The organism is Rhodococcus sp. DMU1, from assembly GCF_012272955.1.
Lineage (GTDB): Bacteria > Actinomycetota > Actinomycetes > Mycobacteriales > Mycobacteriaceae > Rhodococcus > Rhodococcus aetherivorans.
Window position 1 is genome coordinate 3,936,957 of record NZ_CP050952.1, and the last position, 56,620, is coordinate 3,993,576.

General features: G+C 71.3%; 54 protein-coding genes and 1 riboswitch (2 of these 55 only partly in view). Of the genes, 22 read left to right on the top strand and 32 right to left on the bottom strand.

Annotated features, from left to right (window positions below):
- Nucleotides 1–1,101: the 3' portion of a primosomal protein gene (locus HFP48_RS18165; protein WP_168579832.1), read on the top strand. The gene continues 132 nt to the left of window position 1, outside the view; 1,101 of the gene's 1,233 nt are visible here — the last part of the coding sequence; its start codon lies beyond the left edge, outside the window; its stop codon occupies nt 1,099–1,101.
- On the opposite strand, the gene HFP48_RS18170 is transcribed toward HFP48_RS18165, so the two are convergent.
- From HFP48_RS18170 to HFP48_RS18190, 5 genes are all read right to left on the bottom strand, one after another.
- Nucleotides 1,034–2,422, bottom strand: coding sequence for an FAD-binding protein (locus HFP48_RS18170; protein ID WP_210432764.1), 1,389 nt, complete (start codon nt 2,420–2,422; stop codon nt 1,034–1,036). The genes HFP48_RS18165 and HFP48_RS18170 overlap by 68 nt on opposite strands.
- 82 nt (nt 2,423–2,504) lie before the next feature.
- Nucleotides 2,505–4,595 (bottom strand): ATP-binding protein, encoded by a 2,091-nt coding sequence (locus HFP48_RS18175; RefSeq protein WP_168579834.1) that lies wholly within the window; start codon nt 4,593–4,595, stop codon nt 2,505–2,507.
- A gap of 54 nt (nt 4,596–4,649) precedes the next feature.
- On the bottom strand, nt 4,650–5,750 hold the full coding sequence (locus HFP48_RS18180) for an adenosine deaminase (protein WP_006939677.1): 1,101 nt from the start codon (nt 5,748–5,750) through the stop codon (nt 4,650–4,652).
- 17 nt (nt 5,751–5,767) lie between these two features.
- Nucleotides 5,768–7,051: a thymidine phosphorylase gene (locus HFP48_RS18185; protein ID WP_168579835.1), complete on the bottom strand. Its 1,284-nt coding sequence runs from the start codon at nt 7,049–7,051 to the stop codon at nt 5,768–5,770.
- The gene (locus tag HFP48_RS18190) at nt 7,044–7,466 is read right to left on the bottom strand and encodes a cytidine deaminase (RefSeq protein WP_029544723.1); all 423 of its coding nucleotides are present in this window, start codon (nt 7,464–7,466) and stop codon (nt 7,044–7,046) included. Before HFP48_RS18190 ends, HFP48_RS18185 begins: the two co-directional genes overlap by 8 nt.
- A gap of 253 nt (nt 7,467–7,719) precedes the next feature.
- On the opposite strand from HFP48_RS18190, the gene sdhC reads away from it, so the two are divergent.
- From sdhC to HFP48_RS18210, 4 genes are read left to right on the top strand one after another with little or no spacing between them, the layout of a single operon-like run.
- Entirely contained in the window at nt 7,720–8,124 is a 405-nt protein-coding gene (gene sdhC, locus HFP48_RS18195) for a succinate dehydrogenase, cytochrome b556 subunit (RefSeq protein WP_072635622.1), read from the top strand.
- 33 nt (nt 8,125–8,157) lie between these two features.
- Nucleotides 8,158–8,598 (top strand): succinate dehydrogenase hydrophobic membrane anchor subunit, encoded by a 441-nt coding sequence (locus tag HFP48_RS18200; protein WP_029544728.1) that lies wholly within the window; start codon nt 8,158–8,160, stop codon nt 8,596–8,598.
- A gap of 15 nt (nt 8,599–8,613) precedes the next feature.
- Entirely contained in the window at nt 8,614–10,365 is a 1,752-nt protein-coding gene (sdhA, locus tag HFP48_RS18205; RefSeq protein ID WP_006939688.1) for a succinate dehydrogenase flavoprotein subunit, read from the top strand.
- Nucleotides 10,365–11,141, top strand: a complete 777-nt coding sequence (locus tag HFP48_RS18210; RefSeq protein ID WP_003935736.1) for a succinate dehydrogenase iron-sulfur subunit — start codon at nt 10,365–10,367, stop codon at nt 11,139–11,141. The genes sdhA and HFP48_RS18210 overlap by 1 nt, the downstream gene beginning before the upstream one ends.
- A 69-nt stretch (nt 11,142–11,210) precedes the next feature.
- Here the strand turns inward: HFP48_RS18210 and HFP48_RS18215 are convergent, their stop codons facing one another.
- Nucleotides 11,211–12,248: an NAD(P)-dependent alcohol dehydrogenase gene (locus tag HFP48_RS18215; protein WP_065922367.1), complete on the bottom strand. Its 1,038-nt coding sequence runs from the start codon at nt 12,246–12,248 to the stop codon at nt 11,211–11,213.
- 89 nt (nt 12,249–12,337) lie between these two features.
- Nucleotides 12,338–13,345 (bottom strand): NADP-dependent oxidoreductase, encoded by a 1,008-nt coding sequence (locus HFP48_RS18220; protein ID WP_006939692.1) that lies wholly within the window; start codon nt 13,343–13,345, stop codon nt 12,338–12,340.
- Between the two features lie 124 nt (nt 13,346–13,469).
- On the opposite strand from HFP48_RS18220, the gene HFP48_RS18225 reads away from it, so the two are divergent.
- The gene (locus tag HFP48_RS18225; protein WP_029544730.1) at nt 13,470–14,066 is read left to right on the top strand and encodes a TetR/AcrR family transcriptional regulator; all 597 of its coding nucleotides are present in this window, start codon (nt 13,470–13,472) and stop codon (nt 14,064–14,066) included.
- Here the strand turns inward: HFP48_RS18225 and yhjD are convergent.
- The 4 genes from yhjD to HFP48_RS18245 all read right to left on the bottom strand — a co-directional run bounded on the left by yhjD (nt 14,011) and on the right by HFP48_RS18245 (nt 18,354).
- Nucleotides 14,011–15,075 carry an inner membrane protein YhjD gene (gene yhjD, locus HFP48_RS18230; RefSeq protein WP_006939693.1) on the bottom strand — a complete coding sequence of 355 codons (1,065 nt, stop codon included), beginning with the start codon at nt 15,073–15,075 and terminating at the stop codon, nt 14,011–14,013. The two genes, HFP48_RS18225 and yhjD, sit on opposite strands and share 56 nt — an antisense overlap.
- Nucleotides 15,076–15,134: 59 nt before the next feature.
- Nucleotides 15,135–16,175, bottom strand: a complete 1,041-nt coding sequence (gene trpS / locus HFP48_RS18235) for a tryptophan--tRNA ligase (RefSeq protein WP_168579836.1) — start codon at nt 16,173–16,175, stop codon at nt 15,135–15,137.
- Nucleotides 16,176–16,247: 72 nt separating this feature from the next.
- Entirely contained in the window at nt 16,248–17,051 is an 804-nt protein-coding gene (locus HFP48_RS18240; protein WP_029544732.1) for an exodeoxyribonuclease III, read from the bottom strand.
- An 85-nt stretch (nt 17,052–17,136) separates the two neighbouring features.
- Entirely contained in the window at nt 17,137–18,354 is a 1,218-nt protein-coding gene (locus HFP48_RS18245) for an NADP-dependent isocitrate dehydrogenase (RefSeq protein WP_006939696.1), read from the bottom strand.
- A gap of 266 nt (nt 18,355–18,620) precedes the next feature.
- Nucleotides 18,621–18,736: riboswitch (SAM riboswitch) on the top strand.
- Nucleotides 18,737–18,821: 85 nt separating this feature from the next.
- Between HFP48_RS18245 and HFP48_RS18250 the strand changes: the two genes are divergently transcribed.
- Entirely contained in the window at nt 18,822–20,147 is a 1,326-nt protein-coding gene (locus tag HFP48_RS18250) for a bifunctional o-acetylhomoserine/o-acetylserine sulfhydrylase (protein ID WP_168579837.1), read from the top strand.
- Complete coding sequence (locus HFP48_RS18255; protein ID WP_029544736.1) at nt 20,144–21,271, top strand: homoserine O-acetyltransferase; 1,128 nt, start codon at nt 20,144–20,146, stop codon at nt 21,269–21,271. Before HFP48_RS18250 ends, HFP48_RS18255 begins: the two co-directional genes overlap by 4 nt.
- Nucleotides 21,272–21,307: 36 nt before the next feature.
- On the opposite strand, the gene HFP48_RS18260 is transcribed toward HFP48_RS18255, so the two are convergent.
- Nucleotides 21,308–21,610, bottom strand: coding sequence for a DUF3017 domain-containing protein (locus HFP48_RS18260; RefSeq protein WP_029544738.1), 303 nt, complete (start codon nt 21,608–21,610; stop codon nt 21,308–21,310).
- A gap of 4 nt (nt 21,611–21,614) precedes the next feature.
- Entirely contained in the window at nt 21,615–22,469 is an 855-nt protein-coding gene (locus HFP48_RS18265; protein ID WP_185113681.1) for a bifunctional methylenetetrahydrofolate dehydrogenase/methenyltetrahydrofolate cyclohydrolase, read from the bottom strand.
- Nucleotides 22,470–22,644: 175 nt separating this feature from the next.
- On the opposite strand from HFP48_RS18265, the gene HFP48_RS18270 reads away from it, so the two are divergent.
- Together HFP48_RS18270 and idi are read left to right on the top strand one after the other, a co-directional pair.
- Nucleotides 22,645–23,109, top strand: a complete 465-nt coding sequence (locus HFP48_RS18270; RefSeq protein WP_043802582.1) for a tRNA (cytidine(34)-2'-O)-methyltransferase — start codon at nt 22,645–22,647, stop codon at nt 23,107–23,109.
- A 125-nt stretch (nt 23,110–23,234) separates the two neighbouring features.
- Complete coding sequence (gene idi, locus HFP48_RS18275; RefSeq protein WP_044476485.1) at nt 23,235–23,756, top strand: isopentenyl-diphosphate Delta-isomerase; 522 nt, start codon at nt 23,235–23,237, stop codon at nt 23,754–23,756.
- A gap of 4 nt (nt 23,757–23,760) precedes the next feature.
- Here idi and HFP48_RS18280 read toward each other — a convergent pair whose 3' ends face one another.
- Nucleotides 23,761–24,315 (bottom strand): sigma factor, encoded by a 555-nt coding sequence (locus tag HFP48_RS18280; protein WP_168579838.1) that lies wholly within the window; start codon nt 24,313–24,315, stop codon nt 23,761–23,763.
- A gap of 225 nt (nt 24,316–24,540) precedes the next feature.
- Between HFP48_RS18280 and HFP48_RS18285 the strand changes: the two genes are divergently transcribed.
- The gene (locus tag HFP48_RS18285) at nt 24,541–24,741 is read left to right on the top strand and encodes a hypothetical protein (RefSeq protein ID WP_029544747.1); all 201 of its coding nucleotides are present in this window, start codon (nt 24,541–24,543) and stop codon (nt 24,739–24,741) included.
- 10 nt (nt 24,742–24,751) lie between these two features.
- Nucleotides 24,752–25,798 carry a DICT sensory domain-containing protein gene (locus HFP48_RS18290; RefSeq protein WP_168579839.1) on the top strand — a complete coding sequence of 349 codons (1,047 nt, stop codon included), beginning with the start codon at nt 24,752–24,754 and terminating at the stop codon, nt 25,796–25,798.
- Between the two features lie 22 nt (nt 25,799–25,820).
- On the opposite strand, the gene HFP48_RS18295 is transcribed toward HFP48_RS18290, so the two are convergent.
- The 7 genes from HFP48_RS18295 to HFP48_RS18325 all read right to left on the bottom strand — a co-directional run bounded on the left by HFP48_RS18295 (nt 25,821) and on the right by HFP48_RS18325 (nt 33,500).
- Nucleotides 25,821–26,129: a rhodanese-like domain-containing protein gene (locus HFP48_RS18295; RefSeq protein ID WP_006945846.1), complete on the bottom strand. Its 309-nt coding sequence runs from the start codon at nt 26,127–26,129 to the stop codon at nt 25,821–25,823.
- Nucleotides 26,122–26,973: a DUF4349 domain-containing protein gene (locus HFP48_RS18300; RefSeq protein ID WP_006945844.1), complete on the bottom strand. Its 852-nt coding sequence runs from the start codon at nt 26,971–26,973 to the stop codon at nt 26,122–26,124. The genes HFP48_RS18295 and HFP48_RS18300 overlap by 8 nt, the downstream gene beginning before the upstream one ends.
- Nucleotides 26,974–26,984: 11 nt before the next feature.
- Nucleotides 26,985–30,245, bottom strand: coding sequence for an error-prone DNA polymerase (locus HFP48_RS18305; protein WP_168579840.1), 3,261 nt, complete (start codon nt 30,243–30,245; stop codon nt 26,985–26,987).
- A gap of 82 nt (nt 30,246–30,327) precedes the next feature.
- Nucleotides 30,328–31,191 carry an RNA polymerase sigma-70 factor gene (locus HFP48_RS18310; protein ID WP_168579841.1) on the bottom strand — a complete coding sequence of 288 codons (864 nt, stop codon included), beginning with the start codon at nt 31,189–31,191 and terminating at the stop codon, nt 30,328–30,330.
- Entirely contained in the window at nt 31,188–31,766 is a 579-nt protein-coding gene (locus HFP48_RS18315; RefSeq protein ID WP_029544755.1) for a carboxymuconolactone decarboxylase family protein, read from the bottom strand. Before HFP48_RS18315 ends, HFP48_RS18310 begins: the two co-directional genes overlap by 4 nt.
- Before the next feature lie 265 nt (nt 31,767–32,031).
- On the bottom strand, nt 32,032–33,081 hold the full coding sequence (locus HFP48_RS18320; protein ID WP_050035505.1) for a cation diffusion facilitator family transporter: 1,050 nt from the start codon (nt 33,079–33,081) through the stop codon (nt 32,032–32,034).
- Nucleotides 33,078–33,500, bottom strand: a complete 423-nt coding sequence (locus tag HFP48_RS18325; protein WP_168580600.1) for a metalloregulator ArsR/SmtB family transcription factor — start codon at nt 33,498–33,500, stop codon at nt 33,078–33,080. Before HFP48_RS18325 ends, HFP48_RS18320 begins: the two co-directional genes overlap by 4 nt.
- Nucleotides 33,501–33,891: 391 nt before the next feature.
- Between HFP48_RS18325 and HFP48_RS18330 the strand changes: the two genes are divergently transcribed.
- Nucleotides 33,892–34,599, top strand: a complete 708-nt coding sequence (locus tag HFP48_RS18330) for a ScbR family autoregulator-binding transcription factor (RefSeq protein WP_168579842.1) — start codon at nt 33,892–33,894, stop codon at nt 34,597–34,599.
- 10 nt (nt 34,600–34,609) lie between these two features.
- On the opposite strand, the gene HFP48_RS18335 is transcribed toward HFP48_RS18330, so the two are convergent.
- The gene (locus HFP48_RS18335) at nt 34,610–35,206 is read right to left on the bottom strand and encodes a dihydrofolate reductase family protein (RefSeq protein ID WP_168579843.1); all 597 of its coding nucleotides are present in this window, start codon (nt 35,204–35,206) and stop codon (nt 34,610–34,612) included.
- 270 nt (nt 35,207–35,476) lie between these two features.
- Here HFP48_RS18335 and HFP48_RS18340 point away from each other — a divergent pair, with 270 nt between their 5' ends.
- From HFP48_RS18340 to HFP48_RS18360, 5 genes are read left to right on the top strand one after another with little or no spacing between them, the layout of a single operon-like run.
- Nucleotides 35,477–37,018 carry a multicopper oxidase domain-containing protein gene (locus HFP48_RS18340; RefSeq protein WP_168579844.1) on the top strand — a complete coding sequence of 514 codons (1,542 nt, stop codon included), beginning with the start codon at nt 35,477–35,479 and terminating at the stop codon, nt 37,016–37,018.
- A 10-nt stretch (nt 37,019–37,028) separates the two neighbouring features.
- Nucleotides 37,029–37,946, top strand: a complete 918-nt coding sequence (locus HFP48_RS18345; RefSeq protein WP_050035508.1) for an ABC transporter ATP-binding protein — start codon at nt 37,029–37,031, stop codon at nt 37,944–37,946.
- Complete coding sequence (locus tag HFP48_RS18350; RefSeq protein WP_246872433.1) at nt 37,943–39,526, top strand: multidrug ABC transporter permease; 1,584 nt, start codon at nt 37,943–37,945, stop codon at nt 39,524–39,526. The genes HFP48_RS18345 and HFP48_RS18350 overlap by 4 nt, the downstream gene beginning before the upstream one ends.
- Before the next feature lie 60 nt (nt 39,527–39,586).
- On the top strand, nt 39,587–41,710 hold the full coding sequence (locus HFP48_RS18355) for an MMPL family transporter (protein WP_168579845.1): 2,124 nt from the start codon (nt 39,587–39,589) through the stop codon (nt 41,708–41,710).
- A 32-nt stretch (nt 41,711–41,742) separates the two neighbouring features.
- Nucleotides 41,743–43,731 carry an SDR family oxidoreductase gene (locus HFP48_RS18360; protein ID WP_168579846.1) on the top strand — a complete coding sequence of 663 codons (1,989 nt, stop codon included), beginning with the start codon at nt 41,743–41,745 and terminating at the stop codon, nt 43,729–43,731.
- 60 nt (nt 43,732–43,791) lie between these two features.
- Here HFP48_RS18360 and HFP48_RS18365 read toward each other — a convergent pair whose 3' ends face one another.
- From HFP48_RS18365 to HFP48_RS18385, 5 genes are all read right to left on the bottom strand, one after another.
- Nucleotides 43,792–44,676, bottom strand: coding sequence for a sucrase ferredoxin (locus HFP48_RS18365; protein ID WP_185712872.1), 885 nt, complete (start codon nt 44,674–44,676; stop codon nt 43,792–43,794).
- Nucleotides 44,677–44,698: 22 nt separating this feature from the next.
- On the bottom strand, nt 44,699–45,274 hold the full coding sequence (locus tag HFP48_RS18370; protein WP_006945818.1) for a YdeI/OmpD-associated family protein: 576 nt from the start codon (nt 45,272–45,274) through the stop codon (nt 44,699–44,701).
- Nucleotides 45,275–45,276: 2 nt separating this feature from the next.
- Nucleotides 45,277–45,798 (bottom strand): hypothetical protein, encoded by a 522-nt coding sequence (locus tag HFP48_RS18375; protein WP_050035511.1) that lies wholly within the window; start codon nt 45,796–45,798, stop codon nt 45,277–45,279.
- 271 nt (nt 45,799–46,069) lie between these two features.
- Nucleotides 46,070–46,537, bottom strand: a complete 468-nt coding sequence (locus HFP48_RS18380; RefSeq protein WP_029544765.1) for a DIP1984 family protein — start codon at nt 46,535–46,537, stop codon at nt 46,070–46,072.
- A 29-nt stretch (nt 46,538–46,566) separates the two neighbouring features.
- Complete coding sequence (locus HFP48_RS18385) at nt 46,567–47,673, bottom strand: HNH endonuclease domain-containing protein (RefSeq protein WP_006945810.1); 1,107 nt, start codon at nt 47,671–47,673, stop codon at nt 46,567–46,569.
- Nucleotides 47,674–47,705: 32 nt separating this feature from the next.
- Between HFP48_RS18385 and HFP48_RS18390 the strand changes: the two genes are divergently transcribed.
- Nucleotides 47,706–48,008, top strand: a complete 303-nt coding sequence (locus tag HFP48_RS18390) for a nucleoside triphosphate pyrophosphohydrolase (protein ID WP_006945808.1) — start codon at nt 47,706–47,708, stop codon at nt 48,006–48,008.
- 89 nt (nt 48,009–48,097) lie between these two features.
- Here the strand turns inward: HFP48_RS18390 and HFP48_RS18395 are convergent, their stop codons facing one another.
- From HFP48_RS18395 to HFP48_RS18405, 3 genes are read right to left on the bottom strand one after another with little or no spacing between them, the layout of a single operon-like run.
- Nucleotides 48,098–48,853: an alpha/beta hydrolase gene (locus tag HFP48_RS18395; RefSeq protein WP_029544769.1), complete on the bottom strand. Its 756-nt coding sequence runs from the start codon at nt 48,851–48,853 to the stop codon at nt 48,098–48,100.
- Between the two features lie 15 nt (nt 48,854–48,868).
- On the bottom strand, nt 48,869–50,437 hold the full coding sequence (locus HFP48_RS18400; RefSeq protein ID WP_168579847.1) for a DNA polymerase Y family protein: 1,569 nt from the start codon (nt 50,435–50,437) through the stop codon (nt 48,869–48,871).
- Nucleotides 50,434–51,222, bottom strand: a complete 789-nt coding sequence (locus HFP48_RS18405) for a hypothetical protein (RefSeq protein ID WP_168579848.1) — start codon at nt 51,220–51,222, stop codon at nt 50,434–50,436. Before HFP48_RS18405 ends, HFP48_RS18400 begins: the two co-directional genes overlap by 4 nt.
- A 163-nt stretch (nt 51,223–51,385) precedes the next feature.
- Between HFP48_RS18405 and HFP48_RS18410 the strand changes: the two genes are divergently transcribed.
- A complete protein-coding gene (locus HFP48_RS18410) occupies nt 51,386–52,642 on the top strand; it encodes a serine/threonine-protein kinase (RefSeq protein WP_282597432.1) in 1,257 nt (418 codons plus the stop codon).
- A 39-nt stretch (nt 52,643–52,681) separates the two neighbouring features.
- A complete protein-coding gene (locus HFP48_RS18415) occupies nt 52,682–53,743 on the top strand; it encodes a MerR family transcriptional regulator (RefSeq protein WP_168579849.1) in 1,062 nt (353 codons plus the stop codon).
- Between the two features lie 95 nt (nt 53,744–53,838).
- On the opposite strand, the gene HFP48_RS18420 is transcribed toward HFP48_RS18415, so the two are convergent.
- Both HFP48_RS18420 and HFP48_RS18425 read right to left on the bottom strand, forming a co-directional pair.
- Nucleotides 53,839–54,501, bottom strand: a complete 663-nt coding sequence (locus tag HFP48_RS18420; RefSeq protein WP_006934956.1) for a response regulator transcription factor — start codon at nt 54,499–54,501, stop codon at nt 53,839–53,841.
- Entirely contained in the window at nt 54,498–55,772 is a 1,275-nt protein-coding gene (locus tag HFP48_RS18425; protein ID WP_006934957.1) for an ATP-binding protein, read from the bottom strand. Before HFP48_RS18425 ends, HFP48_RS18420 begins: the two co-directional genes overlap by 4 nt.
- Nucleotides 55,773–55,905: 133 nt before the next feature.
- Here HFP48_RS18425 and HFP48_RS18430 point away from each other — a divergent pair, with 133 nt between their 5' ends.
- Nucleotides 55,906–56,620, top strand: the 5' portion of a protein-coding gene (locus HFP48_RS18430) for a PspC domain-containing protein (protein ID WP_168579850.1). The gene runs 605 nt beyond the window's last position; only the first 715 of its 1,320 coding nucleotides appear in the window; the start codon lies at nt 55,906–55,908; the stop codon falls past the right edge of the window.

Below are 56,620 nucleotides of genomic sequence, written 5' to 3' on the forward strand. Positions count from 1 at the left end.
TTCGGTGCGGTGGCCGAGCTCGTCGCGTTCGTCCGCTCCGGCGCCGACAACGACCTCGTCGAGCATCCGGCCTGGCCGGTGGTCGCGAAACTCTCCGCGGAGGAGTTCGAGCCGGACGAGAGCCATTCGTACGACCTGATCGGCGTGCCGGAACTGGTGGCGGACGACGCGGACCCGGAGTCCGTCGCCGAACTGCAGAACACGTTCGACATCGTCTCCGTCCTCGGCGACGTGTGCGAGCTCGAGTCGGTGACGAAGTTCTTCGAACGGGCGGAGATCGAGGCGCTGCTGAGCCACGGTGTCGCGGCGTTCGAGGGCCGCGAGGGCGGGGAGCTGTGGAACCGGGTCGGCTCCGCCGTCGCCGAGGACTGGGACGGGGTGATCGACGCGCTCGACGCCGTCGTGACGTCCCGCGAGGTCGACGCCGGGCTCGTCGCCGAGGCCGAGGCGGAACTCGTCGCGGCCGAGGAGAACATCGTCGAGGCCGAGGACGCCGCCGAGGAGGCGGAGGACGAGGAATACGAGTTCGTCGACGGGGACGAGAACGAGGACACGAGCTTCTGGACGGCGGTCGGAATCGACCCGGTCAAGATCATCTCCTCCGACGGCACGTGGTTCACCCTGCGCTGCTACCTCGACGACGACGCGCTGTTCCTCGGCCGCGACGGGACGATCCTCGTGTTCCCCACGGAGCGGGCGCTGGCGCGCTACCTGGCCGACCACCACGACCACGATCTGGCGGCGCTCAGCACCTACGACGACATCCGGCACGCGGCGACGGACGGTTCCCTCGAGGTCGAGGTGACGGACGAGAACGTGTACGTGCTGCCCGGGATCGCGGACGACATCGAGCACGGTACGGAGGCGGTGGACGCCGATCAGCTGGATCTGGCGGTCGAACTGTTCACCGACGCCGCGAACTACGCCGAGGACGACAGCACCGACGCCGCGCTGGCCGGGTCGACGGAGCTGGGCTGGTTCGTCAACTACGTGCTCGAGCCGGATCCGACGCGGCTCGCGCCCAGCGCGCCGTTCACCGCGGAGGCCGAGGCGTGGCGGGCTCTCGAGCGGGAGTTCGAGACCCGGCTGCACAAGCACTGATCGTCCGGCGGAGCACCCGCCCGACCACCGGCGCGGCGAACAGCGTCCCGGGCGGATCCACCATCGCCGCGACGCGGAAGAATGCGCGGACCACCTCGGGATCCTGCGCGGCGGCGGCGTGGACGAGCGGCAGGTAGCGGTTGGCCAGGCGCACTTTCGCGCTGCGCCGGCCCTCGACCTGCGGCCAGGCGAGGTCGCCGCCGGTGGCCATGTCCCAGGGCACGTCGACGACCTTCGCCATATCCCGGAACCATCGATGCGGGTCCGGCTCCCGGCCGCCCTTCAGGTGTTCGGCGAGCAGCCCGGCTTCGAACGCCGCGATGCTCATTCCCTGCGCGTAGATCGGGTTGAAACTGCATGCGGCGTCGCCGGTCACCAGCAGTCCCTCCGGCAGCCGCCGGCACCGTTCGTAGCGCTGCCGCCGACTCGCCGGAAAGTGGTACGACCGGGGCGCGTCGAGCGGCTCGGCGTCCCGGATCGCGTCGTACACGTCCGGGCGGGGCAGGGACCGCAGGAAGTCCACCCAGCCGTCCGGCGAGGACGGGGGCCGGTGCCCGAGCATGCCCACCGCCGTCACGAGGCAGCGACCGTTCTCGATCGCCTGGATGGCGGCACCGCGCGGGTACGGCGGCGACGGCGCGAGCAGAATCCCCAGGTCGCCGCCCATGAGTGCCGGATCGGAGGCGTAGGTGCGCGTGACGTACGTGAGGTCGACGCGCACCTCCTCCCGCTCGGGCGGGTGGTATCCGAGCCGCTCGAGCCACGCCGGGGTTCGCGAACCACGGCCGGTGGCGTCGACGACGAGATCGGCGTCGAGAACCTCCTCGACGCTGCCGTCCGCCCGGCGGAGCACGCGCACGCCGGTGACCTTTCGGCCGTCCCGGCTCACGGTCAATCCCAGCGCGTCGCAACGATCGACGATCCGCACTCCGGGACGTGCGGCGACGCGGGACCGCACCCGATGTTCGAGATTCGGCCGGCTCGCGCTCACCGCCGTCAGGTCGCTCTCCGCCTGCCGGAGGCGGTGGCCACCCAGATACCAGCGCACGTCGCCGCACTGGTCCACCATCGGTGCACCGTCGCCGACGAGATCGGCGGTGAGCCCGGGCAGCAGTTCCTCCATCGCGCGCATCCCGCCGGCCACCAGCACATGGATGTGCCGACCCTGCGGTACGCAGCGCCGTGCCGCGGCACCGTCCGGCAGTCTGTCGTGATCGAACACCACCACGTCCGAGTACGCATCCGACAACACCCGCGCGGCGAGCAGACCGGCCGTTCCCGCGCCGAGGACCACGGCGCGATCACCGATACGTGTCACCATTTCCGGCACCTCCTCGTTCGAGTGCGAGAAGCATGCGTCCGGAATCTGCTCGGTCACCAGTCCGTTCGGTGCTCGGTTGTGCTCACTGCCGGCGGCCGTACACCTCCTGGTCCCACAGCCACGACACGATCCGCTCCACCCCGGTGGCCAGGTGCCTCCGATAGGTGCTGAACGGCAGTCCGAGCGCTGCCGCGGCCGACTCCTGGGTCGCCGCCGGCCGCAGATACGTCCGGTCCACGGCCCGCAGCAGTTTGTCGTCGCGGGGATGGTCGGCGAGGGTGGCGACCGCGTCGCGCAGCACCTGCTCGAGCAGCGCGACGTCGGGTTCACCGGCGCCGGCCCGGTCGTGGAGCAACCGGGTGCGCAGCAGGGGATTGCGGGCGAGCAGAGCGTGCTGCCGCAGGTCGTGCAGGCCCTGCTTGACCGACTGCGCGAACTCGGGTTGGGAGAGTACGAGCAGCACGGGTGCGCTGGGCACCGGCGGCGACGGACCGCGGGCCAGCGCCCGTTCCGTCACCCGTTCGAGCCAGGCGCCGACCGGGACGCGCCGGAAATCGTGGGCGAACAGGCCGAATCGGCGGGGACCGACGACGAAGTCGCCGCCGTCGACCCGTGGGAGGTCGGCGACGGCGAAGTAGTCGTCCCACCGGTCCGGCTCGGCCAGGACGAGCACGTCGTAGGCGAGGCCCCGGGTGGTGAGGTATCGCTGCATCGTGAGGATCGGGACCGCGTTGAGCGTCGGCGAGGGATCCTGGTACGTCTCCCGGTCCACGACGAATCGGGTCTGGGTGACGACGTCGCCCTCGCGCACCGGCGTGCCTCGCCGCGCGGCCCGCCATGCCGCCGCGGCCCCGGGGTCGCGGTCCCGGTCCTCTTCGGAGGCGCGGGTGAGGTCCAGCAGCCCGATCACTCCGCGGACGGTTCCGTCCGGGCAGCGCAGAACGAAGAAGCCGTCCGGTTGCCGGTCGAGCCACCGCTGCGCGAGCCGGGCGGACTCGGCTCCCTCCGCGGTCCGGATCAGCTCGACGACCGCCGCGTGCTCGGCGGCGGTGGCGGGTTCCGGATAGTACCGGCCCCAGCTCTCCCACTGCACCGGCGAGAGCACGCCGGCGAGGTGACGGAACACGAACTTCAGGTCGAAGATCGCCTGTTGTTGCCGCCGTCCGGTCGCCGAGTCGAGGGTTCGGTGGATGTGCCGCCACACCCGGCGGAAGACGTCGGCATAGCTGTCGGCGTCCCGCCACCACAGGTCGGCGTCGATGACGTCCCGAGCCAGGTCGTGGGGATGGAGGCCGTCGGCCCCGGTCTCGACGAACGAGAGGCCCCGAAGCCACCGGAATGCGTCGTGGGCGCAGTCGTCGCCGGTGCCCAGCGCGTCCCGCAGGAGCGATTCGGTGGTCACGCGTGCGAGTGCGCACACTTCCAGGGCCCGGCGATGCACGGTGCCCGGTTCCTCGTCGACGAACCGGCGCAGCAGCGTCCCCACGAGGTCGGGACTCAGCGGATCCGCGTCGGCACGTCCGCCGCGGAGCACCGCGTCGGCGAGCAACGACAGCGCCAGCGGATGGCCGTGTGCCACGCGGCAGAGGCGGTCGTGCAGTTCGTCCCGGACCCCGACGGCGCGCAGGTAGTCGACGCTCTCCCGGGGTGCGAGATTGCGCATCGACACCACCCGCAGCAGATCGCCCCATGCGAGGTCCGAGCGCCACTGCGGCGACGGCGGACTCCGCCCCGCGATCACGGTCACCGCGCTGTCCGGCAACCGCGGCAACAGATCCCGGCGGATCCAGCCGTCGATCGGTGCGAGTGCCTCGTACGTGTCGATCACCATCACCAGCCGTTGCCCGGAGGCGGTGGCGATTCGATCCGCGTCCAGGTCGAGATGCTCCGCCAACGAGGCGAGCACGGCGGCCGGGGCGGGAACGAGGTCCCGCCCGTCGAGACGCACGAGGACCGAACCGGCCCCGACGGCGAGATCGGCCACCTCGTCGAGCAGGCTCGTCTTACCGATCCCTCCGGGCCCGTACAGGTACAGCACCGAGAACGGGGGCCGGGGCGAGTCGAGGGCGGCACGTACGAGTTCGAGCTCGGCCGAACGACCGACGAACCGGCGCCGCCGGCGCGCGGCGAGCACGTCGCCGAGAGTTGCCGAGGGCGGGACGCGATCGCCCATACCTCGACCCTACGAGGTGAGGTCCGCCGAGGGTACTGTCCGACGAGGGGACTGTCAGCCGATCAGGACGGCGTAGCCGGGCTTGATCACGTCGTCGATGAGCTCGAGCCGCTGGTCGAACGGCAGGAACGCGGACTTCATCGCGTTGATCGTGAACCGCTCCAGGTCGGACCACCCGTACCCGAACGTCTCGACCAGCCGCATCATCTCCTTGCTCATCGTCGTGTCGCTCATCAGGCGGTTGTCGGTGTTGACGGTGACCCGGAACCGCAGGCGCGCCAGCAGGTCGAACGGATGCTGCTCGAGGGTGTCCACGGCGCCGGTCTGCACGTTCGAACTCGGGCACAGCTCGAGCGGGATCCGCTTGTCGCGGACGTAGTTCGCCAGCAGGCCGAGGGTGGCGGTGCCGTCCGCGGCGACGGTGATGTCGTCGACGATGCGCACGCCGTGGCCGAGGCGGTCGGTGCCGCAGAACGCGATGGCCTCGTGGATGGACGGCAGCCCGAAGGCCTCCCCCGCGTGGATCGTGAAGTGCGCGTTGGCGGCGCGCATGTACTCGAAGGCGTCGAGATGCCGGCTCGGTGGGTAGCCGGCCTCGGCACCGGCGATGTCGAACCCGACGACGCCGCGGTCGCGGAACCGCACCGCGAGTTCGGCGATCTCCCGGGACCGGGCCGCGTGCCGCATCGCGGTGAGCAGCAGCCGCACCCGGATCGGCTGGGCGCCGGAGGCCTCCACCGCGGACTCCCCCGACCGGAACCCCTCGAGCACGTGCTCGACCACGGAGTCCAGGTCCAGCCCCCGCTCGAGGTGCTGCTCGGGAGCGAAGCGGACCTCGGCGTAGACGACGCCGTCGGCGGCGAGGTCGAGCACGCATTCGCGGGCGACCCGCTCGAGGCCGTCCGGGGTCTGCATGACGGCCACGGTGTGCGCGAACGTCTCGAGGTACCGCTCGAGCGAGCCGCTGTCGGCCGAGTCCCGGAACCAGCGCGCCAGCTCGGGTTCCGTGCCGGCCGGCAGCCGGTAGCCGCAGGCATCGGCCAGCTCGAGTACGGTTCCCGGCCGCAGACCGCCGTCGAGGTGGTCGTGCAGAAGCACTTTCGGCGCGGTCCGCAGCGCGGATTCGGTCAGTGTCGTCGTCGCCGGCTCCGTCATGCCCCGACGGTAGTCGGCTAGGCGGTGATCCGCTCGACGACGAGCGGCCGTGTCGCCGGCGTGGAGTCGGAGATGTGCACGCCCTCACCGAGCGTCGCCATCGCGGCGGGGAACTTCGCCGGGGTGTCGGTGTGCAGGGTGGCGATCGCGTCCCCGGCGCGGACCCGGTCCCCCGGCTTGACGTGCAGCTCGATCCCCGCCGCGGCCTGCACGGGTTCGCCCTGCCGTTCGCGGCCGGCGCCGAGCCGCCACGCGGCCACACCCACCGCCATCGCGTCGAGTTCGGCGAGCACGCCGTCGCCGGGTGCGCGCAGCACCTCGGTGTGCCGGGCGACCGGCAGGGGCGCGTCGGGGTCGCCGCCCTGCGCGGCGATCATCGCGCGCCACCGGTCCATGGCGGTGCCGTCGCGCAACTTGTCCGCGGGGTCGACGTCGTCCCGGCCGACGGCGGCGAGCATCTCGCGGGCGAGGGCGAGGGTCAGCTCGACCACGTCGGGCGGGCCGTCGCCGGCGAGCACCTCGACGGCCTCCCGCACCTCGAGGGCGTTGCCCGCGGTCCGGCCGAGCGGGACGTCCATCCGGGTGAGGAGCGCGACGGTGTGCAGCCCTTCGTCCTCGCCCAGCTCGACCATGGTGCGGGCGAGTTCCCGGGCGTCGCCGAGGTCCTTCATGAAGGCCCCGGAACCGACCTTGACGTCGAGGACGAGGGCGCCGGTGCCCTCGGCGATCTTCTTGCTCATGATCGAGCTGGCGATCAGGGGGATGGACTCGACGGTGCCGGTGACGTCGCGCAGGGCGTAGAGCCGGCGGTCGGCCGGGGCGAGGTCGGCGCCGGCCGCGCAGACGACGGCGCCGACCGCCGGGTCGGCGAGGATTTCGGCGATCTCGGCGATGCTCAGCTCGGCGCGCCAGCCCGGGATCGATTCGAGCTTGTCGAGGGTGCCGCCGGTGTGGCCGAGTCCGCGGCCGGAGAGCTGCGGCACGGCGACGCCGCAGGCGGCGACGAGCGGGGCCAGCGGAAGGGTGATCTTGTCGCCCACACCGCCGGTGGAGTGTTTGTCGACGGTGGGCAGGCCCAGGCCGGTGAAGTCCAGCCGCCGGCCCGAGTCGATCATGGCGGTGGTCCAGCGGGCCGTCTCGGCGCGCGTCATGCCCCGGAAGTAGACGGCCATCGCGAGGGCGGCCATCTGCTCGTCGGCGACGACACCACGCGTGAACGCCTCGACGATCCAGTCGATCTCGGCTCCGCTGAGCTCCTTGCCGTCCCGTTTGCGGGTGATGATGGACAGGGCGTCAGGCACGGTCGGCACCTCCCGCCTCGCGCACCGCGTCCAGGTCACCGGGGCCGAACGCGTCGGGCAGCAGCTCGGCGATGGGGCGCGGACCGCGGCGCGTGTCGACCTCGAGCTCGGGGCCGCCGTGTTCGAGGAGGATCTGCCGGCAGCGTCCGCACGGGCTCAGGACGGCCCCGCGGGCATCGCAGACGGCGACGGCCCGCAACCGCCCGCCACCACCGGAAATCAAGTTACCGACCAGTACACATTCGGCGCACAGACCCACTCCGTGTGAGACATTTTCCACATTGCATCCGACGACGATCCGTCCGTCGTCCACCAGTGCCGCGGCCCCCACGGGGAATCGGGAGTAGGGCGCGTACGCGCGGCCCATCACCTCATGTGCTTTGGCGCGCAAGGTTTTCCAGTCTACGTCCGGCATGGTTGTCCATCCTGTCACGGTGGCCGATTCCACGGTTCACCGGCCCGGCCGGGCCAGATCACAGTTGGAAAGGCAAACCTAACTTGTTATTTGGAGGCCGTACGAACCGCTACTCGAATTAGTTCCCGACTTTCGGATAGGACTAAAGTCGGTCCAAGTCGGTTCAGGTTCACGTCGAGCCCGTGCTGCGGAATCCCCCAGAGGCTGGAGAGGCTCGACGCGTCCACCATTGACGTTGGAGGCACAGCACTCGATGAGCAGCACGACTGAAGCCGCTCCCGCACCGGGGCGCACACGGTCGCTTTACCGGGGAGACCCGGGCATGTGGTCCTGGGTTCTGCACCGGATCACAGGCGTGGCGACATTCTTCTTCCTTTTCGTTCACGTCCTGGACACGGCACTCGTCCGGGTCAATCCCGAGACCTACGACAGTGTCATCGAGACCTACAAGAATCCCGTCGTCGGTCTCATGGAGCTCGGGTTGGTGGCGATGGTGCTCTACCACGCCCTCAACGGCCTGCGCGTGATGCTCGTGGACTTCTGGTCCAAGGGCCCGCAGTACCAGCGGGTGATGCTCTGGACGATCCTGGCGATCTGGTTCGTGGTGATGATCCCCGCCGCCGGTCGCATCTTCTACAACATGTTTGCGGGGCACTGACATGAGCGCAGCGACGAAGAATTGGGCACTGACATGACTGAAGCGAAGACTCTGGGCACGGCGTACGACCGCCCGGCCAGCCTGGACAACCCGCGCTCCCCGCGCCGCGCCGCGAAGAACAACTTCGAGCTCTACGCGTGGCTGTTCATGCGCCTGTCCGGCCTTGCACTGATCATCCTGGTGCTCGGCCACCTGTTCATCATGCTGATGCTGGACGAGGGCGTGCACCGCATCAACTTCGCGTTCGTCGCCGGCCGCTGGTCCAGCCCGTTCTGGCAGTTCTGGGACCTGACGATGCTCTGGCTCGCCCAGCTGCACGGCGGCAACGGCCTGCGCACGGTCATCGCGGACTACTCCCGCAAGGACTCGACCCGATTCTGGCTCAACACGATCCTGGTCGTGTCGATGATCCTGATCATGGGCCTGGGCACCTATGTGATCTTCACCTTCGACCCCAACATCGTTGCGAGCTAGGGGAGCTACGACTTCATGCAGGAACATCGTTATGACGTGGTCATCGTCGGTGCCGGCGGCGCCGGCATGCGTGCGGCCATCGAGGCCGGCCCCCGCGCCCGCACCGCAGTTCTGACCAAGCTCTACCCCACCCGCAGCCACACCGGCGCCGCCCAGGGCGGCATGTGCGCCGCCCTCGCGAACGTCGAGGAGGACAACTGGGAGTGGCACACCTTCGACACCGTCAAGGGTGGCGACTACCTGGTCGACCAGGACGCGGCGGAGATCATGGCCAAGGAGGCCATCGATGCGGTGCTGGACCTCGAGAAGATGGGGCTTCCGTTCAACCGCACGCCCGAGGGCAAGATCGACCAGCGCCGGTTCGGTGGCCACACCCGTGACCACGGCAAGGCCCCGGTGCGTCGCGCCTGCTACGCGGCCGACCGCACCGGCCACATGATCCTGCAGACGCTCTACCAGAACTGCGTCAAGCACGACGTGGAGTTCTTCAACGAGTTCTACGCGCTCGACATCGCGCTGACGGAAACCCCCGAAGGCCCCGTCGCGACCGGCGTCATCGCGTACGAGCTCGCCACCGGCGAGATTCACGTCTTCCATGCCAAGTCGATCGTGTTCGCGACCGGAGGCTCGGGCCGCATGTACAAGACGACGTCCAACGCGCACACCCTCACCGGTGACGGCATGGGCATCATCTTCCGCAAGGGCCTGCCGCTCGAGGACATGGAGTTCCACCAGTTCCATCCGACGGGACTCGCGGGCCTGGGCATCCTGATCTCCGAGGCCGTGCGCGGCGAGGGCGGCATCCTCCGCAACGCCGACGGCGAGCGCTTCATGGAGCGCTACGCCCCCACCATCAAGGACCTCGCGCCCCGCGACATCGTCGCCCGCTCGATGGTGCTCGAGGTGCTCGAGGGCCGCGGCGCCGGCCCGAACAAGGACTACGTCTACATCGACGTGACCCACCTCGGTGAGGACGTCCTCGAGGAGAAGCTCCCGGACATCACCGAGTTCGCCCGCACCTACCTCGGCGTCGACCCTGTCACCGAGCTCGTGCCGGTGTACCCGACCTGCCACTACGTGATGGGCGGCATCCCCACCAAGATCAACGGTGAGGTGCTGCGCAACAACGAGGACGAGGTCCCGGGCCTCTACGCCGCCGGCGAGTGCGCCTGCGTCTCCGTCCACGGCGCCAACCGCCTCGGCACCAACTCGCTGCTCGACATCAACGTGTTCGGCCGCCGCGCCGGCATCGCGGCCGCCGAGTACGCGAACACCCACGACCACGTGGACCTGCCGGAGGACCCGGCCCGCAACGTCGTGGAGTGGCTCGAGCGGATCCTGGGTGCCGGTGGCAAGGAGCGCGTGGCGGACATCCGCAGCGAGCTGCAGCAGTCCATGGACAACAACGCCTCGGTGTTCCGCACCGAGGAGACGCTCAGCAAGGCGCTCGAGGACATCCACGCCCTGAAGGAGCGGTACAAGAACATCACCGTCCAGGACAAGGGCAAGCGCTACAACAGCGACCTGCTCGAGGCCGTCGAGCTGGGCTTCCTGCTCGAAATGGCCGAGGTCACCGTCGCCGGTGCGCTCAACCGGAAGGAGTCGCGCGGCGGCCATGCCCGCGAGGACTACCCGACGCGCGACGACGAGAACTTCCTCAAGCACACCATGGCCTACAAGGAGGGGACGGAGCTGATCTCCCCCATCCGCCTGGACTACAAGCCGGTGGTGCAGACCCGCTACGAGCCGATGGAGCGGAAGTACTGATGACAACCCTCGAGAAGAACGAAGCCGACGTCTCGAACCTGCCTCCCGTGCCAGAGGGTGCCACCATGGTCACCCTCAAGATCGCGCGGTTCAACCCCGAGGACGGCAAGGGTCAGCACTGGGACAGCTTCCAGGTTCCGGCGCTGCCGTCGGACCGCATGCTCAACCTGCTGCTGTACGTGAAGGGCTACCTCGACGGCACCCTCACGTTCCGCCGCAGCTGCGCGCACGGCGTGTGCGGCTCGGACGCCATGCGGATCAACGGCGTCAACCGCCTGGCCTGCAAGATCCTGATGAAGGACATGCTGCCCAAGGACGGCAAGCCGGTGACCATCACCGTCGAGCCGATCCGCGGCCTGCCGGTCGAGAAGGACCTCGTCGTCGACATGGAACCCTTCTTCGACGCGTTCCGCGCGGTGAAGCCGTTCCTCATCGCCACCGGCAACGAGCCGACCCGCGAGCGGATCCAGTCGCAGGCCGACCGGGCCCGCTTCGACGACACCACCAAGTGCATCCTGTGCGCGTGCTGCACCACCTCGTGCCCGGTGTACTGGAACGACGGCAGCTACTTCGGCCCCGCCGCGATCGTCAACGCGCACCGGTTCATCTTCGACAGCCGTGACGAGGGTGCCGCCGAGCGCCTCGACATCCTCAACGACGTCGAGGGCGTGTGGCGCTGCCGCACCACCTTCAACTGCACCGACGCGTGCCCCCGTGGCATCCAGGTGACGAAGGCGATCCAGGAGGTCAAGCGCGCGCTGCTGTTCGCCCGCTGATCTGCTTCTGCTCCACGGTGAAGGTTCCCGTCACCCGGTTCCACCGGGCGACGGGGACCTTCACCCGTTTCAGGGAACCACCACGCCGCGGCCGCGGATGCTGCCCTCGCGCAGCCGCCGGTACGCCGCCGGCCCCTCGTCGAGGGTGAACGTCTCGGTGTGGATGTCCAGCCGGCCGGCGCGGGCCAGCGCGACGACCTCCATCAGTTCCGACCGGGTGCCCCAGTACGGGGTCACGACGGAGGCGCCGAACGGGATCATGAAGAACCCGACCTTGGCGTGTGCGCCGGCGTGGATGCCCACGACCGAGATGTGCCCGTCGACCGCGACCACCTGCTGCGCCGTGTCGATCGTCGACTGGGCGCCGACGAAGTCGAACACCGCCGTCGCGCCCTGACCGCCGGTCAGTTCCCGGATCGCGGCCGCCGCACCGGCGCCCGACTTCACCGCCGCGTCGGCGCCGACCTCGCGGGCGAGGGCGAGACGGTCGTCGTCGAGGTCGACGGCGATCACGCGGGCCGCGCTGACGGCGCGCAGGATCTGGATGCCGACGTGGCCGAGCCCGCCGACACCGATGACGACGGCCGTCGAGCCCGGCCCCAGCAGCGGCAGGACCCGGGAGATCGCGTGGTACGGCGTCAGACCGGCGTCGGTGAGCGGCGCCGCGGCGACCGGGTCGAGGTCTCCGATCGGGACGAGGTGGCGCGCCGAATCGACGATCATGTACTCGGCCATCGACCCGGGCGAGCCGAGACCGGGTGGCGTGATGCCCAGGTCGGCGGCGCGGGTGCAGTAGTTCTCCCGGCCGCGCGCGCAGGCGTGGCACGCACCGCAGCCCCACGGCCCGTACACGGCGACGGCGTCCCCCACCCCGAATCCCGTGACGCCCTCGCCGAGTTCGGCGACGGTGCCGACACCCTCGTGGCCGAGGGTGAGCGGCAGGCCGTAGGCGTACTGCGCCGCCGGCATGTCCATCACGAAAATGTCCGAGTGGCACAGCCCGGCCGCGGTGACCTTCAGCAGGATCTCACCCGGCCCGGGCGTCGGGGTGGGGATGTCGACAACGACCGGCTCGGAGCCGATCTCGGTGTACTGGACGGCTTTCATGCGCCCGACTCTACGGCCGGGGGTGCGTGCCCGCCCGATACTGCAGCGAATCTTCCGCTGCGCGACGCCGGTCGTTCCGGCCCCGGACGTCAGGCGACACGGACGAGCATCTTGCCGACGTTGCGCCCGCGCATCAGGTCGAGGAAGGCATCGACCGAGTTGTCGATCCCGTCGACGATCGTCTCGTCGAACACCACGTCGCCGGCGGCGAGCCACGGCCCCATCTTCGCCGCGAATTCGGGGAAGAGGTGGGTGTAGTGGCCGAGGGTGAAGCCCTGCAGGGTCAGGCCGCGGGTGATGATGTTGGCCATGTTGTCCGGCCCGGGCGTGCGCTCGGTGTTGTTGTACAGGGCGATCGCGCCGCACAGGGCGGCCCGGCCACCGTCGCGCAGGACGTCGAGCGCGGCTTCGAGGTGGTCGCCACCGACGTTGTCGAAGTACACGTCGATGCCGTCGGGTGCCGCACGGCGGAGCTGGCGCCGCACGGGCGCCGACTTGTAGTCGAACGCGTCGTCGTAGCCGTAGCGCTCGGTGAGCATCGCGACCTTGTCCGCGGATCCGGCGGAGCCGAGCACGCGGGTCGCGCCCTCGAGCCGGGCGATCTGTCCGACGGCGGTGCCCACGGCGCCCGCGGCCCCGGAGACGAAGACGGTGTCGCCCGGCTGCATGCGGGCGATGTGCATCAGGCCGACGTAGGCGGTCAGTCCCGTCAGGCCGAGGATGCCGAGGTACGCGGAGTTCGGGACGCCCGGAAGCTCGTCCACCACGCGGAAGGCCGCGGCGTCGCCCTGCGCGACGTCGCGCCAGCCGAGGTCGTGCAGCACGACCGAGTCGACCGGGTGGGCCGGCGACGTCGACTCCACGACGCGGCCGACCGCGCCGCCGGTCATGGTCTCCCCCAGCGCGAACGGCGGGATGTAGGACTTGACGTCGTTCATCCGCCCCCGCATGTAGGGATCGACCGAGACGAACTCGTTGACGACGCGGACCTGGTTGGGTCCGAGGTCGGGCAGATCGACCGTCGCGGTGCGGAAATCGTCGTGTGTCGGCCAGCCGACGGGGCGTCGGACCAGCTGGATCTGGGTACTCGAGGTCACAGGGCGTGAACCTTCCTCACGTGCCGAGCCGCCGGGAGCTGTCCCCGGGCGCCTCCGAAGTATTGAACTGACCGTTCCAATATATACTGGAACGGTCTTTGCACAACGGGGAACGGAAGGGCACATGGGACGGCCACCGGAGTTCGACACCGCAGACGTCGTGGAACGGGCACGGGATCTGTTCTGGGACAAAGGCTTCGAGGCCACCTCCGTCCCCGAGCTCGAGCGGGCGACGGGGCTGAACCGGTCGAGCCTCTACAACGCCTTCACCAGCAAGCGCGGATTGTTCGACGCCGCCGTCCGCGACTACCTCGACCGCGTGGTGCGACCCCGGCTGCGCGTCCTCACCGACGAGCCCACCGCGCCCGATGCCGCGGCACGCTACTTCCGGGCACTGGCCCGCACCGTGGCCGCCCTGCCGGACGACTCGCCGCGCCGCGGCTGCCTGCTGCTGAACAGCACCGCCGGCCTTGCGGCCCACGACGAGACGCAACGCGCGGTCGTCACCGCCTACCGCGCCGAACTGACCACCGCGTTCACGCACGCGCTGCGCGCCCTCGACCCCGCCGCCGACGACGAGGCGCTGGCCCGCCGGGTACGGGTGCTGGCGTCGCTGTCGCTGAGCACGCTGCTGCTCGCCCGCGTCGACCGCGACGAGGCGGTCGCTACCGCCGAAGCCGCGATCGCACAGCTCGACGAATGGCGCGCGAGCGCTCGCTGAGCAAGACCCCGCCGAGGGCCCCGGCACCGACGAGCGCCAGACCGCCGCGCAGGCCGGGCCCCTCGTGCACCTCCACCCGCGGCATGATCCGAGCCAGCTCCGGCGGCGGCACGTGGGCCATGACCAGATTCTCCTTGGACGATGCCGCCCACGCCGTGGCGAACAACACCATCCGGGCGGTCAGGTTCGCGAAGACCAGCACGCCGAGGATCGGGCCGAACGCCACCCCGGCGGGGCCGCTGGTGACCCGGGAAAGGTAGATCGAGCCGACCTGCTTGAACACCTCGAACGCCACGGCGGCGAGCAGGCCGGCCCGCATCGCGCTGCGGAAGGTGACGGGCTCCCGGGGCAGCCGGGCGATCACCCAGGTGAACAGCAACCACGTCGCGCACACGGCGATGGCGATCGTCGCCACCGTCAGCGCCACCCCGATGCCGGGCACGTTCTCGAGCCGCAGCACCCCGACGAAGAGGTCCATGACGGGGCCGCTGCTGGCGGCCGACAGGGCCAGCGACGCCACGATGGCGAGGCCCAGGCCGAGGAGGGTCAGCGCGTCGTTGACCTTGGTGCGCACGAACCCGTCCTTGACATGCGGATGGTCCCACATCGCCGTGAGCGCGTCCCGCAGGTTGGTGATCCAGCCGATCCCCGCATACGCGGCGGTGAGCAGGCCCAGTGTTCCGACGGCGCTGCGGGAGGCGATCGCGGAGTCCACCAGACCCTGCACCGTCGCACCGAGTTCGCCGGGGATGTTCTGGGCGATCGCGGTCTGCAGCTGCTCGAGGGTCTCGGGCCGGCCCGCGAGCACGAAACCGGCCACCGAGAACGACAGCATCAGGATGGGAATCAGGGACAGCACACTGAAATACGTGATCCCCGCGGCGTAGTAGTCGCCCTTCTGCTCCTGGTACCGCAGGCCGGCCCGCACCAGGTGGTCGAGCGACGGATGCGCTGCTCGTTGCCGGTCGACGAATCCCGTTTTCGACGGTTCGGTGGAATCGTCGGCCATCGGTGGGCAACTCCTTCCGCGTTCCGTCGCCCCGGGCTGTGTGCGGGGCACGCCCCCGGCTACTTGCGGGGCAGGAATCCCACCCTGTCATAGACCTGCCCGAGTGTCCGGGAAGCCACCTCGCGGGCTTGGTCGGCGCCGGTCGACAGGATGCGCAGCAGTTCCGCCTCGTCGGCGAGGTACTCGTCGACCTTCGCCTGCAGCGGCACGACGAACTCGGTGAGCACCTCCGCGGTGTCGGCCTTGAGGTCGCCGTACCCCTTGCCCGCGTAGCCGGCGACGAGTTCGTCGACCGGCCGGCCGGACAGGGCGGCCTGGATGGTGAGCAGGTTGCTCACGCCGGGCTTGTTCTCGAGGTCGAAATGGATCTCGCGCTCGTTGTCCGTCACCGCCGACTTGATCTTCTTCGCCGACACCTTCGGATCGTCGAGCAGGTTGATCAGACCGGCCGGGGTGGCCGCGGACTTGCTCATCTTCGCAGTGGGGTTCTGCAGGTCGTAGATCTTGGCGGTGCCCTTGATGATCTGCGGCTCGGGAACGACGAACGTCTTGCCGAACCGGGTGTTGAACCGCTGCGCGAGATCACGGGTCAGCTCGAGGTGCTGGCGCTGGTCCTCCCCCACCGGCACGCGCTGCGGGCGGTACAGCAGGATGTCCGCCGCCATCAGCACCGGGTAGGTGAACAGGCCGACGCTGGCGTGCTCGGTCCCCTCCTTGGCGGACTTGTCCTTGAACTGCGTCATCCGGCCAGCCTCGCCGAAACCGGTGATGCAGCTCAGAACCCACGCCAGCTCGGCGTGCTCGGGCACCTGGCTCTGGACGAACAGCACCGACCGGTCCGGGTCGATGCCGACGGCGAGCAACTGAGCGGCGGCGCGGAGGGTGCGCCGGCGCAGCCCCTTCGGATCCTGCGGCACGGTGATCGCGTGCAGATCGGGGATGAAGTAGTAGGCGTCGAACTCGTCCTGCAACGGAACCCACTGTTGCAGCGCGCCGAGGAAGTTCCCGAGGTGGAACGAGTCGGAGGTCGGCTGGATACCCGACAGCACCCGGGGCCGGGCGGTCGGCGCGGTGGTGTTCTGTTCTGCAGTGCTCGCCATGGTTGTCGATACTTTCACGTGCGCGGAGAGCCGCTCGCGGGAGGTCGGCTCCGATCGGCGGATCCGCCCGGATCAGCGGAACTGCACGGTGACCGGGGCGTGGTCCGACCACCGCTCGGCATAGGTGGCGGCACGCTCGACGCGGGCCTCCTTCGCCCGCTCGGCCAGTTCCGCCGTCACGAGGTGGTAGTCGATCCGCCAGCCGGCGTCGGTGTCGAACGCCTTGCCCCGGTAGGACCACCACGAGTACGGGCCGTCGACGTCCGGGTGCAGGGCGCGCACCACGTCGACCCAGCGGCCGTCGGCGAGCAGCGTGTCGAGCCACGCGCGCTCGCTCGGCAGGAATCCGGACTTCTTGACGTTGCCCTTCCAGTTCTTGATGTCGCGTTCGGTGTGGGCGATGTTCCAGTCCCCGCACACCACCATGTGCCGGGCCGCGGCCCCGGCCTCGGCGGCGCGGTGGTTCAGGTGCGTGGCGAACGACGCCATGAACCGCTCCTTCTCCTCCTGCTTCGGGGTGCCGGCCTCGCCGGTGGGCAGGTACAGGCTGCCGACGGTCACGTCCCCGAAGTCGGCCTCGACGTACCGGCCGGAGGCCGCGAACTCGTCCTCGTCGAACCCGATGCGCGAGGCGTCGGCCGGGCGCCGCGACAGGATCGCGACCCCGGCACGGCCCTTGGCCTCCGATTCGGCGGACACCACGTACCACCCGGCGTCGAGGGCGGGCGCGATCGCCGCGTGGAACTGCTGCTCGGTGGCGCGCACCTCCTGCAGGCACACGATGTCGGCCTGCGCGGTGGCCAGCCACGCGAGCAGGCCCTTGCCGGCGGCGGCACGGACGCCGTTGACGTTGACGGTGGTGATGACGTGAGGCACGACGGTCACGGTAGCCGACGGGCCGGACCCGAAACGACGACGGGACGCCCCGGTGGGGGGCGTCCCGTCGTGTGCGGTCCGTGCGTCAGGCGCGGGCCTTCTGGAGGTTCTCGTCGAGCGCGGCGAGGAACTCCTCGGTGGTCAGCCATGCCTGCTCGGGGCCGATGAGCAGGGCGAGGTCCTTGGTCATCTGTCCCGCTTCGACGGTCTTGATGACGACGTCCTCGAGCTGCTGCGCGAAGTCGATGACCTCGGGGGTGTTGTCGAGCTTGCCGCGGTGCTCGAGGCCACGGGTCCAGGCGAAGATCGACGCGATCGGGTTGGTCGACGTCGGCTTGCCCGCCTGATGCTGCCGGAAGTGCCGGGTGACGGTTCCGTGCGCGGCCTCGGCCTCGACGGTCCTGCCGTCCGGGGTCATGAGCACGGACGTCATCAGGCCCAGCGAGCCGTAGCCCTGCGCGACGGTGTCGGACTGGACGTCGCCGTCGTAGTTCTTGCAGGCCCAGACGTAGCCACCCTCCCACTTGAGCGAGGAGGCGACCATGTCGTCGATGAGGCGGTGCTCGTAGGTCAGGCCCGCGGCATCGAACTCGGCCTTGAACTCTTCCTCGAAGATCCGCTGGAACTCGTCCTTGAACATGCCGTCGTAGGCCTTGAGGATCGTGTTCTTGGTGGAGAGGTAGACCGGGTAGTTCTGCTGCAGACCGTAGGACAGCGAGGCCCGCGCGAAGTCCTGGATGGACTTCTTGTAGTTGTACATCCCCATGACGACGCCGCCGTCCTCGGGGATATGGCACACCTCGTGCTGGATCGGCTCGCTGCCGTCCTCCGGCGTGAAGGTGATGGTGACGGTGCCCGGGCGGTCGACCTTGAAGTCGGTGGCGCGGTACTGGTCACCGAAGGCGTGACGGCCGACGATGACCGGCTTGGTCCAGCCGGGCACCAGGCGGGGCACGTTGGAGATGATGATCGGGGCACGGAAGATGGTGCCGCCCAGGATGTTACGGATCGTGCCGTTGGGCGAGCGCCACATCTTCTTCAGGCCGAACTCCTCGACCCGGGCCTCGTCGGGAGTGATGGTGGCGCACTTGACGCCGACGCCGTGCTTCTTGATGGCGTTGGCTGCGTCGACGGTGACCTGGTCGTCGGTTGCATCGCGGTGCTCGATGCCGAGGTCGTAGTACTCGAGATTCACATCCAGGTAGGGATGGATCAGCTTGTCTTTGATGAACTGCCAGATGATGCGGGTCATCTCGTCGCCGTCGAGTTCGACGACCGTTCCTTCAACCTTGATCTTGGACATGTGCGCTTCGCGTCCTCCTAGGAAGTGTCCCTGGTCCCAAGTCGATCGCACTTTGTGGGTGCGATCGTGGTCGGCTCAATGAACCATTTATGGCGTGCTCACACGTGCGGAACACGATCCAAACAAGACGAGCGTACTGCTATCGACCCGGTCCGCCAAGCGGGCCCCGGGCTACCGGCGGGTAACTTTCGCCTGCTCAGGCGCCTCCCGCCGGGAGGTATGGGTCGCCTACCGAAGCATCCGTTCGAGCCGCTAGACTCGCGCCAGGTCATGAGTACCAGCGTGAAGCCCCGGCTTGCTGGTCGGCAACCCTCCGGCCAGGGTGGGGTGCTCCGGGTGATGACCCGGTCGTCCGGCGCCACGCCGCACGACAAGCCGGTCCGATGGAGGTATTCGTCATGAGGGTTGTGATCATGAGCTGTCGCCCCTAGCCGCCCCGACCTCCCGACCACGGCCAGAAGGACATCATGACCGACAGCGAGAACACCCGGCGCGAAGACGGCTGGAGCTTCGAGACCAAGCAGATCCACGTGGGCCAGCCCGGCGGCGGCGACACCCGCGCCCGCGCCCTGCCGATCTACCAGACCACCAGCTACACCTTCGACAGCACCGACCACGCCGCCGCCCTGTTCGGCCTCACCGAACCGGGCAACATCTACACCCGCATCATGAACCCCACCCAGGACGCGGTCGAACAACGCATCGCCGCCCTCGAAGGCGGCGCCGCCGCCCTGCTGCTGTCCTCCGGCCAGGCCGCCGAAACCTTCGCCGTGCTCAACCTCGCCGCCGCCGGCGACCACCTCGTCTCCAGCCCCTACCTCTACGGCGGCACCTACAACCTGTTCCACTACACCCTGCCCCGACTCGGCATCGAGGTCACCTTCGTCGACGACCCCGACGACCTCGACCAGTGGCGCGCCGCGATCCGCCCCACCACCCGCGCCTTCTACGGCGAAACCATCGCCAACCCCAAGAACCACCTCCTCGACCTGCCGGGCATCTCCGGGGTGGCCCACGAGCACCACCTGCCGCTGATCGTCGACAACACCGTCGCCACCCCCTACCTGATCCGCCCCCTCGAGCACGGCGCCGACATCGTCGTGCACTCGGCCACCAAATACCTCGGCGGCCACGGCACCGCCATCGCCGGCGTCCTCGTCGACGGCGGCACCTTCGACTGGACCGCCACCGGCCCCGACGGCACCGCGCGGCACCCCCAGTTCGTCACCCCCGACCCCAGCTACCACGGCGTGGTCTACGCCGACCTCGGCGCCCCCGCCTACGCCCTCAAGGCCCGCGTGCAACTGCTGCGCGACCTCGGCTCCGCGGTGTCCCCGTTCAACGCCTTCCTCATCGCCCAGGGCCTGGAAACCCTGTCGCTGCGCATGGAACGGCACGTCGCCAACGCCGCCCGCGTCGCCGAATTCCTCGACGGTCGCCCCGAGGTCACCTCCGTCGCCTACGCCGGCCTGCCCTCCTCCCCCTGGTACCGACGCGGCCGGCAGCTCGCCCCCCGCGGCACCGGCGCCATCGTCACCTTCGAACTCGCCGGCGGCGTCGACGCCGGCAAGAAGTTCGTCGACGCACTGACCCTGCACAGCCACGTCGCCAACATCGGCGACGTCCGCTCGCTGGTCATCCACCCCGCCTCCACCACCCACTCCCAGCTCACCGCCACCGAGCAACTCGCCGCCGGCGTCACCCCCGGCCAGGTCCGCCTCGCCGTGGGCATCGAAGGCATCGACGACATCCTCGCCGACATCACCACCGGCCTCGAGGCGGTCGCGTCTTGACGGCGCGCGTCGACCGGCGCCACGTGGAGCTGCCGCCGGAGGACGGCCGTCTGGGCACGGTCGACATCGGGCCGCTGGCGCTGGAGAGCGGCGCGACCCTGCCCGACGTGACGGTGGCGGTGCAACGGTGGGGCAGGCTGTCGCCGACCCGCGACAACGTCGTCCTCGTCGAACACGCCCTCACCGGGGACTCGCACGTGACCGGCCCCGCCGGGCCCGAGCACCCGTCGCCGGGCTGGTGGTCCGGGATGGTCGGTCCCGGTGCGCCGATCGACACCGACCGGTGGTGCGTCGTGGCGACGAACGTGCTGGGCGGCTGCCGCGGCACCACCGGGCCCGGTTCGACCGCCCCGGACGGCAAGGCGTGGGGCTCCCGGTTCCCCGGCATCACGGTGCGCGACCAGGTCGCCGCCGAGGTCGCCCTCGCCGACGCGCTCGGCATCGACAGGTTCGCCGCCGTGACCGGAGGGTCCATGGGCGGCATGCGGACGCTCGAATGGATCGTCGGATATCCGGAACGGGTGCGGGCGGCCCTGGTCCTGGCGGTGGGCGCCCGCGCCACCGCCGACCAGATCGGCACCCAGACCACGCAGATCGCCGCAATCACCGCCGACCCGGACTGGCAAGGCGGGGACTACTACGGAACCGGACGGGTGCCGCGGGCCGGACTGGGCATCGCCCGGCGGATCGCGCATCTGACGTACCGGACCGAGGGCGAGCTCGACACCCGCTTCGCCAACTCCCCCCAGGGGAGTGAAAACCCTTGGAACGGTGGCCGATACGCGGTGCAGAGCTACCTGGAGCACCAGGCCGACAAGCTCGTCGCCCGCTTCGATCCCGGTACCTACGTGGCGCTCACCCAGGCGATGAACCGGCACGACGTCGGGCACGGCCGGGGCGGCGTGGCCGCCGCGCTCGGATCCACCCCGGTGCCGACGATCGTCGCCGGCGTGGACTCCGACCGCCTGTACCCGCTGCGGCTGCAGCAGGAGATCGCCGACGGGCTGCCCGGCTGCGACGGGCTGCGTGTCCTCGAGTCCCGGGACGGTCACGACGGCTTCCTCACCGAGGCCGACGCCGTCGCCAAGCTCCTGTCCGAGCTCGTCACCCTCGCGCGGGGCTGAGGATCGCGTGCCGCCGGGCCGCCGAGGCCCGGCGGTTCAGCCGGTGCCGAGAGGATCGATCGAGACCGCCAGGGCGATGATGAGACCGCCCACCACGAGGAGCGCGGACACGTCGAAGGTCCGGCTGCGCACGGCGAGCACGCCGACCAGGTCCTCGGGCACCCACAGGCGCAGCAGGCCGGCGAGCAGGGTGGCGCTGCCGAAGACGAACGCACCGCGGCGCCACCGATCCGCCACGACGAGGATCACCGCCGCGGCGATGACGACCGTCACCGCCAGCAGCGGCAGATTCCGCCGGGCCAGACGCACCCAGCGCTCCGCGCCGGCCAGTTGCACCACCGGGTCAGCGGCCGGCGAGCTGTTCGGCTCGCTCGACCACGTTCGCCAGCAGGAACGCACGGGTCAGGGGGCCGACGCCGCCGGGATTGGGCGAGAGGAACCCGGCGACCTCTCGGACGTCGTCGGCGACGTCGCCGCGCAGGCCCTCCGGCGTCCGGCTCACACCCACGTCCAGGACCGCCGCACCCGGCTTGACCATGTCGGCGGTGATCAGTCCCGGCACACCGGCGGCGGCGACGACGATGTCCGCGCGCCGCACCTCCGCGGCGAGATCCTTCGTGCCGGTGTGGCAGAGGGTCACGGTGGCGTTCTCGCTGCGCCGGGTGAGCAGCAGCCCGATCGGCCGGCCGACGGTGACGCCGCGGCCCACGACGGCCACGTGGGCACCCGCGATCGGGACCTCGTAGCGGCGCAGCAGGTGCACGATGCCGCGCGGGGTGCACGGCAGCGCCGCCTCCTTGCCGAGGACGAGGCGCCCGAGGTTGATCGGGTGCAGCCCGTCGGCGTCCTTGTCGGGGTCGATCCGCTCGAGCGCGGCGTTCTCGTCGAGGTGCTTCGGGAGCGGCAGCTGCACGATGTAGCCGGTGCAGGCGGGGTCGGCGTTCAGCTCGTCGATGACCGCCTCGAGCTCCTCCTGCGTCGTGGCGGCGGGCAGGTCGCGGCGGATGGAGGTGATGCCGACCTTGGCGCAGTCGTTGTGCTTGCCGCGCACATACGCCGCGGATCCCGGGTCGTCGCCGACGAGAACGGTGCCGAGGCCGGGGGTGATGCCCTTCGCCTTCAGCGCGGCCACGCGGGCCTTCAGGTCCTCGAAAATCTCGTCGCGGGTCGCTTTGCCGTCCAGGATCGTCGCAGTCACGACCGCCATTGTCTCAGGTCGTCCAGCCGGGGCGGAGACAGCCTCACCACAGCCGGTCCCGCCCCGGGCCGGGCACGCCGCATCGGCGACTCGGCCGGACGGCCGCGCGCGACGGTCCGACCCGGGAGCGGCTGCCGGCGAACGACCCGGAGACACCGACTGGCAAGCTGGATCGGTGTTCCGAGTGATGTTCCACGAGCCGTGTATCCCGCCCAACACAGGCAATGCGATCCGCATGGTCGCCGGGACCGGATGCGAGCTGCATCTGGTGGAGCCGCTCGGATTCGATCTCTCCGAACCCAAGCTGCGGCGCGCCGGCCTGGACTACCACGATCTGGCGTCGGTGTCCGTGCACAAGGACCTCGAGGCCGCCTGGGCCGCGCTGCGGCCGGAGCGGGTGTACGCGTTCACCGCGCACGCGAGCGTGTCGTACGCCGCGCTCGAGTACCGGCCCGGTGACGTGTTCCTCTTCGGGCCGGAACCGACCGGACTGTCCGACGAGGTGCTCGCCGACCCGCACGTCACCGCCACGGTGCGGATTCCGATGCTGCCGGGCCGGCGCTCGCTGAACCTGTCGAACGCGGCGGCGGTGGTCACGTACGAGGCGTGGCGCCAGCACGGCTTCGCGGGCGCGGTCTGAGCCGGTCCGGCAGCGAACCCATCCACTCCGGTGGCCGCTCCGAATGCCCACCGACGCCGCGTGCGGAGCCTCGTCGTGGGGAAACGCCGCAACTGTGGGAACGTGGAACGGGGAGGTGAGACGTCGTGACTCTAGTCGTGCTGGTCGACCGCGACGGTCGGGAAGTCGGGACGGCCGAGAAGGTGGCGGCGCACCGCCCCCCGGCCCCGCTGCATCGCGCATTCTCGGCATTCCTGCTCGATGCCGACGACAACGTGCTGCTGCAGCGCAGAAGCCTGGACAAGTACCACTTCGCCGGCCTGTGGGCCAACAGCTGCTGCGGGCATCCGCTGCCGGGCGAGAGCGTGCTCGACGCCGCGGCCCGGCGCAGCTGGGACGAACTGGGCGTGCGCCCGTCGGACCTGCAGGAGGTGGCCTCGGTCGTCTACTCCGCCCACGATCCGGACTCGTCGCTGATGGAGCACGAGTTCGACCACGTGGTCGTCGGACGCGTCACCACGGCTCCTCGTCCCGTTCCGAGCGAAGTGGCCGAGGTGCGGTTCCAGTCCCTCGCCGAGGTGGTACGCGAGGTGGAACAGACCCCGCAGGTGTTCGCGCCCTGGATGCCGCATGTCCTCGGCGCGGTGCTGCCGGCGCTGACCCGATAGGCCGTCAGCCGGCGGGCACGTCCGTGGCGGTGGCCCGCATCCGGGCCACACCGGCCCGGATGCGGGCCCGGACCGTCGCGACGGGCAGATCGAGGCGATCGGCGATCTGCCCGCAGGTCATTCCCTCGTAGTAGGCGAGATACAGCGGCTCACCGTGCCCGCACCCGGGCGGCGTCGCCTCGGCCGCGGCCGGGACCCCGGCGTGCGGCCCGCCGGCCCGTGAGCGGATCCGGTCGGCGGCCCGGCGGTGCGCGAGCGCCGACAGCCAGGCCAGGGGGGATCCGACCTGTGGGGCATAGCGGTCGGCCGTGTGCCACACCTGCTCGAACACCTCGCGGGTGACGTCCTCGGCGTCGGTGCCGCCGCGCACGACTCGGAGGACGATGCCGTGCACCTGTGCGACGGTGAGGTCGTAGAGCGCCGCGAAGGCGGCACGGTCCTTTCCCGCGACCCGGACCAGGAGGGGCCGGAGGCGGTCGTCCCCGACCGGGCCGGACCCCTCGGTCCCCGCGTCCGGCGCGCGCTTCGGGGGCGTCGGCGAGCCCGTCGTCGCAGTCATACGAACGACTGTAGACATCCCACCCTCCCGTCGCCGGGTTCGTTTTTCCTTGCGTTGCAGGAAGATCGGACTTCGTATCAATTCGTTATACGTCGTTACGCTTCCGTGATCTTCCTGCGTCGGGCTCGACACCGGCGACGGGGATGCTCGGTACTCGGACCGCTCCGGTACACCCGGCGACACGCTCGCCGACCGGCTGTCGGGCGAACGACTCGGAGAACAGACATGACGGCACCACGGATCCCCCACCGCCCGAAGGGCCCCTCGGCGCTGCTCGACGGCCCGCACGCAGGCATGATCCTCGCCGGCGGCGTCACGGTCGTGGGTGCGCTCGCCGCCGTGGCGGTGGCCGGCTCCGCGCTGCTGGCCGTCGCCCTCACGGCCATCGTCGCAGGTGCGGTGGCGGTCGTCGCCGCCGCGATCTGACGGCGACGAGGTGGAAACGCTCGACGCCGTCGAAGTACCGATCCGGCGCCTCGACGACGGACTGCTCGCGGCATCACTGGTACGCGCGTCCGGGCCGTCCCCCCGCCGCCGGCCGCCCCACCGCGCGGTTCCGGCCGCCGACGTCTCCGTACTCGTCCCCGTCCACCTCGGACCGGACTCCGGCGCGCGCGACGCCCTCGGCCACGCCGTGCGCGCGGCCGCCGAATCCCGCCGCGCCGGACGGCTCGTGGCGGTCGACGAGGTGGGGGCCGATCCGCGGGCCTCGGCGCTGCTGGCGCTGCTCGAACCGGAGATCGTGATCCTCGCGTCCGGGATGCTGACGCGGCGGGCGGACAGCGACGTCGCGCCCACCCTCCATGCCGTGGCCGCGCACGTCGAACGTACGGGCGCTGTCCTGGTGGCCGACGGGGTCGACTCACTCCGGCACCGGCGGCGGGCACTCGAACTCGGGGCCACCCACGGCCTCGGCCGGCTGTATCCGCCCGCGCTGCGAGCCGAGCCCGCCGAGTGTTTCCCGCCGAGCCCGACGTGGAGCACACCCGACGTGGAGACGCCGACCCCCTACGCCACCGTGGCGTCCGGCCGCGTCCCGGTGCGCAGCACCGAGCATCTGCTGGCCCGGATGACCGCCACCCTGGAAGCTCACGCCGCCACCGCCGGTCCGGACACCCTGGTGCTCGGCACGTTCCGGCACGTCGACCACTTCTGCGCCTCCACCCGATCCCGCTGGTCGGGCATGGCCGGGGGCGTCGCCCACGCCGGCGCCTACGCAGTGGGGATGAAGGCCGGTGTGGAGTCCGGCGTCGTCCACACGCCTCTCGACCCGGCGGACCCGCTGGCCGAGGAGTGGAACGTCGTGGTCCTCGGCGCCCACTTCGCGGGCGTGCTCTCCGCGGTGAGCACCCACCATCGGCATCCCGCCGGGGACCGTGAGTTCGACTACGTCGTGTCCTACGACCGTCCGACCGTGGTGCGCTGCGCCCGCTCGATCCTGCGGCGCGGCCCCTCCCCCGCCGCTCGGCGCGGGACCGGGTGACCGCCTCCGGGGCGACGGCCGGTCAGACCCCGGCTTCGATGTCGCGGCCGGACTGCTGCCACGCCACGGTGCCGCCGGCCACCGACACGGCGTTGATGCCGCGTCCGGCGAGATAGCTGGCTGCCTGCGAACTGCGTCCTCCGACCGCACAGATCACGTAGACGGTGTCGGCGTCCGGGATCTCGTCGGCGCGGGCGACGAACTCGCTGAGCGGGATGAGCGTCACGCCGGGCACCCGCACCTGCAGGTACTCGTCGCGCTCACGGACGTCGATGACGGGTGCACCGGCGGCGAGCGCGGTGTCCAATGCGGCCAGGCCGACCTCACGCATCCTGGTCGTTCCTCTCCGGGTTCGGGGCTGGTTCCGGTTTGCCGCGCCGTGCGAGGAGCCGGACTACCACGTAGACAACGGCTGCGCACACGGCGAGAAACCCCACCCACGGTAGCGCCACCCCCAAAGCGACCACCGACCCGGCCAGCGCCGAGCGCAACGCGTCCCATCCGGCGAGGACTCCGTCCCAGAAGCTGTCCCGGTCCGCGCGGCGCTCTGCCGAGATGTCCACGGTCAGGGTGGACAACTCGATCTGGTCGGCGAGGTAGCGCTGCTGGGCGACGAGGCCGTCGAGTTCGCCCTGGCGCTGCGCCAGCGCGTTCTCGGCCTCGATGAGGTCGGCGGTGCTCGCGGCCGAGGCCATCAGTGCGCGCAGCCGGTCCACCGACGACTGCAGGGCCGCGATCCGCGCCTCGAGATCGGTGTACTGGAGCGTGACGTCCTCGCGGGTGGTCGTCAGGCTGGTCACCTCGCCGAGACCGCGGATGTCCTCGATCGTTCCGGTGAGCCGGTCCGCCGGCACCCGGACGGTCAGCATGCTGCCGGCGCCCGGCTGCTCGGTGACCGAATCCACCCGGCCGCCCGCGGCCTCGACGAGCGTCACCACCTGTCGTCCGGCCGCGATCGGATCGTCGGCACGCAGAACCAGGTGCCCGGTGACGATCTCCTTGCGCGCGGTGGCCTGCGCGTCCGCGGGCGCGGATTCGCGGGTGCCGTCGGACAGGGAGGGCTGCGGCGGCGCCCCGTCACCTGGCCCACCGTCAGCCGGCCCCTCGCCGCCTCCGGCGCATCCGGCCAGGAACCACGCGAGCAGGGCGAGCAGGAGCACCAGGGGGCGTCGCATGCCGCAGGATGCTAACGGAAGTCGCGGGACTTTCCGATGATGCGCAGATCCATGCGCTGCAACCGGTCCGCCACCACCGTCACCGCTCCCTCCGCGTTCTGCACCCGCCCGCGCACGAGCAGCGCCAGTGCGGTGTGCGCGAGCGTGCGGTACCGCGCCCACAGGCCGACGGAGCACACCACGTTCACCATCCCGGTCTCGTCCTCGAGATTGAGGAACGTCACGCCCTCGGCGGTCGCGGGACGCTGCCGGTGCGTGACCGCGCCGCCCACGAGCACCCGGGCCCCGTCGGGGACCTGCAGCAGCCGCGCCGCCGGCACGACGCCGAGCGCGTCGAGCTGCGGCCGCAGGAACTGGGTGGGGTAGCTGTCCGGGGAGACTCCCGTCGCCCACACGTCCGCGGCGGCCAGTTCGACATCGCTCATGCCGGGCAGCGCGGGGGCCTGCGTCGAAGCGCCGACGCCGGGTAGCCGGTCGGGCCGCTGCGCCGCTGCGGCGCTCGCCGACCACAGCGCCTCCCGGCGGGTGATGCCGAAGCACCCGAGGGCGCCGGCCGTGGCGAGGGCCTCGGCCTGGGCGGTGCTCAGCTCGACGCGCCGGGACAGGTCCGGGAACGACGTGTACGGGCCGTGCGCCGTGCGCTCGGCGACGATCCGTTCGGCGAGCGCGTCACCGAGGTGGCGGACCGCGCCGAGGCCGAGACGCACCTCCCGGCCCCGGTTCTCGGTGGTGGCGTGGGCGAGGCCCACGTTCACGTCGGGCCCGTGGACCACGACACCGTGACGGCGGGCGTCGGCGACGAGGGACTGCGGCGAGTAGAACCCCATCGGCTGCGCACGCAGCAGGCCCGCGCAGAACGCCGCCGGATGATGCAGCTTGAACCATGCGGAATAGAACACCAGGGCGGCGAAACTCTGCGAATGACTTTCGGGGAAACCGAAATTCGCGAAGGCATAGAGCTTCTCGTAGATGCGGTCGGCAACGTCGCCGGTGATGCCGTGCCGCTCGCGCATGCCGTCGTAGAGCCGGCCGCGCAGCCGTTCCATCTTCGCGGTGGAACGCTTGGCCCCCATCGCGCGCCGTAACCGGTCGGCCTCGGCGGCCGTGAACCCGGCGGCGTCGACAGCCATCTGCATCAGCTGTTCCTGGAACAGCGGGACCCCGAGGGTGCGTTTCAGGGCCTTCTCGAGGCAGGGGTGGTCGTAGGTGACGGGCTCGAGCCCGTTGCGGCGCCGGATGTACGGGTGCACGGACCCGCCCTGGATGGGACCGGGCCGGATGAGCGCCACCTCGACCACCAGGTCGTAGAAGACGCGCGGCTTCAGGCGCGGGAGGGTGGCCATCTGCGCGCGGGACTCGACCTGGAACACCCCGACGGCGTCGGCACGGCGCAGCATCTCGTACACCCCCTCCTCGGCGAGGTCGAGACGAGCGAGATCCACCGTGATCCCCTCGTGCTCGGCGACGAGGTCGATCATGTAGTGCAGCGCGGAGAGCATGCCCAGTCCGAGCAGGTCGAACTTGACCAGTCCCGCGGCCGCGCAGTCGTCCTTGTCCCACTGCAGCACGGTGCGGCCCGCCATGCGGGCCCATTCGACGGGGCACACGTCGGCGACGGGACGGTCGCAGATCACCATCCCGCCGGAGTGGATGCCGAGATGGCGCGGCAGGCCCTCGACCTGGGCGGCGAGCTCGAGGACGGGCGGGGGGATGTCGGTGTCGGTCTCCTGTTCCACGCCGTGCCACCGGGTGACCTGCCGGCTCCAGGCGTCCTGCTGGCCCTGCGCATAGCCGAGGGCCCGCGCCATGTCGCGGACGGCGGACTTGCCGCGGTAGGTGACGACGTTGGCGACCTGGGCGGCGTGCATGCGCCCGTACTTGGCGTAGACGTGCTGGATGGCTTCCTCGCGGCGGTCGGATTCGATGTCGATGTCGATGTCGGGGGGGCCGTCGCGCTCCGGGGAGAGGAATCGTTCGAAGAGCAGCTCGTTGCGGACCGGGTCGACGTTGGTGATGCCGATGGCGTAGCAGACGGCGGAGTTGGCGGCCGAACCTCGCCCCTGGCAGAGGATGTCGTTGTCCTTGCAGAAGGTGACGATGTCGTGCACCACGAGGAAGTAGCCGGGGAAGTTCAGCCGGCCGATGACGTCGAGTTCGTGCTCGATCTGCCGGTAGGCCGCCGGGTTGTCCTCGGGGGCGCCGTAGCGGTGCCGCGCCCCGCTCAGGGCGAGTTCGCGCAGCCGGCTGAGTTCGGTGTGCCCCTCGGGTACGTCGAACGGGGGCAGGTTCGGGGCGATGAGCCGCAGGTCGAAGGCACAGTCGCGGGCGAGTTCGGCGGCACGACGGACGGCGCCGGGGTGGGCGGCGAACAGTCGTGCCATCTCGGCGCCGGAACGCAGGTGGGCGCCACCGGTCGGGAGGAGCCGTCCCGCGGCCTCGTCGAGACTCTGCCGGTCGTGGATGGCGGCCAGGGCCGTCGCCAGACGCCGGCGGTGCGGCGTGGCGTAGTGGGCCGCCGTGCTGGCGATACACGAAAGGCCTTGATTGTCGGCAAGTTCCGCGAGCAGCGCGTTGCGCTCGTCGTCCTCGGGGAGGCCGTGGTGAGTGAGCTCGACCGTGACACGATCGGCGCCGAAGCGCTCGACGAGGTCGCGCAGTGCCGTCCCCGCCGCCTCGGGCCCCCCGACCTCGAGTGCCCGGCGGACGTGTCCGCGGCGGCAGCCGGTGAGAATCTGCCAGTGCCCGCCGGCCGCACCGGTGAGCGCGTCGTAGTCGTAGCGGGGCCTGCCCTTCTCCCCGCCCGCCAGGTGCGCGGCGGCAATCTCGCGGGACAACCGCCGATACCCCTCCTGCCCCCGCGCAAGAACCAGCAGGTGCGTCTCGTCCGCCGATCCGGCATCGAGGGAGAGCTCGGCACCGAACACGGTACGCATCCCCAGCTCGCGGGCGGCCTCGGCGAAGCGCACGACGCCGTAGAGTCCGTCGTGATCGGTGAGCGCAACGGCTTCGAGGCCGAGACGCACCGCCTCCTCCACGAATTCCTCGGGGCCGGAAGCGCCGTCGAGGAAGCTGAACGCCGAGTGGGCGTGCAGTTCGGCGTAGGGCACGGTAGGCCCGTCGGGCGGCCGGACACGCGGTTCGTACTCCCCCCGGGTGCGCGACCAGGCGGGACTGTCGCTGCCGTCACCGGGGAACTCCACGTCGCGCCGGGGCCGGCCCGACAGCACGCGTTCGAGCTCCGACCAGGTCGGCGGGCCACTCCCCCACCCCATCCGTCACCGCCTTCGGGTCGACCTCCTGCGCTCATCGTACATATGTTCGATTGGCTGCCGGCCGACCACCCGCGGACGACGGTCACCGCCGCAGTTCCGTCGACGTCTCCAGCCGCCCCAGTTTGTGTGGGTTGTTGATCGCGTAGAGGCGGGTGATCCGGCCGCCCGCGATCACCAGACTCACTGCAGCGGCAGCGCCCTCGACCTCGAATCGTGCGCCCGGCATCCCGTTGAGCCAGGTGCCGGCCGCCACGAAGCCCGGGGCCTTGGCCAAGCGGATCAGCAACGCCGCCAGTTTCTCGGCTCCGGCGATCGGCTTCCGGGCAGCCGGCACCACCCCGCCGCCGTCGGCGATCGCCACCACGTCCGGGGCGAGCACCTCCATCAGAGCCTGCATGTCCCCCGTCGAGAGGGCAGTCATGAACGTCTCGACGACTGCCAGCTGCTCGGCCGGGTCCACCCGCATCCGCGGCCGCCGCGCCGTGACATGCCGGCGGGCACGGTGCGCGATCTGCCGGACCGCGGCCGGGGTCTTACCCACCACCTCGGCGATCTCGTCGTACGGCGTATCGAACACCTCACGCAGCACGAACACTGCCCGCTCGACCTGACCGAGGGTCTCCAGCACGGTGAGCATCGCGATCGAGACGCTCTCGGCGAGCTCGGCGTCCTCGGCCACATCGGGACTGGTGAGCAGCGGCTCGGGCAGCCATTCCCCGACGTACTCCTCGCGTTGCCGCGCCAGTGCCCGCAGCCGGTTGAGCGCCAGCCGAGTGACGATCCGGACCAGATAGGCCCGTGCGTCCCGCACCTCCGTCCGGTCCACGTCGGCCCACCGCAGCCACGTCTCCTGGACGACGTCCTCGGCGTCGGCAGCAGAGCCGAGCATCTCGTAGGCGACGGTGAAGAGCAGGTTGCGGTGGGCGACGAACGGGTCGCCGGTCATGCCTTCGACGCTACGGCGAGCGGCGCGAGGTTGCAGGCGGCGGAAAACCCCTGCGACTCGATGCCGAGTGCAGTGTTGGAGCGGGTCATGAAGTTCGTCAGCGCGATGTACGCGGTCAGCTCCACCATCGCGGCCGGGCCGAGCGCCTCCAGCAGCCGGGCCGACAACTCGTCGGTGACCGTCGGCGGGGTCTGCGTCATCGCCTCGGCGTACTCCATGACGTCGCGCTCCAGCGGCGTGAAGACATCCGACTCGCGCCACCGCGGCACTTCACGCGCCTTCGCCACGTCCAGCCCCTTGTTGTGGGCATGGAAGTAGCCGAGGTCCAGACAGAAGCTGCATCCGACCAGGCTGGCCACCGCCATGTGGGCGAACGACTTCAGGTTCTCGTCACACCGGTCCCACTTCTGAATCCGGCGACCGACCCCGAAGCTGAAGTTCAGCACTTTCCGGTTGTGCCACATCACCCCCACCGCCTCGGGCACGTCGCCGAGCATCCTTCGGGACATCCGCTTGACGAGCGCGCCGTAGATGCCGGTCAGCTCCGCCTTCGGGATCCTGGTGCTGCTGGTCATGATTCCTCCTTCGGTTATGTGCTCTCGGCATGGAGACACCGGCCACGAATCGAATGTGACATCCGAGCCGGAAATCGTTGCCGCGGGCGGCCGACCCGAGGAGGACGAATATGCACGCGGCCGGCGGCAAGCCGATCGAACCACCGCGAAGAGGACACCATCGAGCACCTCATCGCCCGGGTTCGCGCCGGACAGTGCCGCCAGGCCGTCGAGGACTCGCCGAAGGAAGCCGCCGAACCCCACCGCTTGTTCCCTGGGTGGTCCGTCACCGCCGATGCGGTGAGGACTTGCCGGCGGCGACGGGGTTGTGCGCCGGATAGGCGTGGACGAGCGCAGTGGACAGTTTCGGCACCGCATGGGTGAGGGTGTGTTCGGCCTCGTGCGCCAACCGGTGCGCGTCGGCCAGGCTCGTGTCGGCATCGATGTCGAGTTCGACGTCGGCATGCAACCGGTGCCCGATCCACCGCATCCGCACACTGCGCACGCTGCGCACGCCGGGCTCTTCGGACAACGATCTTTCGGCGGCATCGACGAGTTCGGGATCGATCCCGTCCATCAACCGCCGGAACACATCCCGCACCGCGGTGCGCAGGACCACGAGGATCGCGACGGTGATGACCAGTCCGACGATCGGGTCGGCCAGCGGGAACCCGAGGGCCACGCCGCCGGCGCCGAGCAACACGGCCAGGGAGGTGAAACCGTCGGTGCGAGCATGCAGCCCGTCGGCGACCAGAGCGGCGGAGCCGATCCGGCGGCCGACGCGAATGCGGTAGAGCGCGACGAGTTCGTTGCCGACGAATCCGACGAGCCCGGCCAGGGCGACCCATCCGAGTTGCTGGATCGGGACGGGGTTGATCAGCCGACGCACCGCCTCGACCCCGGCGACCACCGCGGACAGGGTGATCATCGCGACCACGAACAGCCCGGCCAGGTCCTCGGCCCGCCCGAACCCGTAGGTGTAGCGACGGGTGGCGGCCCGGCGGCCGAGCGCGAACGCGATCCACAGCGGAATCGCCGTCAACGCGTCGGAGAAGTTGTGCACCGTGTCCGCGAACAGCGCGACCGACCCGGAGACGGCGACGACAGCCAACTGCGCGACCGCGGTGACAACCAGCGCGACCAGGCTGATCTTGACCGCCCGGATACCGATTTCGCTGGACTCGAGCGCGTCGTCGACACTGTCCGCCGCGTCGTGGCTGTGCGGAGCGAACACCTCCCGCACCGCGGCACCCCACCGGCCACCGCGTTCGTGCCCATGCCCACGACCGTGGGTGTGGCTGTGGGTGTGGGTTGGCGGTTTCGGCGCGTGGCTCATGCTCGGCCACCTTCCGTGTGTGCCGGTGCGGGATCGACGCCTCGCTCGGCATGCAGAATCCGCAGATCGTCGCCGGTGCGGTGATGACCGGGAACGCCGGGCCCGGCATGCTCGGCATTGAACACCGCGTCGGTCACCAGTTGGCGGACGTGATCGTTCTCCAACCGGTAAATCACCTGGGTGCCCTCCTTCCGAGTGCGCACCAGCCGCGCCATCCGCAGCTTCGCCAGATGTTGCGACACCGACGGGGCGGGCTTCCCCACATGCTCGGCAAGGTCGTTGACCGACAACTCTCGATCCACCAACGCCCACAACACCTGGACTCGAGTGGAATCGGCCAGCATACGGAAGACCTCGACCACGAGATCGACCTGATCGCTCGGCAACCGCCGCCGACATGAATCATTATCTGCATTCATACGCAGATAATATCCAATACGGGTGATGGACTCCACGGAAGCGCAAGACGCCTCTTGACAACTACCCTGCACAAGCGGACATCAACGGGCGCCGGCAGATCGAGACCGACCAGCACCGAGGGCGCCCATCACGAGGTCGACCGCCCACCGACGCAGATGCACTAACGAAACCGGACGATTGGTTTTTCAATGGTACGGTGAGAGCGCCTCCAGGGACAGACCTCCGGGACGTGGCGTGCGCCGCGGCACGGACGGGCCTCTGGTTGCACCGCAGGGAGCGGAGGGTGAGGTTCCGTTCGGGCAGGCTCGGGGGGCCGGCCCGAACGGAACACTCCCGTCCGCACCTAGGTCACGCATGCTGTGGGGGCGGACAACGAAGCGAGGAGTGGTGATGCCCCGGGACTCCGTCGGTGCACCGACCGTCGAATCGGCAGCGGCCCCGGCCGACGCGAACGCGCCGGCCGCGGCTTCCCCTGCCGGGCGCCCGGCCCAGCAGCGCGCGATCCGGACACGACAACAGATCCTCCTCGCCGCCGCGCAGTTGTTCGCCGACAACGGCATCCACGGCACGGCCCTGGCAGAGGCCGCAGCCTCGGCCGAAGTGACCAAGGGCGCACTGACCTTCCACTTCCCCACCAAGGACGCCTTGGTCCAGGCGTTGATCACCGAACAGGAACAGCGCACCCTCGTCACGATCGGCGCGGTCCTGCACACCGACGCCCCGGCGCTCGAGCAGCTGGTCGCGCTCACCCATGCGCTGGGCCGGTTGTTCACCGAAGACCTGATCGTCCAGGCCGGATTGCGGCTGACCGGCGAATACGAACGCGCCGATCCCGAGGCGTACCGAGGCTGGATCACAGTGTTCGAGAGCCTGTTCCGACGCGCCGCAGCCGAAGGCGAGCTGAGCACCCGACTGAACCCGACAGCGCACGCCCGGTTCCTCGTCTCCGCCGTCGCCGGGGTGTATCTCCTGTCGATGGTCCTCGCCGACCGCGCGGACCTCGAGGTCCGCCTCGACCAGATGTGGGAGCTGTTGCTGCCCGGCATCGTCCGTGCCGACCGGCACGACCGGATCCCGGCGATCCGCACAGCACGCTGACGCTTTTCTCCTACCCGTCGGCGACGGGGCGGTAGGTGCAGACGTGCACGCCCGTCCCGCTGGTGACCGTGGAGACCAGCGCGAGCGTGCGCTGCACACCGTCGCCCGGAAAGATCGTCTTTCCGCCGCCGAGGATCACCGGCTCGATCATGAGCCGCAGCTCGTCGACCAGCCCTTCGTGGAGCAGGGTCCGGACGAGAGTGGGGCTTCCCATGACCATCAGGTCGCCGCCGTCGGTCTCGTGCAGCTTCCGCACGGCTGCGACGACCTCGTCGCCGGGGATCAGCGTGGTGTTGTTCCACGTCAGATCCGCGTCCCGCAACGTCCGGGACACGACGTACTTCGGGACGGCGTTCATCCGATCCGCGAACGGGTCGCCGGCCCGCTCGGGCCACGCCGCGGCCATCGTTTGCCACGTGCGCCGCCCGAACAGCAGGGCCTCGGTACGGCCCATCGCCTCGTCGATGGCCGCCCCCATCACCTCCTCGTCGAAGAACGGGAACGACCAGCCGCCGTGGGCGAAGCCCCCGTCGGTGTCCTCCTCCGGTCCACCCGGCGCCTGCACGACGCCGTCCAGGCTCATGAACTCACTGACCACGATGCGCACGGGACTCGCTCCTGTTCCTCTTCGGGGTGTACAGCGATACAGACCATCGCGTCACCCCGAAATCATCGCCTCTCCCGTCCCTCGTGCGCACCTTCGGCCTCGAACCGGGAGGAACTCGCGGCGAGAAGGCGGTTCCCGCGGCATCGGCCGAGTAGCACGCCCGGCAACCGCCCGCTCGTCGCAGGAACCTCCCGTTCGGTCCGCCGAGTACCCAGGCGCGCCGGTCCCCTTCGGGGTTGTCCCCCATTCCGATTTCCGGTGTGCGCCCGGATGTGCCGCCGCGCCCGCCCCAGCAGTATCGATCTCGTGAAGCGGGTACTGCTGCAACTGTCCGGCGCCGTCGTCGCCGTGATCGTCCTCGTCACCGCGATCGCTGCCGGCGTCGTCGTGCACGCCTGGAACTCGACGGTGGTCGACACCACCGGGCAGGTCACCTTCGACCGTCCGCTGAACATCCCACCGCTCGCGGACAGCACGGTCACGCCCGACGGGGTCCGCGTGTTCGATCTGACCATGCAGCGCGGCACCACGGACATCGGTCGCGGTCCCGGTACCCGGACCTGGGGCGTCAACGGGTCGTACCTCGGGCCGACGCTGCGTGCCGGGCGCGGCGAGCAGGTGCGGGTGAACGTCACCAACGATCTCGGCGAGACCAGCACCCTGCACTGGCACGGCATGCACCTGCCGGCCGCGATGGACGGCGGCCCGCACCAGCCGATCGCCCCGGGGGCGACGTGGAGTCCGCAGTGGACGATCGACCAGCCCGCCGCAACGCTGTGGTATCACCCGCACCCGCACGGCGCCACCGCCGACCACGTCTACCGCGGGGTCGCCGGGATGTTCCTGCTCGACGACCCGGCCGGCGGCCCGTCCCTCCCCGATCGATACGGGATCGACGACATCCCACTCGTGGTGCAGGACAAGCGGTTCGACGGCGACCAGCTCGACACCCGTGGGCCGATGTTCGCCGCCGTCGGTCTCCTCGGCGACGAGATCGTCGTCAACGGCACCCCGCGGCCCTACCTCGACGTCGCCACCGAGCGGATCCGACTGCGGCTGCTGAACGCCTCCAACGCCCGCGTCTACAACTTCTCCTTCGACGCCGGCCTGCCGTTCCTGCTCATCGGCACCGACGGCGGCCTGCTCGAACGTCCGGCGCCGATGCGCCGCATCCAACTCTCCCCCGGCGAGCGCGCCGAGATCGTCGTCGCGTTGCCCGCGGGCACGACGACCGTGCTCCGCAGCACGGCGCCGGACCTGGGCGCGGACTTCTGGCAGACCCGGTTCTCCGGCGGTGACGACGAGTTCGACGTCCTCGAACTGCGTGCCGCGCGGACCCTCGCGCCCAGCGCGCCGGTGCCCGGGGAACCGACCTCCCCCGAGGATCTCGGCACACCCACCGTCACGCGACGCATCGATCTCACCGGCTCCGGCACCATCGACGGCCGCGAAATGGACATGGCGCGCCTCGACCAGACCGTCGCCGCCGGCGCCACGGAGGTGTGGGAGGTCCGCAACAGCAGCGGCGCGATCCACAACTTCCACATCCACGGCACGAGCTTCCGCGTCCTCGGCGACGGCCATCCCGCGCTGTCCGGCCCGAAGGACACCGTATACATCGCGCCGGGGCACACCGTCCGGCTGCTGATGCGGTTCGCCGGCCGCCCCGGCCCGGCGACGCCGTACATGTACCACTGTCACCTGCTCCGGCACGAGGACAACGGCATGATGGGACAGTTCGTCGTCGTTGCCCCGGGCGAGGAGCCGAACGTGCCGCACGAACCGGCCGCCCACACCGCAGTCCACGAGTAGCGTGCGTCCCATGACGTCCGCGATCCGGATCGAGGGACTGGTCAAGCGATTCGGACGATTCACCGCGCTCGACGACCTCGATCTCGAGGTCGCCACCGGCGAGGTGCACGGCTTCCTCGGCCCCAACGGCGCCGGCAAGTCCACCACGCTGCGGGTCCTGCTGGGACTGCTCCGCCCGGACGCCGGGCACGTCGAACTGCTCGGCGGCGACCCCTGGCGCGACGTGGTGAGCCTGCACCGGCGGCTCGCCTACGTGCCCGGCGACGTGAGCCTGTGGCCCGGCATGACCGGCGGCGAGGCCGTCGACCTGCTCGGCCGGTTACGCGGCGGGCTCGACCGGCGCCGCCGCGCGGACCTGCTCGACCGGTTCGAACTCGATCCGACCAAGCGCGGCCGCACCTATTCGAAGGGCAACCGGCAGAAGGTCGCGCTCGTCGCGGCGCTGGCCTCGGACGTGGAGTTGTTGCTGCTCGACGAGCCGACCGCGGGGCTCGATCCGCTCATGTCCGCGGTGTTCCACGACGAGATCGCCCGGGAGAAACAGCGCGGGCGGACGGTCCTGCTGTCGAGTCACATTCTCAGCGAGGTCGAGGCGCTCGCCGACCGGATGAGCATCATCCGCGACGGCCGGGTCGTCGAGACCGGCACCCTCGAGGACATGCGCGCGGACCTGCGGTCCACCATCGACGCGGTCCTCGCCGCGCCCGTGGCCGACCCGACGGCGCTGACGGCGCTGCCCGGGATCCACGACGTGCGGATCGACGGCCCGCGCGTGCACTGCGCGGTCGAGCACGGCCGCGCCGGCCCGGTGCTCGCCGCGCTGGGCCGCTACGACATCCGCAGCGTCACCGTCTCGCCGCCGTCGCTCGAGGAGCTGTTCCTGCGGCACTATCACCGGCACGGCCGGGACGGGCAGGCCCCGACGTGACGGCATCGTTGACGGGGATGCGGCCGCTGCTGCGGGCCACCGCCGAGCAGGACCGCGGCAACGTCGCGCCGTGGATCGTGCTCATCACGGCGCTGTCGGTGTCGTCGGTCCTCGCCTACGGCTGGGTGTTCCCGGACGCGGCGAGCCGGCGCACCCTCGATGCCACGCTCGGCTCGAACCCGGCTCTGCGGGTCGTGTTCGGTCCGGCTCGCGACCTGACGTACGCAGACGGGTTCAACGCGTGGCGGGCCGGGGCGCTCGGCGCGTTCTTCGCGGCCCTGATGGCGATCCTGGCCGTCACCCGCAACAGCCGCGCGCACGAGGATTCGGGCCAGGCCGAGCTCATCGCCTCCGGCGTCGTCGGCCGCCAGGCCCGGCTGGCGACGGCCGTCGCCTGGGCGGCGCTGGCCTCCGTCGCGCTCGGTGTCGTCTGCGCGGGCGCGACGATCCTCGTCGGCGGCGGTGTCGCCAACTCGATCACGCTGGCCGCGACGTTCACCGCGTCCGGGCTGGTGTTCGGCGCCCTCGCGGCGGTCACCGCCCAGCTCGGCTCCTACGCCCCCACTGCCAATACCCTCGCGATCGGGATCCTCGGAGCCTGCCTGTTGATCCGCGCCTACGTCGACGTGACCACTCCGGACGGATGGGCGATCTGGACGACCCCGCTCGGCTGGGTGCAGCAGGTCCGTCCCGCGTCGGGAAACGACTGGTGGCCGCTGGCGGCCTGCCTGACGCTGACGGCGGTGCTGCTGCTGGTCGCGTTCGTCGTACAGGCGCGACGGGACTTCGGAGTCGGCGTGATCGCGCCGTCACCCGGGCCTGCGGAGGGCGGCGCGGGGACGAGCGTGTGGGGCCTGGCGCTGCGGCTGCACCGCGGTGCGCTCGCTGCGTGGGCGACGGTGTTCGTGGCGCTCGGGGTGGTGTTCGGATTCATGTCCACCACGTTCGCCGATGTCTTCGCCGACAATCCGGCGCTCGGATCGTTGCTCGGGAGCGGCCGCGGCTCGCTCGTGTTCGGTTTCGTGGTGACGATGCTGCAGTTGATGGGCATCGTCGCCGCGGTGTTCGGGGTCCAGGTAATGATGCGGCTGCGCGCCGAGGAACTGGCGCTGCGGGTCGAACCGGTGCTGGCCGGGGCGCTGACCCGGACCCGGTACTTCGCATCGCACGCCGGGATCGCGCTGCTCGCCCCCGCGGCGGCGCTGCTCGTGGGCGCGACGCTGTTCGCGTACGTCTCGTCGGCGCGGGGTGGACAGATTCCGGCCGGGGATCTGATCCGGCAGGCGCTCGTGACGATTCCGGCGGTGTGGGTGCTGGTCGGGCTGGCGGTCGCGGTGATCGGCGCCCGGCCCCAGGCGCGGATGCTCGGCTGGCTCGGTGTGGTCGCCGCATTCGCGCTGACGATCCTGGGGCCGCTGTTCCGGTTGTGGAACTGGATCCTGGGGATCAGCCCGTTCCGGCACGTGCCGGTGGTGACGGCGGCGCCGCCGCAGTGGCTCGGGTTCGCCGTGCTCACCGCCGTGGCCGCGCTGTTCGTCGCGGCGGGGTTCGCGGGGTTCCGGCGCCGGGACGTCGGCTGAGGACCGGACGCCACTACAGTCGCGGAGCATCGGGTCGTCACCGCGAACGGAGCACACCACATGAACCGTTGGTCCACATTCGTCGTCGACCGGCGCTGGTGGGTGCTCGGCTTGGCCGTCCTCGTCGTCGTGCTCGCCGGGGTCTGGGGCACCGGGGTGTTCGGCCGGCTCTCGCAGGGCGGGTTCTACGACCCCGGCAGCGAATCGGCCGAGGTGCAGCGCATCGTGGACGACAACTTCGGTCCGCAGACCGCCGACATCATCGCGATCTACACCCCGCCGCCCGGGCGCACCGTCGCCGACATCGGACCCGAGGTGACCGCGGTGCTCGACCGGTTCGCCGCCGAGGTTCCCACCCATGCGGTCGACTCCTACTGGTCGGCCGCGCCGCCGGCGAAGCAGCTGCTGCTGGCGAAGGACGGCGGCAGCGCGGCGGCGGCCGTCACCCTCGAGCCCGGCTCGGAGATCACCGTCACCACGTTCCAGGGCCTGCTGCCGAAGCTCGAGGTCCCCGGCGTCGACGCGCAGTTCGCGGGGAACTCGGTCGTCGGCGTCGCATTCACCACCCGGCTCGAGCGCGACCTGTTGTTCGCGGAGGCGATTGCGCTGCCGGTGACGTTGGTGCTGCTGGTGTTCATCTTCGGCGGTCTCGTCGCGGCGGCGGTCCCGGTGTTCGTCGGGGTCCTCGCCGTCCTCAGTGCCCTCGCCACGCTGCGCCTGCTCACGATGTACACCGACGTGAGCTCCTTCGCGCTGAACGTCACGTCGCTCATCGGGCTGGGCCTGGCGATCGACTACGGGCTGTTCATCGTCAGCCGCTTCCGGGAGGAACTCGACTCGGGTGCCGACCCGGCGACCGCGACCCGTCGCACCGTGCTCACCGCGGGCCGCACGGTGATGTTCTCGGGGCTGCTGCTGATGTGCGCGTTCGCCGGAATGCTCGTCTTCCCGCAGGCGCTGCTGCGCTCGCTGGGCCTCGGCGCGATCGCCGCGGTGCTCAGCGCGGCGGTGCTCTCACTCACCGCGATCCCCGCGCTGCTGGCGATACTCGGGCACCGCATCAACGCACTGACGTGGCGGGAGGGCGCGGCGCGGCGGGGCGAGGCCCGGGCCCGGCGCTTCTGGGGGGCGGTGGTGACGAAGGTGATGCGCCGGCCGGCGCTGGTCGCGGTGACCATCACCGCCGGCCTGCTGCTGCTCGCCACGCCGCTGTTGCGCGCCTCCTTCGGGGAGATCGAGTACACGGCCTTGCCGGCGGGCGACCCGGCGCGTGCCGCCACCCAGACGCTGCTCGACGAATTCCCCTCCACCGGCAACGGCGTCACGCTCGTGCTGAGGGGCGACGAGGGCTCCGGGCCCGCCCCGGCCGTGGTCACGTCGGTGTCCCGCGCGGCGACGGACGTGGACGGCGTCGCGCAGACCGTCACCGTCGCCTCGCGGAACGACGTCGTGGTGCTGCAGGCGCTGTACGCACAGGGCGTGGAGGAGACGCCGCGGGCCGGCGAGATCGTCCGGGAACTGCGGGATCTGCCGCCCCCGCCGGGCACCGACCTGCTCGTCGGTGGCGGCCGGGCGATGGTCGACGACAGCAACGCCGCGATAGCGCGGTCGATGCCGGCAATGATCGCGATCATGGTGCTGTCGACCCTCGTGCTGCTGTTCCTGGCATTCGGGTCCGTGGTGCTGCCGCTCAAGGCGGTGGCGATGGCGGGCCTGAGCCTGGCGGCCACGTTCGGCGTGCTCACCTGGGTGTTCCAGCTCGGGAACGGAGCGGAGTTGCTCGGCGTGACCCCCAGCCCGCTGGAGCCGAGCTTCGTGGTGCTGATCCTGGCGGTGGTGTTCGGCCTGTCCACCGACTACGAGGTGTTCCTCATGTCGCGCATGGTGGAGGCACGGGCCGCCGGGGCGAGCACGGAGGAGGCGGTGCGGTTCGGCACCGAACGCACCGGCCGGGTGGTGACCTCGGCGGCGCTGCTGCTGATCGTGGTGACCGGCGCCTTCACGATCTCGGGCCTGTCGATCATGCGGTTCCTGGGTGTGGGGATGATCCTCGCGCTGATCATCGACGCGACGGTGGTGCGGATGCTGCTGGTGCCGTCGCTGGTCAAGCTGATGGGCGAGGCGAACTGGTGGGCGCCGGCGTGGATGAAGCGGGTGCACGCGAAGGTCGGCATCGGACACTAGAATCCGTTCTTACCTTGCAGTAGGTTCGGGCCATGGCCACGTACCTCGTCACGGGCGGCACCGGCTTCCTCGGCACGCACGTGCTCGGGCGACTGCTCGCGACCCACCCGGACGCCGACGTCCATGTGCTGGTCCGGCCGGCGTCGCTGCCGAAGTTCGAGGCCCTCTCCGCGCGCCTGGAGGGTGGGACCCGGCTGCACCCGCTGCTCGGCGATCTCACCGAGCCGGGACTCGGACTCGAGGCCGCGACGATTCCGCCGGCCGAGCACGTCCTACACCTCGGCGCCATCTACGATCTCACCGCCGGAGAGGAGCAGGCCGCCACGAACGTGGCGGGCACCCGCGGGGTGATCGCCCTCGCGGAGAAGCTGGGCGCGACCCTGCACCACGTCTCGTCCGTGGCCGTCGCCGGTGATCACCGCGGCACGTTCGCCGAGGACGACCTCGACCTGGGCCAGCACTTCCCGTCGCCCTACCACCGCACCAAGTTCGAGGCCGAGAAGGCGGTCCGGGCGAGCCGGGTGCGCCGGCGCATCTACCGGCCGTCCGCGATCGTGGGCAGCTCCACCACCGGCGAGATCGACAAGATCGACGGCCCCTACTACTTCTTTCCCGCCCTGGCCGCGCTGGCGGCGCTGCCGTCGCGGCTGCCGCTGGTCCTGCCCGACCTCGGCGACACCAACCTGGTGCCGGTCGACTACGTCGCGGCCGCGATCGTCGAACTGATGCATCGTCCCGGACTGGACGGGCGCACCTTCCACCTCGTCTCCCGCCCGCAACCGGTCCGCGAGGTGTTCGCGGCGCTGGCCGCGGCGGCCGGGGCCCCCGTTCCCGTCGCCGGCGTGCCCGGCGCGCTGGTACGTCCGCTGTTGTCGATCACCGCGCTTCCCGGCCTGAAGACCGCCCGACGCCTCGCACTGCGACGGACGGGCATCCCACCGGTCGTGTTCGGCCAGCTGACCTTCCCGAGCCGGTTCGCCGACCGCAGCACCCGGGAAGCCCTGCGCGGTAGCGGCATCACGCTGCCCGAGTTCGCCGGCTACGCCCCCGTGCTGTGGCGCTACTGGCGCGAGCACCTCGACCCCGGCCGTGCCCGCCGCGACGATCCGCGTGGACCGCTCGTGGGACGGCACGTGCTGATCACCGGTGCCTCCTCGGGGATCGGACGGGCGAGCGCGATCGCCGCGGCCCGCGAGGGTGCCGTGGTCTTCGCCCTCGCCCGTCGCGCCGAGGCACTCGACGCAGTCGTCGCCGTGATCCGCGCGGGCGGCGGCAGCGCGTACGCGTATCCGTGTGACCTCACCGACCCGGCGGCGGTGGAACGCACCGTGCAGGCGGTCCTCGCCGAGCACGACCACGTCGACATGCTCGTCAACAACGCGGGACGCTCCATCCGGCGCGGGCTGTACCACTCGACGGACCGGCTGCACGACTTCGAACGCACCATGGCGGTCAACTACTTCGGTGCGGTGCGGTTGACCCTGGCCCTGGTGCCGCACATGCGCGCACGGCGGTTCGGGCACATCGTGAACATCAGCACCGCCGGGGTGCAGGCCCGCACCCCGCGATACGCCGCGTACATCGCCTCGAAGTCCGCGCTCGAGGGGTTCGCCGACGTCGCCGCCTCCGAAACCCGGGACGACGGAATCACTTTCACCACCATTCACATGCCGCTCGTGCGCACCCCCATGATCGAACCCAGCGGGGCGTACAACCCGGGTCCGGCGATCAGCCCGGAGGACGCCGCGCGGATGGTGGTCCGGGCCCTCGTCGAACGGCCCAAGCGCATCGATGTGCCGATCGGCACCCTCGGCGAGCTCGGCGGCATCTTCGCGCCGGGCCTGCGGGACCGGATGTTCTCGCTCTACTACCACGCCTACCCCGACGCGCCCGCCGCGCGCGGCGAGCAGTGCGCCTCCGCCGACGCACCCCCGCAGCCGCGGGCGCTGCCCCGTCCGGTGCTGCCGAACCCTGCGGTGCTGCGCCGGATCGGCCGGCTACTGCCCGGCGTGCACTGGTGAGGCGGCTGCGCCGCCGGTGTGTCCTTCGGGCGGTCCCGGCCGCCCGAAGGACACACCGCACTAGAGCGCAGTTGTCTCCGTCGCCATCAGCGGTCGCACCGGCTTCGGATCGGCGCCGCAGCTGACCGGACGCGGCGGCAACTGCCGGGTCTCGACCTGCACGCGCCAGCGGCGACCGTCGCGGTGCCGCACCACCGTTCCGGCGTCGCCCTCGTCGACGACGAGCGCGTCCGCATCCGCGGGCACCTGCCCCCGCACCGCGATCTCGGCGACCTGCCCGGCCGCGGACCAGCTGCTGCGCCCCCGCAACCCCGGCAGATACACCTCGCCGCGAGCGGCGGCCGCCACGGCGTCCCGGCTCTGCGCGACGTCGAGCCGGCCGTAGGTGTAGCCGGTGGGCAGCAGGATCAGCGACGGGGCGAAGCGGTGCCCGCCGGTGTGCGAACACTCCCACACGTCGTCGCCGAACTCCGCAGCCAGCGCCGCCGCCACGGGGCGCCCCAGCACGGCACAGCACCGGTCCCGTTTGCCGTGGGCGCACACCAGCGCGACGGGCCGGTCCTGCGCACGGCCGAGGCCGGGCGCCGGGCCGGCGACGATGCGCGGGATCAGGTCGAGCAGTTCCTTCGGCTCCCCGACCTCCAGCCGCTCGCACCAGCTGCCGCCCGGATCGGAGCGGGCCAGGAGCACGGTGCGGCCGTCGCCGCGGCGGGCGGTGTCACGACCGGGCCGCCGGACGAACAGGAACCGCACTCCGGCGGCGTCGGCCGCGGCCGAGATCTCGCCGGCGAGGCCGGGGCCGAGAGCGGTGCCGTCGAGGACGTCGCGCCCCCAGCCGGACGGCATCTCGAGGCACACCCAGCCGGGGGCGGTCGCCGCGGTGCCGGGCAGGGGCTCGTCCAGCGCGGAGGCCGCCGAGCAGGCAGGAGGAAAGGCAAGGCTCACCCGCCCATTGTGTCCGTTCGGGCTAGTCGTGGAAGCGACGGCCCTCCGCGAGCTGCTGCACGAAGGCCTCGATGCGGCGTGCCCGGGTCTCCGGGCGCTTCGCGGCCTGCAGCCGGTACACGATCGCGTACCGGTTGCGGCCGTCGAGCGTGTCGTAGAAGGCCTGCGCCGCGGGATTGCCCGCGAGGGCGTCGAGGAAGTCCTGCGGCACCTGCGCGGTCGCCTGGCCGGCGTAGGCGCGCTCCCAGCGGCCGTCGGCGCGGGCGCGGGCGACCTCGGCGGCCCCGGCCGGCGCGAGCCGGCCCTCTGCCTCGAACCGTTCGGCGAGCGCCCGGTTACGCTGCGACCAGGGGCTGCGGGCCCGGCGCGGAGTGATGCGCTGCAGCCGGAAGTCGTCGTCGAGCCTGCGTGCCTGACTGTCGATCCAGCCGTGGCACAGCAGTTCCTCGACCACCTCGGCGTAGGTCACCGACGGATGCGCCGATCCCTTCTTGGCGAGCTTGACCCAGATGCCGGGCGAGTCCGTGTGGTGCTCACGCAGCCAGGCGGCGAAGGACTCCCGGTCCGGGAAGTACTCGACGGGCAGCTCGTCGGCCATGATCATCTCCCCAGCCGGCGCAGGCCCGCCCGCGTCCACAGGCCCAGGAAGCCCTGGGACAGGTAGGCGAGAGAGCCGAGCGCGAGCACCCACTTGACGGTGCTGACCGTCGTCGCCACCCGGACGGTGGTGTCGGTGATGCGGTCACGGTGGTCGAGCAGGTACAGGCCCGCGGCGTTCTCGACGTAGTCCGCCGCCGCGGCCACCGCCGGAGCGACGGCGAGGACCCGGCGGGTGTGCGCGGGCACGGGCCGGTGCTCGGCGAGCGATCGCGCACCGGCCTGCAGTGCGATGGCAAAGATCAAGGGATGCACCAGATCCCAGTAGTAGTGCCGGCGATACCGCGGGGCGGTGTCCGCGTCGAGTCCGTCGAGAACGTTGCGGTATGTCGCCGCGGAGAAGGCGGTCTGGATCCGTCCCACCGCCGGCGCGGCGGGGCCGAGCACGCGGGCGATGTTCGCCTGCGACACCACGAATACCGCGGCGGCGGCCAACAGTCGACGGTCGGACGCGGTCCATGTCATGCGGCGATCCTAGCGGCTGCGCCGCAGCGCGAGCGCCCTGTCGGGCCGACGGCTCGTGGGTGCCCCGTTCCCGCCCTCCCCGATCCGGATCAGCACGTGGTGATGAACTGTGCCGGCGTGCACCGTGCCCTCGTGCGTCGTGCAGGGCTGCCCTGTGTGCGGGAGTCGAACCCGCGGCGCTGCCCTCCGCGCGCCTGAGGATACAAAAAGGTCGATTCACCGCGACCCACGGCGTGTGCTCGCTTCCGATTCGGGTACCCGCTGCCCACGATCACTCGTCGATCAGATCAACCTCCCAGTTCACGCGCTGGATCTCCATGTCCACCTGCCGGATCCGGCGGGCCAGGTCGTCGGTGGTGCGCCGCAGGTCCCGGACCGACAGCGCCGAGACGTATGCCAGTTCGGACCGGAGTTGTCGCCCGTATCGGTCCCTGCTGCCCGAGGCCGCGTCCGCGGCCGCGGTCAGCGCACGGTGCCGGGCCTGCAAGGCGTCCCGTTCGGCCAGCGCGTCGGTGAGCGTGCGGTCGCCGACGCGGGTGGCGGTGTTCGTCTTGTTGATCCGAGCGATCAGCAGCGCATGCCGATCGATGGCGTCGGTGAGTTGGTCGAGGAGCTCGCCGGCATTCTCGGCGGGCTCCTCACCCTCCTGGTACCGGGCGTTGGCCACGATCCGGGTGCCGAGCTGCTCGATCCGCCGTTTCAGCTCGCCTCGCTCGGCGAGTGCCTCTGCCAACCGCATGGCGTCGAATCGTAGACGACCGGTCGTGTTCATGTGAACCCGGTTTCCGGCACCGTCGAGACCACCCAGCCGGGCGGAAATACCGTGTCCCACGTTCCGGTCCGCGAACGGCCCTGCCACGTCGGCGTGCCCGGGGGTGAGCTGCGGTACAGGCCGCGCGCGGCGGCAAGAGTGCGGTCGTACTGAGTCGGCCAACCGATGTCGGCGGCGAGCTGCTCGAGGACGGTGCGATCTCGGCTCAACGCCCGCTCGGTGTGCGCCAACGCGGGCAGCGAATCCCGCTTGTCGGTGTTGCAACCTCCGCAGGCGAGTACGAGATTGGCCAGCCCGTCGAGAGGCACCCGGGACCACGGTAGCACGTGGTCAACCGGATTTCCATCGGAAAGGCTTGTCGCACAATAGAAACACTGCGTTCCGAAGGCCTCGCGCAGCGCCACGCGCGGCTTCGCGAGCGAGACGCGGTCGCGGCCGAACAGGTGCCCCGCGATGTCGGGAACGTCCTCGTCGAGAAAGGCGTTGTAGCGGCGCACGTCCTGAACCCACAGGATCTCCAGTGTCGGGGTGAGCAGACCGGACAGGCGGGCCAGCGCCGCCGCGACCCCCGGAAACAGGCGGATTACGCCACCGTGCCGGGCAATCGCCGCTCGGGTGATTCCGGAGTGCAACCAGGAGTCGTCGTAGAGGAACGGTTCGCCACGTCCGCCCGGTAGCCGCTGCAGCCGGTACAGCGGTTGCTGCGCCAGTGTGAGCGCGACCTCCGCGACAGCCTCGCGGTACAAGTCGGGCATCCGCAGCCTCGCGATGGACAGGCCGACCACCCCGCCGGCGTTCGCCGCACCGCGCAGCACCTCCACCGCCGTCAGGATCCGAGCCTTCGGCTGCGAGGACTGGCGCAACCGGTGCCCGTCGAACGGACGGACCTGGGGCCAGTACAGGTCGATCACCCGCTCGGCCAGGGCGTCGATCGGCACGTCGAGTGCCGCAGCCGGGTCCGCCGGCAGATGTTCGACGCAGAAGCCGACAAGTGCCGAAAGGGTCGCAAGCTTGTAAGTGGCGGTCCGGGCACCGGTCTCGAGGACGGCGACGACGCGCTGACCGAGCGCGAGGGCGTCCGTGGGTGGTCCGGTACCGTCCACCCCGCCACGGTAGCGCAGCGGGAGGAATCATGATGGGCAAGCTGGTCCGCGACCGGATTCCCGACATCATCGAGGCCGACGGCCGGGTGGCGCGCACCCGTGTACTCGATCGGGACGAGTACCGCAGCGCCCTGCTCGACAAGCTGGTCGAGGAAGCACACGAGCTGCGGGAGGCGCACAACGGCGACGAGCGGCTCGGCGAACTCGCCGACGTGCACGAGGTGTTCACGTCCCTGCTCGCCGCGTTCGGGATCGCTGCCGAGGAGGTGGCTGCCGCGGCCACCGCCAAGCGCGCCGAGCGCGGCGGCTTCGATCGCCGCATCTGGCTGGAATAGCGTCGGTACACCGGCAACAGCTTCCGGACAGCGACAACCGTCTCGACGGTTGTCGCTGTCCGGAAGCTCTGTCGTGGCGGAACGAGTGCTCAGGTGAGGAAGGGCAGCACGGCGGCCTCGAACTCGCGGTGCCGATCGCGGTGGATGCTGTGGCCGCAGGTGAAGTCGTGGACCGCGACGTCGCCGAGGACGTCCACAGCGGCCTCGAGCCGGGTCGGATCGACCATGCTGCCCGGCCCGCCCCGCAGGATCATCGTCGGTGCGGTGATCCGCGGAAGATGTTCCCACCACCGCGGATTCGGCGCGCGGAACTGGGTGAGCGCCGAGCCGGTCATGGAGCGGTCGAAGGCGAACGTCGCGCGCGGATTGCGCAACAGGCTCGTCGAGGCGTGCCACAGCTCGGCCGGCGACGGCAGGCGCCCGCCGAGCACCTGCGGCGGATCGCCCGGGCGCAGCGGCAGCGGCGCCTCCTCGAGCACCAGGCGCCGCACCAGGCCCGGGCGCTGCTGCGCGACGAGGGATCCGGTGTGCCCACCGAGGGAATGCCCGACGAGGTCGACCGTCTCGAGGCCCAGGTGTTCGCAGAGCCCGAGCACGTCGGCGCCGAACTCGTCGAAGCGGTAGGACGCGGCGCGGGCGCTGCGCCCGTGGCCGCGCAGGTCCACCGCGACGACCCGCCGGCCCGCCGCGAGCAGGGACCGGGCGAACCGGTCCCACGTGCGTCCGTCGCCGCCCATCCCGTGCACCAGCATCACCGGCACCGGGTGGTGGCCCGTCCTGGGAGCCGAATCCCGGTAGGCGATCGCCACACCGTTCGGCGCGGCCGTCAGCACACTGGTCTCCACGTCAACCGAGGGTACTCACTCGTAGACGCCCTCCACATGCCAGCGTTCGTCGACGTGGATCACCAGCAGGGCCCGGGACTCCTCGAGCCGCACCTGCAGCCGCGCCGCCGCCCGCGCCGCGGCCGGGTCCCACCAGTACTCGTCCACCGGCCACGGCCCGGCCCAGGCGTGCACCCGCCAGCTGCGGCTGCCCCAGCTCAGCCTGGTGGGATCGCCGCTGAGCAGACCGCGCTCGGTCACCGTCACCGGGGTGCCCGACGCGTCCTCGAGCGCGATCGGGGGCAGGGTGGTGAGCACCACCGCCGGGGCGGGCGGGGGCAGCCGACCCGGCCACGGCGCCGACGGATCCGTCGCCGGCACCCGCTCCTCCCCCAGCGGCACGAGGGTCACCCGTTCCAGCGGGCCACGTCCGCCGCTGAGCACCCCCACCAGCACGGCTTCGCCACCGAGCAGTCCCTGCACCCGCACCAGGGCGCGCCGGGCCCGTTCGTCCTCGTCGCCGGCCCCGCCCCACAGGCCCAGCTGCAGCGCCCCCGCCGCCACCACCTCCACCGGTTCGAGCCGCAGCAGCACGATCCCGGCGGTGGGGCGGGTCGCGCTGTGCCCGGTGAGCCAGCCGTCGAGCTGCCAGCGCACCCGGTCGGCGGTGCCGTCCGGGGTCAGCGGTTCGGCGCAGCGCCACGTCCGGGCCAGCTCCTCACCGTTGCCGGTGCGGGCGGCCACCAGCAGCCGGGTGCAGGCCACCCCCGCCGCGGCCAGCCGGGTGTGCAGCAGCGCGGCGAGCGCCCGGCCGGCGAAGGCGGCCGAGTCGACCCGTTCGAGCGGCGGATCGCAGGGGCGCTCCACCACCAGATCGGGCGGCAGGGCACGACCGGACGGCGGGCGCTGCGGCCGTGCCCGTGCGCTGCGGTGCGCGGCGACGGCGTCCGCACCGAAGCGGGAGGCGACGTCGGTCGGCGACAGCGCGGCGAACGCCCCGATCGTGCGCAGACCGAGCCGTTTCAGCAGGTCCACCAGGTCGACGCGGTCCGGCGCGGTCAGGGACGGCTCCACGCAGATCTCCGAAATATTCAGGGGTGCAAGGAATTCCTTGTCCTCTCCGGGCGGGACGAGGTGGGCGTGGCGGGCGGCGAGCACCGCGGTGAACAGCTCGTCGGCGATGCCGACCTGGCATTCGACGCCGGTGGCGGCCACCTCGTCGACCAGCCGCTCGGCCGCCGCCTCCTCGGAACCGAACCAGCGCACGACGCCGCGTGCAGCGAGCACCACCAGACCGGGGCGCAGCACCTCCACGCCGGGCGCCGCCGCGTCGATCGCCGCCACCACCGGCTCGAACAACCGCGCGTCGCGGCCCGGATCATCCTGGGCGACATACAAATCCGGGCACCGAGCCTGAGCCTCCCGTCGCCGCAGGCCCCGTCGCACGCCGGCGGCCCGGGCCGGTGCGGAACAGGCCGCCACGCGGTTGGCCGAGATCACCGCCACCGGCGCCGTGGGCGGCAGGTCGGCAGCTGCGGCGGCGGCGATCGCCGGCCAGTCCGGGCACCACAGGGCCACCACCCGGGCCGGGCCGGATTCGCTCACCGCGCCACCTCGGCCGGGCGGGGCGCACTCCCCACCCGCGCCGGTTCGCCGGGGCGCCACTCCACTCCGGTTCGACCGGCACACAAGTCTATTCGCGCCACACGGGGCTGGAAGGCACGGCCCTGCGCGCGCACGGAAAGCCCGGTGCCGCACAGCCTGCCCCGGGCCGAGGCCGACAGTCCCCGGTAGCCGTGCACCGCGGCCTCGAGCCGCACGTGCGCTCCGTCCCACCGGCCGTCGGTGACCATCAGGGCCGCGCCCTTGCTGCGGGCCCGCGCAACCACCGCCCGGGTCCGCGCCGGCGGTACCACGGCGCCCCCGAGGCCGAGGACGACGAGGTCCATGCCGTCGAGCAGGACGGCAGCCACCTCCACCGGATCCGGTCCGGGCTCGGGGATCAGCGCGATCCGGCTCAGTTCGGCCCCCATCTCGGCGGCGGCGAGCAGGCCGAGGCGGCGATGCCCGACGACGGCGGCGTGCCCACCGGCGGCGGTGGCCGAGGCCAGCACACCGATCAGCAAAGACATTGCCCCGGAGAAACTTACGACGGATCCGCGGACCAGGCCCCCGTCCGGGAGCAGCCGTGCGAGCGGCTCGGGTACCGGAAGCAGCCGGTCGACCGGCACCGGGGACGTCGCGGGCTCGGCGGGGCGGGGACGAGCACTCTCCCCCCTCACAGGAATCGCGGCGATCTGCCGCCGCAACGCCTCGAGCCGTTCCTGCCGGGGGAGCCCCGCCGGAGCCTGCGACCCGCCCTCGACCGGAAACTCGGCCACCTCACCCACACGAACTCCCCTCGCCCTGCGCCGGCCGCGTATAGCACGGCCCACCGACAAACCGCGGGGAAGACGCGATTGTTCGAACACGTATTCGAACAGGTTCAGTAGACCCGACGGCGGGGCGCCCGTCAAGCGATGGCCCACCGCGGCATCCACTACCCTCGTCAAGGTGGCGGAACAGGAGCGAGCGGCAAGCGTCGTCGGCCCGGATCAGCTGGTGGCCGGACGTTATCGACTCGTCTCCAAACTCGGCGGCGGTGGTATGGGCGCGGTCTGGCTCGCGCACGACACCCTGCTCGACCGGGACGTGGCCGTCAAGCAGGTCACCTCGACCGTGGGCCTGCCCACGGAGGCCGCCGAGGAGATCCGCCGCCGTACGCTGCGCGAGGGCCGGATCGCCGCCCGCCTCACCCACGAGCACGCCATCTCCATGTACGACGTCGCCCTCCACTCCGGCGAGCCGTGGCTCGTCATGGAGCATCTGCCCTCCCGCAGCCTCGCCCAGGTGATGAACATCGCCGACACCCTGCCGCCGCTCGAGGTGGCGCAGATCGGCACACACATCGCCGACGCGCTCGCCGCCGCCCACGCCGCCGGGATCGTGCACCGCGACATCAAGCCGGGCAACATCCTCGTCGCCGAGCGCGGCCGCGAGCTGGGCACCGTGAAGATCAGCGACTTCGGCATCGCCCGCGCCAAGGGCGACCACGACCGTTCCGGTGTGATCACCGGTACCCCCGCCTTCTTCGCACCCGAGGTCGCCCGCGGCAGCGATCCCACCGAGGCCAGCGACGTCTTCTCCCTCGGCGCGACCCTCTACACCGCAATCGAGGGCCAGCCACCGTTCGGCATCGACCCCGACTCGATCGCCCTGCTGCACCGCGTCGCCCGCGCCGAGATCATCCCGCCGACCCGGACGGGCCCGCTGACCGACGTCCTCCTCGCGATGCTGGAACCGGACCCCGCCCGCCGCCCGACGATGGAGCAGGCCCGGGACCGTCTCGCCGCGGTCGCCTTCGGGCCCGACGCCGATCCGGCACTGCTCCGCGGCCGGCCGATCCTGTCCGCCGACGGCACCGTCCCCGTGTGGGCGCGGCGCGCCACGACCCTCGTCGGTTCCCGGCGCACCGCGGGCACCGGGGGCACCCTCACCGGGTTGCCCGCAGCTCCCCACAGCGCGCCCCGCTCGATGTCACCGCGGGGCGTGCCCCGCTCGATGTCACCGCGGGGCCTGCCCCGCTCGATGTCACCGCGGGGCGTGCCCCGCCCTGCGGAGCTGCTGCACCGGCTGCGGCCCACCGGTCCCCCGCCGCGCACCACGCAGGAGAAGATCGTGGCGTTCGCACCGATGGCGATGGCGATCATGGTGGCCGTGCTCGTTCTCGCGCTGATCGTGGCCCTGATCGTCGCGGTCGTCGTGAGCTGAGCTTGACCTTCGGGTCGGCCGAAGCTCGATGATGGGGCCGTGACCACCTCCCCAGACCTGATCACGATCGGCACCATGGCCCGGCTCAGCGGGCTCACCCCGGGAGCGCTGCGGTTCTACGGCGACTGCCGGCTGCTCGTGCCCGCCGTGGTCGATCCCGTCACCGGCTACCGGTACTACACGGTCGACCAGCGCGAGCGAGCGGTGACGATCCGTCAGCTCCGCGAACTCGACGTCCCGCTCGACGACGTCGGCCGGATCCTCGACGGCGATGCCGAGTCCGGTGCCGCGCTGCTCGACGAACACGTCGCCGAGCTGCATCGCCGGGCCGAGCGCGCGACCCGGCTGGCCTCCGCCGTCAAGGCCCGCCTCGTGACGCCGCCGACGGTCGTCGTGCCGGGCCGGCTCCTCGCCGACACCGTCGAACGCGTCCTTCCGTCCGTCGCCACGGATTCGGAAATCCCTTGTCTGACAGGCATTCTCGTTGAGGTCGACGCCGGGGCGGTGGTCCTGACGGCGACGAACCGTTACCGGCTGACCACCGGCTCGGTGACGGCCGCGGCCCGCACCGGGAACCCGTTCCGCACCGTCGCCGACGGCTCCGCGCTCCGCGGGACCGCCGCGTGGCTGCGGGAACACGAGAACGTCGGCCTGGCCCTCGACGACGACTCGGGCGCGCTCACCCTCACCGGCGCGGACGGCGGGCGGCACCGCTGCCCGGCCGTCGGGGGCACCTTCCCCGACTACGGCAGCATGCTCGCCGCCCTCGACCCACCGGTCACGCGGGTGATCGTGCACCGCGACGCCCTGGCCGGGGCCGTGCGCGACGCCGCGGCCGGCACGATCGACCTGCGCGTGCGGGCGGCGGCACTCACCGTCGGCCACCGGGGGCACGACCGCGTGCTGCCCGCCGACGTCACCGGCGCCGACCTGGATCTCTCCTTCGACCGGGACGGGCTGGGAGCCGCCCTCGACACTGCCGTCGGCCCGGAGGTGCTGCTGGACATCGCCTCCTACGACCGGCCCGTCGTGATCCGTTCCGCTGCCGCCGGCGACCTGACCACCCTGGCCATGCCCGTCCGCCGAGAAGAACACCCGTGACCGCGACCCGACCATGACCGCCGTCGCCGGGGTGATGACCGCGGCGGCGCTCGCGGCCGGATCGACCGAGCGGCTGCCCACGCACGGAACTCCGGTCAGTCGATCCGCCGCCGGTGCGCCCACCGGGTGAGCGCATTGCGGTTGGACTGCTGGGTCTTGCGCAGCACGTTCGACGCGTGCGTCTCGACGGTCTTGACCGAGATCACCAGTTCCTCGGCGATCTCGCGGTAGGTGTAGCCGCGCGCCAGCAGGCGCAGCACCTCGAGCTCCCGGGGGGTGAGCGAATCGAGTTCGGGGTCGAGCGGCGGCTCGGGGACGCTCGAGCGGCCGGTGAACGAGTCCAGGACGAACCCGGCCAGGCGCGGGCTGAACACCGCGTCCCCGCCGGCGACGCGGCGCACCGCGTCGGCCAGCTCGGCCCCCGAGATGGTCTTGGTGACGTAGCCGCGGGCGCCGGCCCGGATCACCGCGATGACGTCCTCGGCGGCGTCGGAAACGCTCAGCGCCAGGCACACCGGGCCCTCGGTGATCCGCCCGAGCACCGCCACCCCGCCCCCGTCGGGCATGTGGACGTCGAGCAGGACCACGTCGGGGCGGGTGGCATCGATTCCCGCGACCGCTTCCGCGACGGTGCCGGCCTCGCCGACGACCTCCATGTCGCTCTCCCGGCCGAGTTCGGCGCGCACCCCCGACCGGAACACGGCATGGTCGTCGACCAGGAACACACGGAAACGGCGGGAGGCGTCGAGTGACGTCAAGTGGGCTGCTCCTCTGGATGGGCGTCGGTGCCCTCCCACTCTAGGGTCGTCGTCCGCTCCGGTCCGGCACCGGCACGGGGCATGTGGATGCGGATCTCCGTGCCCTTGCCCGGGTTCGAGCGCACACCGACCCGGCCGCCGCGACGCTCCACGCGACCCCGGATCGAACGGGCCAGGCCCTGCCGGTCCTCCGGCACCGCGGATTCGTCGAAGCCGACGCCACGGTCCCGGACGAAGACGCTCACCTGTTCGGGTTCGACCTCGACGAACAGGTCCACGCTGTCCACCCGCGCGTGCTTGGCCGCGTTGACCAGTGCCTCCCGGGTGGCGCCCAGCAGGGCGGTGAACGACTCGGCGGTCAGGTCCTCGTCGTCGCCGGGCACCACGTCGCCGACGATCACCGGCGCCACCGAGACCCCGTACTGGTCCTCCACCTCGCCGGCGATGGTGCGCAGCGCCTCGGCCAGGCTGGTGTGCGGGGTCTCGCCGCCGCCGAACAGCCAGCGGCGCAGCTCGCGTTCCTGGCTGCGCGCCAGGCGCAGCACCTCCTGCGAGTTGTCGGCCTGCTTCTGGATCAGGGCGAGCGTCTGCAGCACCGAATCGTGCAGGTGCGACGCGATCTCCTCGCGTTCCTCGTTGCGGACGCGGGCGGCGCGTTCCTCCTCGAGCGCGCGCCACATCCGCACCCACAGCGGCACCGACAGCAGGCCGGCCCCGACCAGCGTCACCAGCACCGCCAGCACCGACGAGCGCAGGGCCGCCACGTCGACCTGGGCGAGGATCACGACACCGAGCCCGAGCACGATGAGCGAGGCGCCGCCGACCACCCGCGCCCAGGTCAGCACCGTCGGGCGGGCGGGCAGGCCCAGCACCGAACGCGGTCCCTCGGCGTCGAACTCGCGCCAGACCAGCGCGGCGCCCACCGCCACCACGACGACAGGCGCGATCACCGAGCCCACACCGCCGTTGAGCAGCCACGAAAGCCCCACGGCCAGGCCCAGTCCGATGACCGCCAGGCCCAGCGCCCGGCGCCGCTCGGTGGGCGACGGCGGTTCGGTGTCCGAGCCCTGCGGCGTGAGCGCCCACAGCAACCCGTAGGCGACGATGCCGAGACCGGCGAGCGCCGCCAGGACCGTGAACGCCACCCGCACCTTGAGCACGTCGACCCCGAGGTGGTCGGCGAGACCACCGGCCACGCCGCCCACGACCCGGCCGCCGACCCGGCGCTCGAGGCGGGGGGTGGGCAGGTGCGGGTAGGGAACCGGCTGCATACCTTCGATACTGGCACGCGCACCCCGCCCCGGGCATCGGGGACGAACCCTGAGCCGGCGGCCGCGCGCAGCGGCAGAATTCAGGGTCGGTCCCTGATGTGCGGCGGGGCGGCGGTCGAGAAGGATGTGCAGCATGAACACGCGAAGCTTCCCCGAGCAGCTCTCGGACATGTGGCGCACCCGTCCGGTCCGGCTGCCACGGCAGGGCCATGTCGCCGGGGTGTGCGCGGGCATCGGCGTGCGGTACGACGTGGATCCGGTGCTGATCCGCGTGGCGTTCGTGGTGTCCACGTTCTTCGGCGGCGCCGGCCTGGTGCTGTATCTGGCGTGCTGGCTGCTGCTGCCGCGCTACGGCGATCAGGTCTCCCCCGCCGAGTCCCTCGTCGGCCGGGGGCACAGCTCCGAATCGAGCACCAAGGCCGTGGTGCTCCTGGTGGTGCTGGCGGTCGCGGCCAGCGCCTTCGGCCCGATGGGCCCCGGGGTCGGCGGTTCCGGGTTCGTGAGCATGGTGCTGATGCTCGGCGGCCTGTGGCTGCTGTACCAGCGCCGGCCCGAACCCCCGGCGCTGCCCGGGGCGCCGCAGCTGTTCCCACAGAACCCCTTCCAGGCCCCGTTCCAGCAGAGCCAGTACCAGCAGGCGCCCTTCGCGCAGCACACCGCCGCCACCGGGCCCGCGCCGGCGGATCCGAACTTCTGGACGAAGCCGGAACCGGACTCGCCCCGGGCCGCCGGCACGGAGTCCCCCGAGGCGAACCCGGAGCCCCCGCAGGATCCGTTGCTGCAGCGCCCGACGCCGCCGTCCTGGGATCCGCTCGGCGTCGCACCGTTCGCCTGGGACCTGCCCGAGC

What these genes read in the sequence shown, in the direction of transcription:
- HFP48_RS18345 (WP_050035508.1), top strand. Translation starts at nt 37,029, where the DNA reads ATGACGTCCGCGATCCGGATCGAGGGACTGGTCAAGCGATTCGGACGA.
- yhjD (WP_006939693.1), bottom strand. Translation starts at nt 15,075, where the DNA reads ATGGCCGACGATTCCACCGAACCGTCGAAAACGGGATTCGTCGACCGG.
- HFP48_RS18295 (WP_006945846.1), bottom strand. Translation starts at nt 26,129, where the DNA reads ATGCGTGAGGTCGGCCTGGCCGCATTGGACACCGCGCTCGCCGCCGGT.
- HFP48_RS18190 (WP_029544723.1), bottom strand. Translation starts at nt 7,466, where the DNA reads ATGCCGGACGTAGACTGGAAAACCTTGCGCGCCAAAGCACATGAGGTG.
- HFP48_RS18375 (WP_050035511.1), bottom strand. Translation starts at nt 45,798, where the DNA reads ATGACATGGACCGCGTCCGACCGTCGACTGTTGGCCGCCGCCGCGGTA.
- HFP48_RS18200 (WP_029544728.1), top strand. Translation starts at nt 8,158, where the DNA reads ATGACTGAAGCGAAGACTCTGGGCACGGCGTACGACCGCCCGGCCAGC.
- HFP48_RS18380 (WP_029544765.1), bottom strand. Translation starts at nt 46,537, where the DNA reads ATGCGGTTGGCAGAGGCACTCGCCGAGCGAGGCGAGCTGAAACGGCGG.
- HFP48_RS18285 (WP_029544747.1), top strand. Translation starts at nt 24,541, where the DNA reads ATGACGGCACCACGGATCCCCCACCGCCCGAAGGGCCCCTCGGCGCTG.
- HFP48_RS18320 (WP_050035505.1), bottom strand. Translation starts at nt 33,081, where the DNA reads ATGAGCCACGCGCCGAAACCGCCAACCCACACCCACAGCCACACCCAC.
- HFP48_RS18355 (WP_168579845.1), top strand. Translation starts at nt 39,587, where the DNA reads ATGAACCGTTGGTCCACATTCGTCGTCGACCGGCGCTGGTGGGTGCTC.
- HFP48_RS18225 (WP_029544730.1), top strand. Translation starts at nt 13,470, where the DNA reads ATGGGACGGCCACCGGAGTTCGACACCGCAGACGTCGTGGAACGGGCA.
- HFP48_RS18210 (WP_003935736.1), top strand. Translation starts at nt 10,365, where the DNA reads ATGACAACCCTCGAGAAGAACGAAGCCGACGTCTCGAACCTGCCTCCC.
- HFP48_RS18300 (WP_006945844.1), bottom strand. Translation starts at nt 26,973, where the DNA reads ATGCGACGCCCCCTGGTGCTCCTGCTCGCCCTGCTCGCGTGGTTCCTG.
- HFP48_RS18425 (WP_006934957.1), bottom strand. Translation starts at nt 55,772, where the DNA reads ATGCAGCCGGTTCCCTACCCGCACCTGCCCACCCCCCGCCTCGAGCGC.
- HFP48_RS18330 (WP_168579842.1), top strand. Translation starts at nt 33,892, where the DNA reads ATGCCCCGGGACTCCGTCGGTGCACCGACCGTCGAATCGGCAGCGGCC.
- HFP48_RS18215 (WP_065922367.1), bottom strand. Translation starts at nt 12,248, where the DNA reads ATGAAAGCCGTCCAGTACACCGAGATCGGCTCCGAGCCGGTCGTTGTC.
- HFP48_RS18250 (WP_168579837.1), top strand. Translation starts at nt 18,822, where the DNA reads ATGACCGACAGCGAGAACACCCGGCGCGAAGACGGCTGGAGCTTCGAG.
- HFP48_RS18340 (WP_168579844.1), top strand. Translation starts at nt 35,477, where the DNA reads ATGTGCCGCCGCGCCCGCCCCAGCAGTATCGATCTCGTGAAGCGGGTA.
- HFP48_RS18310 (WP_168579841.1), bottom strand. Translation starts at nt 31,191, where the DNA reads ATGACCGGCGACCCGTTCGTCGCCCACCGCAACCTGCTCTTCACCGTC.
- HFP48_RS18280 (WP_168579838.1), bottom strand. Translation starts at nt 24,315, where the DNA reads ATGACTGCGACGACGGGCTCGCCGACGCCCCCGAAGCGCGCGCCGGAC.
- HFP48_RS18180 (WP_006939677.1), bottom strand. Translation starts at nt 5,750, where the DNA reads ATGACGGAGCCGGCGACGACGACACTGACCGAATCCGCGCTGCGGACC.
- HFP48_RS18305 (WP_168579840.1), bottom strand. Translation starts at nt 30,245, where the DNA reads ATGGGGTGGGGGAGTGGCCCGCCGACCTGGTCGGAGCTCGAACGCGTG.
- HFP48_RS18245 (WP_006939696.1), bottom strand. Translation starts at nt 18,354, where the DNA reads ATGTCCAAGATCAAGGTTGAAGGAACGGTCGTCGAACTCGACGGCGAC.
- sdhA (WP_006939688.1), top strand. Translation starts at nt 8,614, where the DNA reads ATGCAGGAACATCGTTATGACGTGGTCATCGTCGGTGCCGGCGGCGCC.
- trpS (WP_168579836.1), bottom strand. Translation starts at nt 16,175, where the DNA reads ATGGCGAGCACTGCAGAACAGAACACCACCGCGCCGACCGCCCGGCCC.
- HFP48_RS18370 (WP_006945818.1), bottom strand. Translation starts at nt 45,274, where the DNA reads ATGGCCGACGAGCTGCCCGTCGAGTACTTCCCGGACCGGGAGTCCTTC.
- HFP48_RS18170 (WP_210432764.1), bottom strand. Translation starts at nt 2,422, where the DNA reads ATGGTGACACGTATCGGTGATCGCGCCGTGGTCCTCGGCGCGGGAACG.
- HFP48_RS18315 (WP_029544755.1), bottom strand. Translation starts at nt 31,766, where the DNA reads ATGACCAGCAGCACCAGGATCCCGAAGGCGGAGCTGACCGGCATCTAC.
- HFP48_RS18325 (WP_168580600.1), bottom strand. Translation starts at nt 33,500, where the DNA reads ATGAATGCAGATAATGATTCATGTCGGCGGCGGTTGCCGAGCGATCAG.
- HFP48_RS18390 (WP_006945808.1), top strand. Translation starts at nt 47,706, where the DNA reads ATGGGCAAGCTGGTCCGCGACCGGATTCCCGACATCATCGAGGCCGAC.
- sdhC (WP_072635622.1), top strand. Translation starts at nt 7,720, where the DNA reads ATGAGCAGCACGACTGAAGCCGCTCCCGCACCGGGGCGCACACGGTCG.
- HFP48_RS18360 (WP_168579846.1), top strand. Translation starts at nt 41,743, where the DNA reads ATGGCCACGTACCTCGTCACGGGCGGCACCGGCTTCCTCGGCACGCAC.
- HFP48_RS18175 (WP_168579834.1), bottom strand. Translation starts at nt 4,595, where the DNA reads ATGGGCGATCGCGTCCCGCCCTCGGCAACTCTCGGCGACGTGCTCGCC.